This is a genomic window from Aquaspirillum soli (genome assembly GCF_054781915.1).
Genome location: NZ_BAAGTM010000001.1, coordinates 57,672 through 113,654, shown reverse-complemented (window position 1 = coordinate 113,654; position 55,983 = coordinate 57,672). Strand labels below are relative to the sequence as shown.

General features: G+C 50.4%; 63 protein-coding genes and 1 tRNA gene (1 of these 64 cut by a window edge). 17 read left to right on the top strand and 47 right to left on the bottom strand.

Annotated features, from left to right (window positions below; genetic code table 11):
- Positions 1-31: 31 nt before the first annotated feature.
- The 3 genes from ACYVJG_RS00615 to pth all read left to right on the top strand — a co-directional run bounded on the left by ACYVJG_RS00615 (position 32) and on the right by pth (position 2,291).
- Positions 32-985: a ribose-phosphate pyrophosphokinase gene (locus ACYVJG_RS00615; RefSeq protein WP_460429315.1), complete on the top strand. Its 954-nt coding sequence runs from the start codon at positions 32-34 to the stop codon at positions 983-985.
- Between the two features lie 76 nt (positions 986-1,061).
- The gene (locus ACYVJG_RS00610) at positions 1,062-1,640 is read left to right on the top strand and encodes a 50S ribosomal protein L25/general stress protein Ctc (protein ID WP_460429314.1); all 579 of its coding nucleotides are present in this window, start codon (positions 1,062-1,064) and stop codon (positions 1,638-1,640) included.
- Positions 1,641-1,718: 78 nt separating this feature from the next.
- Positions 1,719-2,291 (top strand): aminoacyl-tRNA hydrolase, encoded by a 573-nt coding sequence (gene pth, locus ACYVJG_RS00605; RefSeq protein ID WP_460429313.1) that lies wholly within the window; start codon positions 1,719-1,721, stop codon positions 2,289-2,291.
- 85 nt (positions 2,292-2,376) lie between these two features.
- On the opposite strand, the gene alr is transcribed toward pth, so the two are convergent.
- Both alr and ACYVJG_RS00595 read right to left on the bottom strand, forming a co-directional pair.
- The gene (gene alr / locus ACYVJG_RS00600; RefSeq protein WP_460429312.1) at positions 2,377-3,450 is read right to left on the bottom strand and encodes an alanine racemase; all 1,074 of its coding nucleotides are present in this window, start codon (positions 3,448-3,450) and stop codon (positions 2,377-2,379) included.
- A 24-nt stretch (positions 3,451-3,474) separates the two neighbouring features.
- On the bottom strand, positions 3,475-4,779 hold the full coding sequence (locus tag ACYVJG_RS00595; RefSeq protein ID WP_460429311.1) for a D-amino acid dehydrogenase: 1,305 nt from the start codon (positions 4,777-4,779) through the stop codon (positions 3,475-3,477).
- Between the two features lie 172 nt (positions 4,780-4,951).
- On the opposite strand from ACYVJG_RS00595, the gene ACYVJG_RS00590 reads away from it, so the two are divergent.
- The 8 genes from ACYVJG_RS00590 (at position 4,952) to ACYVJG_RS00555 (ending at position 12,249) form a co-directional block, all read left to right on the top strand.
- Positions 4,952-5,440: a winged helix-turn-helix transcriptional regulator gene (locus tag ACYVJG_RS00590; protein ID WP_022652644.1), complete on the top strand. Its 489-nt coding sequence runs from the start codon at positions 4,952-4,954 to the stop codon at positions 5,438-5,440.
- 151 nt (positions 5,441-5,591) lie between these two features.
- Positions 5,592-6,491, top strand: a complete 900-nt coding sequence (gene cysM, locus ACYVJG_RS00585) for a cysteine synthase CysM (RefSeq protein WP_460429310.1) — start codon at positions 5,592-5,594, stop codon at positions 6,489-6,491.
- 89 nt (positions 6,492-6,580) lie between these two features.
- Entirely contained in the window at positions 6,581-7,045 is a 465-nt protein-coding gene (locus tag ACYVJG_RS00580; protein ID WP_460429309.1) for a SixA phosphatase family protein, read from the top strand.
- Between the two features lie 107 nt (positions 7,046-7,152).
- Positions 7,153-8,061 (top strand): ABC transporter ATP-binding protein, encoded by a 909-nt coding sequence (locus ACYVJG_RS00575; protein WP_460429308.1) that lies wholly within the window; start codon positions 7,153-7,155, stop codon positions 8,059-8,061.
- The gene (locus ACYVJG_RS00570; protein ID WP_022652649.1) at positions 8,061-8,816 is read left to right on the top strand and encodes an ABC transporter permease; all 756 of its coding nucleotides are present in this window, start codon (positions 8,061-8,063) and stop codon (positions 8,814-8,816) included. Before ACYVJG_RS00575 ends, ACYVJG_RS00570 begins: the two co-directional genes overlap by 1 nt.
- Before the next feature lie 32 nt (positions 8,817-8,848).
- Positions 8,849-9,085, top strand: a complete 237-nt coding sequence (locus ACYVJG_RS00565) for a BolA family protein (RefSeq protein ID WP_022652650.1) — start codon at positions 8,849-8,851, stop codon at positions 9,083-9,085.
- A gap of 1 nt (position 9,086) precedes the next feature.
- Complete coding sequence (gene murA / locus ACYVJG_RS00560) at positions 9,087-10,340, top strand: UDP-N-acetylglucosamine 1-carboxyvinyltransferase (protein ID WP_460429307.1); 1,254 nt, start codon at positions 9,087-9,089, stop codon at positions 10,338-10,340.
- Positions 10,341-10,563: 223 nt separating this feature from the next.
- Positions 10,564-12,249, top strand: a complete 1,686-nt coding sequence (locus tag ACYVJG_RS00555; RefSeq protein ID WP_460429306.1) for a diguanylate cyclase — start codon at positions 10,564-10,566, stop codon at positions 12,247-12,249.
- A gap of 150 nt (positions 12,250-12,399) precedes the next feature.
- Here the strand turns inward: ACYVJG_RS00555 and ACYVJG_RS00550 are convergent, their stop codons facing one another.
- The 11 genes from ACYVJG_RS00550 to rstA all read right to left on the bottom strand — a co-directional run bounded on the left by ACYVJG_RS00550 (position 12,400) and on the right by rstA (position 28,546).
- Positions 12,400-15,144, bottom strand: a complete 2,745-nt coding sequence (locus ACYVJG_RS00550; RefSeq protein WP_460429305.1) for a DEAD/DEAH box helicase family protein — start codon at positions 15,142-15,144, stop codon at positions 12,400-12,402.
- A complete protein-coding gene (locus tag ACYVJG_RS00545) occupies positions 15,141-16,394 on the bottom strand; it encodes an ATP-binding protein (RefSeq protein WP_460429304.1) in 1,254 nt (417 codons plus the stop codon). The genes ACYVJG_RS00550 and ACYVJG_RS00545 overlap by 4 nt, the downstream gene beginning before the upstream one ends.
- Positions 16,391-18,451 (bottom strand): TrlF family AAA-like ATPase, encoded by a 2,061-nt coding sequence (locus tag ACYVJG_RS00540; RefSeq protein WP_460429303.1) that lies wholly within the window; start codon positions 18,449-18,451, stop codon positions 16,391-16,393. The genes ACYVJG_RS00545 and ACYVJG_RS00540 overlap by 4 nt, the downstream gene beginning before the upstream one ends.
- Positions 18,448-20,160 carry a site-specific DNA-methyltransferase gene (locus ACYVJG_RS00535; RefSeq protein WP_460429302.1) on the bottom strand — a complete coding sequence of 571 codons (1,713 nt, stop codon included), beginning with the start codon at positions 20,158-20,160 and terminating at the stop codon, positions 18,448-18,450. The genes ACYVJG_RS00540 and ACYVJG_RS00535 overlap by 4 nt, the downstream gene beginning before the upstream one ends.
- 44 nt (positions 20,161-20,204) lie before the next feature.
- Positions 20,205-23,090, bottom strand: coding sequence for an SNF2-related protein (locus ACYVJG_RS00530; protein WP_460429301.1), 2,886 nt, complete (start codon positions 23,088-23,090; stop codon positions 20,205-20,207).
- Between the two features lie 213 nt (positions 23,091-23,303).
- The gene (gene ychF, locus ACYVJG_RS00525; RefSeq protein ID WP_460429300.1) at positions 23,304-24,395 is read right to left on the bottom strand and encodes a redox-regulated ATPase YchF; all 1,092 of its coding nucleotides are present in this window, start codon (positions 24,393-24,395) and stop codon (positions 23,304-23,306) included.
- Between the two features lie 129 nt (positions 24,396-24,524).
- Complete coding sequence (locus ACYVJG_RS00520; RefSeq protein WP_460429299.1) at positions 24,525-25,034, bottom strand: PIN domain-containing protein; 510 nt, start codon at positions 25,032-25,034, stop codon at positions 24,525-24,527.
- Positions 25,018-26,094 carry a helix-turn-helix domain-containing protein gene (locus ACYVJG_RS00515; RefSeq protein WP_460429298.1) on the bottom strand — a complete coding sequence of 359 codons (1,077 nt, stop codon included), beginning with the start codon at positions 26,092-26,094 and terminating at the stop codon, positions 25,018-25,020. Before ACYVJG_RS00515 ends, ACYVJG_RS00520 begins: the two co-directional genes overlap by 17 nt.
- Before the next feature lie 276 nt (positions 26,095-26,370).
- Positions 26,371-26,447: transfer RNA gene (locus ACYVJG_RS00510), tRNA-Met, on the bottom strand.
- 38 nt (positions 26,448-26,485) lie between these two features.
- Complete coding sequence (locus ACYVJG_RS00505) at positions 26,486-27,802, bottom strand: ATP-binding protein (protein ID WP_460429297.1); 1,317 nt, start codon at positions 27,800-27,802, stop codon at positions 26,486-26,488.
- Entirely contained in the window at positions 27,803-28,546 is a 744-nt protein-coding gene (gene rstA, locus ACYVJG_RS00500; RefSeq protein WP_460429296.1) for a two-component system response regulator RstA, read from the bottom strand.
- 165 nt (positions 28,547-28,711) lie between these two features.
- On the opposite strand from rstA, the gene miaB reads away from it, so the two are divergent.
- From miaB to ACYVJG_RS00470, 6 genes are read left to right on the top strand one after another with little or no spacing between them, the layout of a single operon-like run.
- On the top strand, positions 28,712-30,079 hold the full coding sequence (gene miaB, locus ACYVJG_RS00495) for a tRNA (N6-isopentenyl adenosine(37)-C2)-methylthiotransferase MiaB (protein WP_460429536.1): 1,368 nt from the start codon (positions 28,712-28,714) through the stop codon (positions 30,077-30,079).
- Complete coding sequence (locus ACYVJG_RS00490) at positions 30,076-31,038, top strand: PhoH family protein (RefSeq protein ID WP_460429295.1); 963 nt, start codon at positions 30,076-30,078, stop codon at positions 31,036-31,038. Before miaB ends, ACYVJG_RS00490 begins: the two co-directional genes overlap by 4 nt.
- The gene (ybeY, locus tag ACYVJG_RS00485) at positions 31,035-31,547 is read left to right on the top strand and encodes an rRNA maturation RNase YbeY (protein ID WP_460429294.1); all 513 of its coding nucleotides are present in this window, start codon (positions 31,035-31,037) and stop codon (positions 31,545-31,547) included. The genes ACYVJG_RS00490 and ybeY overlap by 4 nt, the downstream gene beginning before the upstream one ends.
- 5 nt (positions 31,548-31,552) lie before the next feature.
- Positions 31,553-32,392, top strand: coding sequence for an HlyC/CorC family transporter (locus tag ACYVJG_RS00480; protein WP_460429293.1), 840 nt, complete (start codon positions 31,553-31,555; stop codon positions 32,390-32,392).
- A complete protein-coding gene (gene lnt / locus ACYVJG_RS00475) occupies positions 32,392-33,876 on the top strand; it encodes an apolipoprotein N-acyltransferase (protein ID WP_460429292.1) in 1,485 nt (494 codons plus the stop codon). The genes ACYVJG_RS00480 and lnt overlap by 1 nt, the downstream gene beginning before the upstream one ends.
- A gap of 3 nt (positions 33,877-33,879) precedes the next feature.
- The gene (locus tag ACYVJG_RS00470) at positions 33,880-35,898 is read left to right on the top strand and encodes an LTA synthase family protein (RefSeq protein ID WP_460429291.1); all 2,019 of its coding nucleotides are present in this window, start codon (positions 33,880-33,882) and stop codon (positions 35,896-35,898) included.
- A gap of 61 nt (positions 35,899-35,959) precedes the next feature.
- On the opposite strand, the gene rplQ is transcribed toward ACYVJG_RS00470, so the two are convergent.
- The 34 genes from rplQ to rpoC all read right to left on the bottom strand — a co-directional run.
- Positions 35,960-36,352, bottom strand: coding sequence for a 50S ribosomal protein L17 (gene rplQ / locus ACYVJG_RS00465; RefSeq protein ID WP_022652669.1), 393 nt, complete (start codon positions 36,350-36,352; stop codon positions 35,960-35,962).
- A 31-nt stretch (positions 36,353-36,383) separates the two neighbouring features.
- Positions 36,384-37,367, bottom strand: a complete 984-nt coding sequence (locus ACYVJG_RS00460; RefSeq protein ID WP_022652670.1) for a DNA-directed RNA polymerase subunit alpha — start codon at positions 37,365-37,367, stop codon at positions 36,384-36,386.
- Between the two features lie 25 nt (positions 37,368-37,392).
- On the bottom strand, positions 37,393-38,013 hold the full coding sequence (gene rpsD / locus ACYVJG_RS00455) for a 30S ribosomal protein S4 (protein WP_022652671.1): 621 nt from the start codon (positions 38,011-38,013) through the stop codon (positions 37,393-37,395).
- Positions 38,014-38,031: 18 nt separating this feature from the next.
- On the bottom strand, positions 38,032-38,424 hold the full coding sequence (gene rpsK / locus ACYVJG_RS00450) for a 30S ribosomal protein S11 (RefSeq protein WP_022652672.1): 393 nt from the start codon (positions 38,422-38,424) through the stop codon (positions 38,032-38,034).
- A gap of 13 nt (positions 38,425-38,437) precedes the next feature.
- Positions 38,438-38,800: a 30S ribosomal protein S13 gene (gene rpsM, locus ACYVJG_RS00445; protein WP_022652673.1), complete on the bottom strand. Its 363-nt coding sequence runs from the start codon at positions 38,798-38,800 to the stop codon at positions 38,438-38,440.
- A 60-nt stretch (positions 38,801-38,860) separates the two neighbouring features.
- Positions 38,861-38,974 (bottom strand): 50S ribosomal protein L36, encoded by a 114-nt coding sequence (gene rpmJ, locus ACYVJG_RS00440; protein WP_011137711.1) that lies wholly within the window; start codon positions 38,972-38,974, stop codon positions 38,861-38,863.
- A 44-nt stretch (positions 38,975-39,018) separates the two neighbouring features.
- Positions 39,019-39,237: a translation initiation factor IF-1 gene (infA, locus tag ACYVJG_RS00435; RefSeq protein WP_022652674.1), complete on the bottom strand. Its 219-nt coding sequence runs from the start codon at positions 39,235-39,237 to the stop codon at positions 39,019-39,021.
- Positions 39,238-39,260: 23 nt separating this feature from the next.
- Positions 39,261-40,586: a preprotein translocase subunit SecY gene (gene secY, locus ACYVJG_RS00430; RefSeq protein WP_460429290.1), complete on the bottom strand. Its 1,326-nt coding sequence runs from the start codon at positions 40,584-40,586 to the stop codon at positions 39,261-39,263.
- A gap of 11 nt (positions 40,587-40,597) precedes the next feature.
- A complete protein-coding gene (gene rplO, locus ACYVJG_RS00425) occupies positions 40,598-41,032 on the bottom strand; it encodes a 50S ribosomal protein L15 (RefSeq protein WP_460429289.1) in 435 nt (144 codons plus the stop codon).
- A complete protein-coding gene (gene rpmD / locus ACYVJG_RS00420) occupies positions 41,033-41,218 on the bottom strand; it encodes a 50S ribosomal protein L30 (protein WP_022652677.1) in 186 nt (61 codons plus the stop codon).
- Positions 41,215-41,733: a 30S ribosomal protein S5 gene (rpsE, locus tag ACYVJG_RS00415; protein ID WP_022652678.1), complete on the bottom strand. Its 519-nt coding sequence runs from the start codon at positions 41,731-41,733 to the stop codon at positions 41,215-41,217. The genes rpmD and rpsE overlap by 4 nt, the downstream gene beginning before the upstream one ends.
- 12 nt (positions 41,734-41,745) lie before the next feature.
- Positions 41,746-42,099, bottom strand: a complete 354-nt coding sequence (gene rplR / locus ACYVJG_RS00410; protein ID WP_022652679.1) for a 50S ribosomal protein L18 — start codon at positions 42,097-42,099, stop codon at positions 41,746-41,748.
- Positions 42,100-42,112: 13 nt separating this feature from the next.
- Complete coding sequence (rplF, locus tag ACYVJG_RS00405; RefSeq protein WP_460429288.1) at positions 42,113-42,646, bottom strand: 50S ribosomal protein L6; 534 nt, start codon at positions 42,644-42,646, stop codon at positions 42,113-42,115.
- 9 nt (positions 42,647-42,655) lie between these two features.
- Complete coding sequence (gene rpsH / locus ACYVJG_RS00400; RefSeq protein WP_022652681.1) at positions 42,656-43,051, bottom strand: 30S ribosomal protein S8; 396 nt, start codon at positions 43,049-43,051, stop codon at positions 42,656-42,658.
- 13 nt (positions 43,052-43,064) lie between these two features.
- Positions 43,065-43,370 (bottom strand): 30S ribosomal protein S14, encoded by a 306-nt coding sequence (gene rpsN, locus ACYVJG_RS00395; RefSeq protein WP_022652683.1) that lies wholly within the window; start codon positions 43,368-43,370, stop codon positions 43,065-43,067.
- Between the two features lie 3 nt (positions 43,371-43,373).
- Complete coding sequence (gene rplE, locus ACYVJG_RS00390; protein WP_460429287.1) at positions 43,374-43,916, bottom strand: 50S ribosomal protein L5; 543 nt, start codon at positions 43,914-43,916, stop codon at positions 43,374-43,376.
- Positions 43,917-43,925: 9 nt separating this feature from the next.
- Complete coding sequence (gene rplX / locus ACYVJG_RS00385) at positions 43,926-44,246, bottom strand: 50S ribosomal protein L24 (protein ID WP_460429286.1); 321 nt, start codon at positions 44,244-44,246, stop codon at positions 43,926-43,928.
- Positions 44,247-44,258: 12 nt separating this feature from the next.
- Positions 44,259-44,627, bottom strand: a complete 369-nt coding sequence (gene rplN, locus ACYVJG_RS00380) for a 50S ribosomal protein L14 (RefSeq protein WP_022652686.1) — start codon at positions 44,625-44,627, stop codon at positions 44,259-44,261.
- Between the two features lie 192 nt (positions 44,628-44,819).
- Entirely contained in the window at positions 44,820-45,086 is a 267-nt protein-coding gene (gene rpsQ / locus ACYVJG_RS00375; protein WP_022652687.1) for a 30S ribosomal protein S17, read from the bottom strand.
- Position 45,087: 1 nt separating this feature from the next.
- On the bottom strand, positions 45,088-45,276 hold the full coding sequence (gene rpmC / locus ACYVJG_RS00370; RefSeq protein WP_022652688.1) for a 50S ribosomal protein L29: 189 nt from the start codon (positions 45,274-45,276) through the stop codon (positions 45,088-45,090).
- Positions 45,276-45,692, bottom strand: coding sequence for a 50S ribosomal protein L16 (gene rplP / locus ACYVJG_RS00365; protein WP_460429285.1), 417 nt, complete (start codon positions 45,690-45,692; stop codon positions 45,276-45,278). The genes rpmC and rplP overlap by 1 nt, the downstream gene beginning before the upstream one ends.
- Positions 45,676-46,377, bottom strand: coding sequence for a 30S ribosomal protein S3 (gene rpsC / locus ACYVJG_RS00360; RefSeq protein WP_022652690.1), 702 nt, complete (start codon positions 46,375-46,377; stop codon positions 45,676-45,678). The genes rplP and rpsC overlap by 17 nt, the downstream gene beginning before the upstream one ends.
- 10 nt (positions 46,378-46,387) lie before the next feature.
- Positions 46,388-46,717 (bottom strand): 50S ribosomal protein L22, encoded by a 330-nt coding sequence (rplV, locus tag ACYVJG_RS00355; protein ID WP_460429284.1) that lies wholly within the window; start codon positions 46,715-46,717, stop codon positions 46,388-46,390.
- 9 nt (positions 46,718-46,726) lie between these two features.
- Positions 46,727-47,002, bottom strand: a complete 276-nt coding sequence (gene rpsS, locus ACYVJG_RS00350; protein WP_022652692.1) for a 30S ribosomal protein S19 — start codon at positions 47,000-47,002, stop codon at positions 46,727-46,729.
- Positions 47,003-47,008: 6 nt separating this feature from the next.
- A complete protein-coding gene (gene rplB / locus ACYVJG_RS00345; RefSeq protein WP_022652693.1) occupies positions 47,009-47,842 on the bottom strand; it encodes a 50S ribosomal protein L2 in 834 nt (277 codons plus the stop codon).
- Positions 47,843-47,853: 11 nt separating this feature from the next.
- Positions 47,854-48,150: a 50S ribosomal protein L23 gene (rplW, locus tag ACYVJG_RS00340; RefSeq protein ID WP_460429283.1), complete on the bottom strand. Its 297-nt coding sequence runs from the start codon at positions 48,148-48,150 to the stop codon at positions 47,854-47,856.
- A complete protein-coding gene (gene rplD / locus ACYVJG_RS00335) occupies positions 48,147-48,767 on the bottom strand; it encodes a 50S ribosomal protein L4 (RefSeq protein ID WP_022652695.1) in 621 nt (206 codons plus the stop codon). The genes rplW and rplD overlap by 4 nt, the downstream gene beginning before the upstream one ends.
- Positions 48,767-49,414 (bottom strand): 50S ribosomal protein L3, encoded by a 648-nt coding sequence (gene rplC / locus ACYVJG_RS00330; RefSeq protein WP_022652696.1) that lies wholly within the window; start codon positions 49,412-49,414, stop codon positions 48,767-48,769. Before rplC ends, rplD begins: the two co-directional genes overlap by 1 nt.
- Before the next feature lie 142 nt (positions 49,415-49,556).
- Positions 49,557-49,868, bottom strand: a complete 312-nt coding sequence (rpsJ, locus tag ACYVJG_RS00325) for a 30S ribosomal protein S10 (RefSeq protein ID WP_022652697.1) — start codon at positions 49,866-49,868, stop codon at positions 49,557-49,559.
- Between the two features lie 14 nt (positions 49,869-49,882).
- Positions 49,883-51,073, bottom strand: a complete 1,191-nt coding sequence (gene tuf, locus ACYVJG_RS00320; RefSeq protein WP_460429277.1) for an elongation factor Tu — start codon at positions 51,071-51,073, stop codon at positions 49,883-49,885.
- 68 nt (positions 51,074-51,141) lie between these two features.
- Entirely contained in the window at positions 51,142-53,235 is a 2,094-nt protein-coding gene (fusA, locus tag ACYVJG_RS00315; RefSeq protein WP_460429282.1) for an elongation factor G, read from the bottom strand.
- Positions 53,236-53,265: 30 nt separating this feature from the next.
- Positions 53,266-53,736 (bottom strand): 30S ribosomal protein S7, encoded by a 471-nt coding sequence (rpsG, locus tag ACYVJG_RS00310; RefSeq protein ID WP_022654462.1) that lies wholly within the window; start codon positions 53,734-53,736, stop codon positions 53,266-53,268.
- 111 nt (positions 53,737-53,847) lie between these two features.
- On the bottom strand, positions 53,848-54,222 hold the full coding sequence (rpsL, locus tag ACYVJG_RS00305) for a 30S ribosomal protein S12 (RefSeq protein WP_022654463.1): 375 nt from the start codon (positions 54,220-54,222) through the stop codon (positions 53,848-53,850).
- Between the two features lie 147 nt (positions 54,223-54,369).
- A protein-coding gene (gene rpoC / locus ACYVJG_RS00300) for a DNA-directed RNA polymerase subunit beta' (RefSeq protein ID WP_460429281.1) crosses the window boundary here: on the bottom strand, positions 54,370-55,983 show its end. The gene runs 2,577 nt beyond the window's last position; the window shows 1,614 of its 4,191 coding nt (coding positions 2,578-4,191); its start codon lies off the right edge, out of view; the stop codon is at positions 54,370-54,372.

The following is a 55,983-nucleotide window of genomic DNA, read 5'->3' as shown; positions in this document are numbered from 1 at the left end:
TACACGCTTTTTATTTGCGCGGGATTGCGACATGGCTGCTTACGATAGCTTAATGGTCTTCACCGGAACCGCCAATCCGGAACTCGCTCAAAGTGTGGTGAAACACCTCGATATTTCTTTGGGACGCGCCGATGTCGGGCGTTTCAGCGATGGTGAAGTCGCCATTGAATTGCTGGAAAACGTGCGCGGACGCGACGTTTTCGTACTGCAGTCCACCTGTGCCCCGACAAACGACAATCTGATGGAAATTCTGACGATGGTTGATGCGCTGCGTCGCGCGTCCGCTGGTCGGATTACCGCTGCCATTCCTTATTTTGGCTATGCCCGTCAAGATCGTCGCCCACGTTCTGCTCGTGTCCCTATTTCGGCCAAACTGGTTGCAAATATGTTGACATCAGCAGGGGTGAACCGTGTGCTGACCGTGGACTTACACGCAGACCAAATTCAAGGCTTCTTCGATATCCCAGTGGATAACGTCTACGCCACACCGGTGTTACTGCGCGATATCCAAGCGCAAAACTTCCAAAACCTCACTGTGGTCAGCCCAGATATTGGTGGGGTGCTGCGTGCACGCGCAACCGCCAAACCACTGAACGCGGATTTGGCCATTATTGATAAGCGTCGTCCTAAAGCCAATGTGGCAGAAGTGATGAACATCATCGGTGATGTGGAAGGTCGCACCTGTTTAATCGTTGATGACATGATCGATACGGCCAACACGCTCTGCAAAGCCGCCAATGCCCTGAAAGAAAAAGGGGCAGCCCGTGTTGTCGCGTATGCCACACACCCTGTGTTCTCGGGTCAGGCGGTTGATCGTATTGCACATTCGGCGATGGACGAAGTGGTTGTCACTGACACCATTCCTTTGTCAGCAGAAGCCCGTGCCTGTCCAAAAATCCGTGTGGTCACTATCGCCGGTCTGATGGGGGAAACGCTGCGCCGCATCAATAACGAAGAATCGGTCAGCTACCTCTTTATGGAATGATTTTTCACCCGCTGCCTGTGCAGCGGGTTTTTACTGTCTGCTGGTCGCGGCAGACTGCTTTTTTGGAGCTTAACTCATGACTATCGAAATCATCGCCCAAGCACGTACCGAACAGGGAACGGGTGCGAGCCGCCGCCTGCGTCGTGCCGGTAAATTGCCTGCAGTGGTCTACGGCGTTAAAGACGCTGTGTCGATCACTCTCGATCACAACACCATTTTCTACGCACTGAAAGACGAAGCTTTCCACGGTGCAGTGTTGAACTTGGTAATCGACGGCCAAGCAGAGCCAGTGTTGTTGCGTGATGCGCAAATGCACCCATTCAAACCACAAGTGTTGCACGTTGACTTCCAACGTGTTGACGTCAATGCCCCTATCTCGGCTAAAGTGAGCCTGCACTTCGTTGGCGCAGAAAACTCCCCAGCGGTGAAACTGAACGCATCGGTGATCTCTCACGTGCAAAACGAAGTGACCATCCGCGCATTGCCAGGCAACTTGCCAGCCTTTATCGAGGTTGACTTGTCTGAGCTCAAAGGTGGCCAGTCGATTCACTTGTCCGAATTGAAACTGCCAGAAGGCGTGGAATTGGTTGAAGTGTTGCGCGGCCATGATGGTGTGGTGGCTCAAGCTTCCGCAGGCAAACGCGCTGCTAGCTAATTTCAGCACCTGTTTTGCTAACGGCCTGTCATCACGACAGGCCGTTTTTCTTTTCACTGTGGCTACGAGTGAATCAAGATGTCAAACTCAGAAATTCAACTGATTGTCGGCTTAGGCAACCCGGGTGCCGAATATGCCGCAACCCGCCACAACGCGGGGGTATGGCTATTAGAAAAATTTGCCCAACAACACGGCACAGCCTTACGCACTGAAGCCAAGTTTTTCAGCTTATACGCGAAAGCAGGTGGCTATCATCTGTTATTCCCACAAACCTATATGAATGCGTCCGGACGGGCGGTGGCAGCGGCTTGCCAGTTTTATAAAATCCCACCGGAAGCCGTTTTGGTCATTCATGATGAGCTGGATTTAGCCCCTGGTGTTGCCCGCTTCAAACAAGGCGGGGGGCATGGAGGGCACAACGGGCTGAAAGATATTCAAGCCGCGCTTGATAGTGCGGCATTTTGGCGTTTGCGGTTGGGCATTGGCCATCCGGGTGACCGTAAACTGGTCGTGCAGTGGGTTCTTAAACCGCCACGGCAAGAAGAGCAAACGCTGATTGATATTGCGATTGGTCAAGCCTTAGATGTCTTACCCCAAGCTCTCAAAGGCCAGATGAATCAGGCCATGCAGCAATTACACCGCCAAAACTAAAAAAATGCCCGTACCGAAGTACGGGCAGCAATGGAGAAAAAACGAGGAGAAGTCTCAACAACAATCAAGCAAAAGCCATACCACCTTACGCTTGCCACACAAAACGCGCACGCTTCACATTACACAACAGCTCATAAGAAATGGTCCCTGCAGCGGCAGCAATTTCATTGATATTGATCTGTTCACCCCACAGCTCAACGGCACTGCCAACTTGAGCTTGCGACACGGCAGTCAGATCAATCGTCAACATATCCATCGACACCCGGCCGATAATGCGGCTACGTTGTCCCGCCACCCAAACCGGCGTCCCTGTCGGCACCACGCGAGGATAACCGTCGGCATAACCACAAGCGACGACACCAACACGGGTTGGCGCCTCTGTGACAAAACGAGCGCCATAGCCAATCGGCTCACCCGCTGGCAACTCACGCACTGCAATCACTTCACTACGCAATGACATCACCGGCTGTAACGCTGCGGTGGTTTCCAATGCCTGTTCAAATGGATTGCTGCCGTACAACATAATGCCGGGACGTGCCCAATCACCATGTGCAGCAGGAACCCCCAATACTGCCGCAGAATTACATGCACTGCGTTCGGCGGGTAATTCTGCACAAATATGATGAAACCGTACCAACTGTTCGGCACTGGCCGAAGAATCAGGCTCATCAGCACGAGCAAAGTGGGTCATTAACACCACTTTTTTTACTTGCGGCAAGGCGGTCAGCTGATGGTATTTTTCGGCGTAATCCGCAGCAAAAAAGCCAACACGATTCATACCAGAGTTCATTTTCAACCACACCGTAAAACGATAGTCGGTGTGATAAGCAGCTAACCATTGATATTGCAGTTCGTGATGCACCACCAACCATAAATCATGGGCAACCACCAATGGCAATTCATCAGCACTAAAAATGCCTTCTAATAATAGAATCGGGGCCGTGATGCCGGCCTGACGCAGTTGTAGTGCTTCTTCTATACAAGCCACCGCAAAGCCATCAGCCTCAGCGGATAAAGCTTGTGCACACGGCACCGCACCATGACCATAAGCATTGGCTTTCACCACCGCCAAGGCCCGCCCACCATGCAGTTGGCGAGCCAAACGGTAGTTATGGCGCAAGGCCGATAAATTGATATGGGCAACTAAAGGACGTGCCATGATCGATTGACCTTCAAAAAATGCTTAGGATAAAGCAGTCTGTGGTTGCTTGCCCATGCCGGCGGCACCGTGTTGACCATAACGTGCCATCGATAACCCTTCAATCTGAATATCAGGACGGCGCCCTGTCACCAAATCAGCCAACACACGACCAGAGCCTGCCGACATCGTCCATCCCAGCGTGCCATGACCGGTATTTAACGACAAATTAGCCAGTGGTGTGGCACCAATAATCGGCGTGCCATCGGGTGTCATTGGCCGCAAACCTGTCCAGAAAACCGATTGCGACACATCACCACCTTCAGGGAAGAGATCGGTCACCACCATTTCTAAGGTTTCACGACGGCGTGGATTCAAGCTCAGATCGAAGCCAGCAATTTCTGCCATGCCGCCAACACGAATACGTTGGTCAAAACGAGTAATCGCAATTTTATAGGTCTCATCCATCACGGTAGAAACCGGCGCTGCACTGCTATCGGTAACAGGCAAAGTTAAGGAATACCCCTTTAATGGATAAACAGGGATATTAATGCCCAAAGACTTCAAGAAATCGGTCGAATAGCTACCGAACGCCACCACATAATGATCGGCCTCAAACACCTCACCCGAGGCCAATTCGGCCCCCCGAATTTTCTTACCATCACTCAACATATGTTTTACTGAGGTGTTCCAGCGGAATTTCACCCCGAGTTTTTCTGCTAATTTCGCCAGCTCAGTGGTAAACAATTGGCAATCGCCGGTTTCATCATTTGGCAGTTGCAAAGCGCCTAATAACTTATCGTTGACCCGCGCTAACGCTGGTTCAATCATCGGAATTTCTTGCTGTTTCACCACGCGAAACGGCACACCGCATTCTTGCAAGACAGCGATATCTTTTTGCATGGCATCAAGCTGGGCTTGGGTGCGGAACACTTGCAAGGTACCTAATTGCCGACCTTCGTAGGCAATACCTGTTTCGGCACGCAAAGCCTTAATACAATCACGGCTATATTCTGCCAACCGCATCATGCGGCCTTTGTTGACCGCATAGGATTTGGCATTACAGTTCATCAGCATTTGCCACATCCATTTCAGTTGGCCTAAAGAGCCATCAGGACGAATCGCGAGAGGTGCATGGCGTTGAAATAACCACTTCATCGCTTTTAATGGAATGCCGGGTGCCGCCCACGGTGCTGAATAGCCGGGGGAAATTTGTCCTGCGTTGGCAAAACTGGTTTCCAAAGCGGGGCCGGGTTGACGTTCAATCACCGTCACGTCACAGCCGGCTTTGGCCAAGTAATAAGCACTTGAAATCCCTACCACACCACCACCGAGCACTAGCACTTTCATGATTCTGACTCCTGCACAAAAAGGGGACATCTACCAAGCCAGCGTGATTTTTACGCCCTATCGCCCAGTAGTGATTTGCAGTAGTATAAGAAGGATAAAGCAGTGATTTTCACCATTTATTTATTAGCTGCATCACACTTCTAAGCAATTTTTTTGGATTTTTAGAAAAAACATGAGAACCAAGCACCACAGTTTTAAAGAGCTCGATAAACTCGACCGCCGTATCCTTAAGGTATTACAACAACAGGGCCGAATTTCAATGACGGAATTGGCCGAACAGGTTGGGCTTTCCACCACACCATGCACCGAAAGGGTGCGGCGCTTGGAACGAGAGGGGGTAATCGAGGGCTATAGCGCTCGGGTCAATCCCAAGGCGTTGGGTTTACCGTTGTTGGTCTTTGTTGAGATTAAACTGGCCTCGAAGTCGGGCGACATTTTTGAAGCCTTCCGTCGCGAAGTGTTAAAGCTGCCGCAGATTTTGGATTGTCACTTGGTCAGTGGGGATTTTGACTATCTGATAAAAGCACGGATTCCAGATATGTCACAGTATCGTGAGTTGCTTGGCGATATTTTATTGAAACTGCCACAAGCAGAAGAGTCTCGCAGTTATATCGTGATGGAAGAAGTGAAAGAGACTTTAGAGCTACCGATATGCCTTTGATTTAATGAAAATACCTCCCAGATGACCAAGATTGATAACAAAAAGTGATTCGACCACATTAAAAACGGCATAAACAAATAACCTTCTCGCCGCCAGCCTACAGCAAGGCTCAGGTACACTATCTGTTACTTGTTTTTGAATAGAGTTGATTATGTCGCGTCCGATGTTCCCTGTGCTTGAAGACTTTGTTGGCAATACTCCCTTAGTAAGATTAAAACGACTGACTGGCGACCCAAGTAATGTCGTGTTAGTGAAGCTAGAAGGGAATAATCCGGCTGGTTCGGTCAAAGATAGACCCGCGCTCTCGATGATTCGCCATGCTGAAGCGCGGGGTGATATTCGCCCTGGTGATACACTGATTGAACCCACCTCCGGCAATACTGGCATTGCCTTAGCGATGGCGGCGGCCATGATGGGTTACCGTATGGTATTGGTGATGCCGGAAAACTCCAGTCGTGAACGTGTTTTAACCATGAAAGCCTATGGGGCAGAAGTGGTGTTAACCCCCGCAGCATTGTCAATGCCAGGAGCGATTGATGAAGCGCGGCGATTACGCGATGCGGGCAAAGGGGTGATTCTCGACCAATTCGCTAACCCCGATAACCCTTTAGCTCATATCGAGGGTACCGGCCCAGAAATTTGGCGTGACACTGCCGGTACAGTAACCCACTTTGTTTCCAGCATGGGCACCACCGGCACCATCATGGGTACTAGCACCTATCTCAAGCAACAAAACCCAGCCATTCAAATTGTAGGGGTGCAACCCGAACCCGGTAGCCAAATCCCCGGCATTCGCAAGTGGGAAGATGAATATCTACCCAAGATCTGCGATTACTCACGCATTGATCACATGGCGTATGTCAGCCAAGCCGAGGCAGAAGAGATGGCGCGTCGTCTTACCCGTGAAGAAGGCATCCTTGCAGGCCCATCATCCGGTGGTGCGTTGTGTGTTGCCCTGCGTTTGGCACACGAGGTACGCAATGCAGTGATTGTGTCCATCGTCTGCGACCGAGGTGATCGCTATTTGTCGACCGGTTTGTTTCCAGATTAAAGTTGTGGCCAATGCTTGAAGATCGACTTATTGCGGTCATGTACTATTGCTAGGCTTAATGATTTGACAAATAACAAGGGAGGCACTGAATGGAGCTGATTTTATGGCGGCATGCAGAGGCAGAAGAAGGTTCAAATGATTTGGCTCGGGTATTAACCCGCCGAGGACAGCAACAAGCAGGACAAATGGCCGCATGGTTACGACCTCGGCTACCAGAAAATTGCCGCATTTTGGTCAGTCAAGCCAAGCGTTCACAACAAACCGCCGCTTTACTCTCAAAAAGCTATGAAATTTTGCCAGCGATTAACCCTGATGCCACACCAGAAGCGGTGCTCTCTGCGATTGGGTGGCCAGAATCGGAACGACCAGTGCTGTTAGTCGGGCATCAACCTTATATTGGGCAAGTCGTAGCACAATTGTTGTGTGGTGAAGCACAAATGTGGCCGGTGAAAAAAGATGCTGTATGGTGGTTACAACACCGTGTGCGGCATGGCTCAGCACAAACGGTATTAAAAGGCGTGATGTCTGCTGGACTGCTTGAACCACGTCGTTAACCCCCCCATCTAGCAAAAACCCGCGCCGCCCAGCCTAAGTGCTGGGCGGTGTGCGTTATACTGGTCAACTTTTTTGCCGCGCATGGGCAACGATTAAAGAGCGAGATATGAGTGCAGCCATTGAAGTACAGGGCGTCAGTAAACGGTTCGGTCAGTTCACGGCACTAAACCAAGTCAGTTTTACTGTTCAACAAGGTGAATTTTTTGCCCTATTGGGGCCAAATGGTGCCGGCAAAACCACATTGATTTCTTGTTTGGCCGGTTTATCACGTCCCGACCAAGGCGCGCTGCGCGTGATGGGGCACGATGTGGTCAGTGACTATCGCGCCGCCCGCGCCGCGTTGGGCGTGGTACCACAGGAATTGGTGTTCGACCCTTTTCTCACCGTGCGCGAAACCCTGCGTTTTCAATCCGGTTACTTTGGTTTACGGCACAACGATGCTTGGATTGACGAAATTTTGCACAAGCTGGGACTGAGTAATAAAGCCGACAGCAATATGCGAGCCCTATCCGGCGGCATGAAACGCCGCGTGATGGTGGCACAAGCCCTCGTTCATAAACCACCAGTCATTGTGTTGGATGAACCAACGGCAGGGGTGGATGTTGAATTACGGCAAAGTTTGTGGACGTTTGTGCAAGAGCTCAATCACGCTGGCCACACCATTGTATTGACGACACACTATTTAGAAGAAGCAGAGATGCTGTGTTCACGCATCGCCATGTTAAAAGCAGGGCAAATCATTGCCCTCGAAGATAAAGCAACCCTTTTGGGCCGCGATGCTGGACGCGAGTTGTGGATTAAGACCGAACCCGCAGGAACCTTGCCAGAGCCATATCAAGCATGGAAAGTCCGCGAAGAAGAGGGCGGCGTGGTGTTGAAATTGCCTTCGATTCAAGCACTCGAACCCCTGTTGCAAACCTTGCGCCAGCAGGGGCTTATTTTGCGTGATATGCGCTTGCGAGAGACCGACCTCGAACACGTATTTGTCAGCATGATGCACAAGGAAATGCAGTGATGTACGGTTTTCAGACGCTATTTAAAAAAGAAATTTTGCGCTTTTGGCGCGTGGGCTTTCAAACGGTGGCAGCGCCAGTATTAACCGCCCTGCTCTATCTGTTGGTGTTTTCTCATGCACTGTCCCGCCATGTCGAAGTCTATGCTGGGGTGAGTTATACCGCCTTTCTGATTCCGGGTTTGGTGATGATGTCGATGGTACAAAATGCCTTCGCTAACAGTTCATCCAGCCTGATTCAATCAAAAATCACCGGCAATATTGTTTTTATTCTGTTGCCACCGCTGTCACATCGTGAGTTTTTTGCTGCCTATTTATTAGCAGCCATCGTGCGTGGGGTTGTGGTGGGGGCAGGGGTGTTGCTGGCCACCGGTTGGATGGCCTTGCCGCCGGTAGAGCATCCACTGTGGGTATTGACCTTTGCGGTGTTGGGCTCGGGTATTTTGGGCGTCTTAGGGATTGTGGCAGGGATTTGGGCCGAGAAATTCGACCAACTGGCTGCGTTTCAAAACTTCCTCATCATGCCGCTGACTTTCTTATCTGGGGTGTTTTATTCGGTGCATACCCTGCCGCCATTTTGGTACACCGTGTCTCACCTCAACCCTGTGTTTTATATGATTGATGGTTTCCGCTATGGCTTTTTTGGCGTAGGGGATACCGACCCTTGGCAAAGTTTCACTGTGGTATCGCTGTGTTTCGTGGTGCTGTCGTGGTTGACACTGCACTTACTGAAATCTGGCTATAAACTCAGACACTAACCGACCACCTATTTTTAAAGGAAGTCCAATCTATGGTGACTCCAGAACAAGTTCGCGATTACATCGCTGCCGGCCTCGCCTGCGACCATCTCGAGGTCAGCGGTGATGGCGCTCATTTTGAAGCTGTGATTGTTGCAGCTGCCTTTAGCGGTAAAAGCCGAATTCAACAACATCAATTGGTCTATGCCGCGTTGGGTGAGCGGATGCGGGAAGAGATTCATGCCCTGTCGATGAAAACTTTCTCTCCTGAACAATGGGCAGCCCGTTGATATGGAACAACTGAAAATCACTGGCAACGGGCCACTACAAGGCGAGATTAAAGTATCAGGGGCAAAAAATGCTGCCCTGCCTATTTTATGCGCCAGCCTCTTAACCGCCGACACCCTGCGCCTCACCAATGTGCCACAGCTGCGCGATGTGCGAACCACCCAAAAATTGTTGCAAGGCATGGGCGCACGGGTGATGACCGACAATGTGCATGAATTTGAATTGTGCTCGGCCAATATCCACGACACCTGTGCGCCGTATGATTTGGTCAAAACCATGCGCGCTTCTATTTTGGTGTTGGGCCCAACCCTCGCTCGTTTTGGTGAAGCCTCGGTTTCGCTCCCCGGCGGATGTGCGATTGGTTCACGACCTGTCGATCAACATATCAAAGGCCTCGCGGCGATGGGCGCAGAAATCGCCATTGAGCATGGCTATGTCAAAGCCAAAGGCAAGCTCAAGGGCGCTCGTATTGTGATGGATATGGTCACCGTCACAGGAACAGAAAATTTATTGATGGCAGCCGTGTTGGCCGACGGTACCACGGTATTAGAAAACGCTGCCCGCGAACCAGAAGTATCGGACTTAGCCGAATGCTTGGTCAAAATGGGCGCAAAAATTTCTGGGATTGGCTCTGATCGGTTGGTAATTGAGGGGGTTGAGCGTTTACATGGTGCAGAACATGCCATCATGCCCGACCGGATTGAAGCGGGGACTTTCCTTGTTGCTGGCGCCATGACTCAAGGCCATATTGTGCTGCGCCAAGCGCGGGCACGCGATATGGATGTGGTATTAGATAAGCTGGTAGAAGCCGGTTGTGTGGTGGAAGCCGGCGACGATTGGATTTCATTAGACATGAAACGCCGTCCGAAAGCTGTGGATGTCCGCACTTTGCCTTATCCCGCCTTCCCAACGGATATGCAGGCACAGTTTATGGCCATGAATGCCATTGCTGAAGGCGCTGGCATCATTACCGAAACCATTTTCGAAAACCGCTTTATGCACGTTTCCGAGCTGGCGCGGATGGGCGCAAATATCGAGGTACAAGGCAACACGGCGATTGTGCGTGGCGTGGAAAAACTGTCAGGTGCCACCGTGATGGCAACCGATTTACGCGCTTCGGCCAGTTTGGTCATTGCGGGGTTGGTGGCAGAAGGCGAAACCATCGTCGATCGCATCTATCACCTTGATCGTGGCTATGAACATATTGAGCAGAAACTTGGCGCAGTTGGCGCTAAAGTTGAACGGCTGAATCGTTAAATTAAGACAAATAGCTGATTCATCGAGAAACCGGAGCCACGCTCCGGTTTTTATATTTACCATAAAAAATACAAAAAATAGTAGGCACACCGTAGTTTCCGGCATTCATTAAGAAGTAACACCGTTTTTTTGTTGTTTCTTGACGTTTCCATTAAACTTGACATAAATCAAAAAATCGCAGATAACAGCAACAGGCCTTTATTCTTCGCATGGAATCTTCCCCATGAGCGACTCTTCCCATTCGGATAACTTTGATGTCAAGCTGCATGCACTGCGTAATCTCTACGTGCGAGATTTAAATAGCAAAATCGATGCCCTCGGTGTGACGCTCGAAGAAGCTCGCCGCAGTGGGCAAGTCCACGATCTACAGCTTCCTAAACAGCTGGCCCATTCTTTGGCTTCATCAGCGCAAACCTTTGGTTTTCCTGAGGTGATGCGTGGGGCACGCTTGATTGAGCAATATTTGTGTGAGCGTTTAGCGTTAGACCAAGGTTTGGTTCAAAACACATCAGCGGCATGGAAACCTGCTTTTGATGCACTACAGGTATTGCGACAAGCCACCGTGCACAAGCCCGCCCCCAGCCCAGTCAATGAACGCTCAACCGCCTTTTTATTAACACCAGAGCATGGCAATCCTGAACGTGCTCTGTTGTTAATCGAAGAGAACTCACACGGTGGGCGCGACTTAAGCAGTCAATTTGGCTATCTCGGCTACCAAGTAGAGAGTATTGCCCACGGCCAACAGCAGAATAACTGTGAACATTTTATCTTCCACAAGCCACGCGCCATTCTGATCGACACCGACGACCGCGAACCCATTTCCTATCAGGCCTATCTGAATAATCTTGGGCTGCCTCATGCGGCAGATGATGAAACCCCGATTATTTTTCTGTGTAACCACAACCATATCAATGCTCGTCTTGCCGCTTTGCGTGCAGGGGGCAGTGCTTTTTTTAATAAGCCGGTGGATGTTGGGGTGTTGATTGATGCGGTGGATCGTCTGACTCGTTTAACCGATTTACCGCCGTTACGGGTGATGATTGTTGAAGATCAGGAACACATGGCCCGCTTTTATGCCTCGGTTTTGCGGCAAGGTGGGTTTGAGGTACGGGTAGTATTAGATGCGATGACGGTATTGGAGAATTTAGAAGAATTCGAGCCCGATTTGCTGCTCATTGATATGTATATGCCCTATTGCAGCGGCACGGAACTGGCACAGATTATTCGGCAACAAGAGGCATTTATCAGTGTACCGATTGTGTATTTATCGGCAGAAACCGATGTTGCCGCTAAGCTAGAAGCCATGCGTTTGGGGGGTGATGACTTCATCAGCAAACCGGTTGACCCGAGTTTTTTGATTTCCACTGTTCGCACGCGCACCTTGCGCCACCAACACATTCGGCAACATATTGTGCGTGACGGTCTCACCGGCTTGCTCAATCACACGCGCTTTAAAGAGCAAATCAATATTGAAATCACCCGTGCCCGCCGTCTACAACAGCCGTTAAGCTTGGCGATGATCGACATCGATCACTTTAAGCATGTGAATGACACCTATGGCCATCCTGCCGGTGACCGCGTGTTGCGCTTGTTAAGCCGTTTTTTAGAGCGTCGCTTGCGTTGTACCGATGTCTGTGGTCGCTTTGGGGGCGAGGAGTTTGGGGTGTTGCTGACGGGTGCTGATGCAGAACAGGCAGCAAAGGTGATGGATACGCTGCGTGAGGATTTTTCGCAGTTGGAACAGACGGCAGAGCAACAAGCGTTTCATGTGACGTTCAGTTGTGGCATTGCCGATCTCACCGCCGCCACCGATGCCACCCAAATCATCCGCCAAGCCGACCGCGCACTCTATCGCGCCAAACATGGTGGCCGTAACCAAGTCCGCATTGCGACTTTGTTTAACGACTAAGCCACCGAACCACCTGCACAGCGTATCGTCACCGTAGGGGCGGCCATGAGAGGCCGCCCTTTATTTTTCGTTAAACAAGCGGGTTAGTCTGTGTTTCCGACGCGTTTTAAGATATCGGGGCATTTATACAGCTTAGCTTACCGAACGATCTCAAACACCGAACTCAAACCGCTTAAAGTCAATCAGACGTTTCGACTCAGTGATTTGGTTATGCGGCACCAGCAAATAGCACCATGGTTTGCTGCCAACCGAAACTGCGTGACAAGACGCGTGTTTGCACCAACGAGCCGCTGCCGCTGCTTTTGCCTTCACCTCTTCAGCGTTGATGTCGGCACGCGCCTTGGTCTCCACCATGAAGATCGTGGAATCTGTTTCGGCCACAAAGTCGGGAATATACTCTGGCTGCTCGCTGCCCAGCTTGTAGTAAATCTGAAACTGCCCTTTGGCGGGCTTGAACCACTTCAAGGCATCGCGTTCCAGAATGACCGCGAAGCGCCGCTCAGTGTCAGAATCAAACTTTTGCAAGGGGTAGAGACAACGCGAGAAGCCGCCGAACAACATCTGCTTGATCTTGCTCAGCTCGGTCACCGTTTCACGATAGTGGTGTGCCGTCTGTCCAGCCACTACCGTATAGTTACAAGGCTTGAGCTCCGTGAAGCCTCGGCTGACCAGCACCTCGTAGTCGGTGGCATCCACCCAGAAATTCGCCATCATCTGCGCGTGAATTTCGCGCGCAATCAAGCGCCGTTCCCGATCCAACACACTCAATACCTGATCCGGCGTCAGGTAGCTTTGCAGGTGTCGAACCATTTGGCCGGCCAAGTCATAGAGCAGATTGGCTTGGGTAAGGTAATCAATGTCATCGAAGTCCACCAACGCGTGAACGATGTAGTCCTCCAGACGTTGTTCCTTGAGGCCGATTTCGGATGCCAGGGTGTCCTGCTCATTGGTGTGCAGGTTGTGGATCACGATCTCGCGCTCACCGGGCTGGAGATGAAGCTGATTCACATCTAGCGTAAATGGGTGAAAACCAGTGGTCACTTCGCCTGTCGGCACGACGGTAATACGCGGGATGTCGATGGTTTGCTGAACCACGATCTCCGTGGTCTTGGACACAACAGCCGACAAATCAAGAGCCGGTGCGGCATCGTCCACTTCAGCCAGCAACTGCCCCTGGGTAGGCTTCAGTCGCTCAGTCACTTCAGCCAGGATGGCCGATTGCACCTCCGGGGTGAGCAGTGCACTGCTGGTTGGCACCAGATCATGCTTTGTTTCATACTGGCTAATCACATCCATCACCACGCGCGCGGCCTGTTTTTCAGCCTCAGTTGTAAACACTGGGGCAGGTGGTATCGGTGCTGATGCAGATTGATTGGTTACACCGTTAGCCGTTGCTCCCACGGTAGAGGGAACGTCAGGCTTTTCTGCCAGCCCTAACCGCGTCATTGTGTTTGAGCCCACTTGCACGCTCACCTTCTTATCATCAGCACTCGGCGCTTCCAAGATTACCTGCTTCAGGCGAATCGGCGAATCACCGCGATTGGCTTCGTCAATGATTTCCTGAAACTTGTCGTGGGCAACGATGTTCAGCCGATCCACCGCTGCTACCCCTGTTCGCTTGCCATAGGGCAGGCGCAAGCCGCGACCAATGGATTGCTCGATCAGCGTGCGCGCGTTGGCCGCACGCAGGGGCACGATGGTGTAGAGGTTCGTCACGTCCCAGCCCTCTTTAAGCATGTTGACGTGGATGACGATCTCAGTGGGTTCGTCCACGCTCTCCACTGCCAGGAGCTTGGAGATCATCTCCTCCTCTTCAGCCCCGGTGCGGCTGGAGTCCACCTGAATCACCTTGTCCGCATAGCGCCCTTCATAGAAGGCCGATGACTCAATCAGCGTCTTCAACTGCGAGGCATGCGTGGTGTCCCGTGCGATGACCAGCATGAAGGGCTTGACCACTTTCACGTCATTTTCTCGAGCATAGGTTAGCAACTCAACCTTAGTGATTTCATGCAGGCGAACACCATCCTCGAGCTTGATCTTTTCGACTTCTTCGGCTGAGTGAGCCTTGGCATCGAAGTTGCGTTGGGTGACTGCGGCAGGTTCTTTGACAAAACCGTCTTCCATTGCCCGCGCCAGCGGGTAGTCCATCACCACATTTTTGAAAGGCACTAGGCCGCGAGTCGATTCCACAAACGGTGTGGCAGTGACTTCAAGTCCCAACAAGGGTTTCAGTTCATTGATAGAACGCACACCAGCACTGGCCCGATAACGATGTGACTCGTCCATCAGCAACACAAGGTCCGGTAGATTGGCCAAATAATTGAAATAGCTGTCGCCAAGCACCTCTTTCATCCGCTTGATGCGAGGTTCCTTGCCTCCTCGTACTTCAGAGTTGATTTTGGAGATATTGAAAATGTTGACTCTGATTTCACCAAAAATATCAGCAGTCAGATCCAATCCGCCTTGGTCGTAGTTATCGCCCGTGATGATTCGTGGAGGTTTTATTGCCAGTTCGCCGATGCCCTTAAAAACATATTTGGGGGTATTCGGGGTGAAATCGGAAATCAGCTTGTTGTAGATCGTCAGGTTAGGCGCCAGCACAAAGAAGTTGTTGATCCCGTGGGCCAAATGCAGATAGGCGATGAATGCACCCATTAACCGCGTTTTACCCACGCCAGTGGCCAACGAGAAGCACAGCGAGGGAAAATCGCGTTCAAAATCCTGTAGTGTTGAAAACTCAGCCTTTAGTGTGGACAAAATAGCCGAAACATCCCGCTCGTGGCTAAACAGCTCTGGTGCAGCTTGAACGGCGCGTACAAGCCTAGAGAGGGATTCCGCCTGTGGTGGACGCAACGACAGTCGGCCGGTCACATGATGAAGAACGCGATGGCTCATACCGTCACCTCCGTCGATGGCATTTCTGCCGCATAAATGGTCAGACGTAATTCCATATCAGCAATATTTTCATAAAGTGGTTTTTTACCGGATAAACGTGCACTCTCCGCCATGATCACATCAACACCAGATCCTCGACGGTCCATCAAATACTGACGCCCCAATCCATCGACCTGAACAGGGAAATAACGCGCAAACAAGCTGGAAATCACTTCATTGCGGGGCATGGACATGACTTGCATCGCCTCTACCGTCATTGAATTTAACAATCCACCCGGGGAATACAGCTCAAGCCGATCTCGAAATAAATGCAAACGAATTCGACTACCTGACACAGAGTAATCTCGGTGTGCCACTGCATTCACCAATGCTTCAAACACTGCACGCAAGCTGTATTGCGGACAATCGACCCGCCCCAACTCTTTGCGTGCCGGCACTTTCATATTGGCTTTCACAAAATTGAAAGCGTCCCAAATTTGACTGTTCAGCGGACCATCAAAGTCTTTTGCATCCAGTTGTTCGTTCGGATCATTGCTGACCCCGCTATAAGCCACCGCCTGAATATACGCGGATGGCAACCAGCGAACTGGTTTGACTGTGCATAGCAACACGCCAGCCAAACTCAAACGCTGAACGCCATTCTCATTGGCAGTCAAATGCAAGCGCTGTAATTGAAGATCCTCGGCTCCCTCACCCTCACGTAGAAATGGGCGAATCAACAGAGGATCGGCCTGATCAATGGATGTTCCAAACACCGCCTGCTCATCAAAGCGAATCAAACGTGACTGGCTACGCTGTTGAAACAAACGGGCCAGAACATCAGGGGCCATCTCACGTTTTGCGTGGGCCACTCGCTTGAAATAACCATTAGGACTTTTATGCACCATCAAACTACGCGGCACTGTGACCACAATAACCGGCTGCAATTGCCCCGTTTCATCGGGTAACTCGATATGCTGTGTAACAATATCCAATGCGGGCTGAATTCGCGTCTGACAAATATCAGCAAGCCATGTTTCAACAGTATCCAAAGCAGAATAGGCAATCCCCAACACCTGCTTGGTTTTGTCATCCACGCCCAGAATCAACATACCACCTTGGGCATTGCCCATCGCGGCCAGCTCATCCGCTAGGCTATCAGGATGTGGGCCTTCGACTTTCGTTCCGCTGCGCATGACCACCCGTTTGAGTTCAAGCGTTGTGTCTTCCCCCAAACGAATACGGGTCAGCCATTCGTCAACAGTCATCATGGCTTGGCCTCTAAATCTTCTAAAATTCGCTTGTAACGCTGGCGGAAAGCTTCTTCGCCCCCTTCCATCACGCGGCAAATATCTTTTCTTATGTTGGTTTCCTGTAAACCACCGGCAGACGCCAAATCAATTTGGCCATTGAAATCCATCGCCATCACCCATTCGGCATCGGCGTTTACCACAATGTTTGCATTGTGTGTCACCACCACCAGTTGTCTGCGAACTTTATTCTTGCGCAATTGTTCAACAACCAACTCCGAAACAAGCGCGTTATCCAGATCATCTTCTGGTTGATCAAGTAACAGTGGTTCGTCGCCATGAAGCAGCAAAAATGACAACATGGCTGCCGTTTTTTGCCCAGCAGAAGCCAAGTTAATGCTTTTGTAGGCGCTCCCTTTTTTGGGGCGGTATTCCAATCTGACTTCGTCTTCAGGAAACCAACAAGCCAGCTCATCAAAAGCCTCGTCTTTGATTGCCTCCAAACGCTTTACGAGAGCACCGTGCAGCGTTGTGTTTAGAATTTTTTTATTTTTCTCTTCAAGATCCTGCTTCATGCTTTGAAGCCGCTCTCCAATAGAACTGGCGATGTTCGAATCAATCAGGTCTGATAAGAAACCACTGCTTTTTACCGCTTCATCTTCTAGCCAGATATCCTCAAACTTTGCGCTGTCAGGCAGTTTTAATATTTGCCTTAACTCATCCACGCCATCTCGCACACTTGCCATACTGTGCAAACTGACCTTGAGCATGTCATTTTTCCCCAGTAACTGCTCAATGAAGGCTTTGCGCTCTTTGGTCAAATTTTCACGGCATTGGGTCAATTCCTGTGCGGCAAGCTCTACCGCACTTTCTGCCTGCTCAAGCTCAAGCTCAAATTTTTTGAGCTGGTCTAATTGCTTGCGTAATCTTTCTTCGGTGGCAACGGCCATGGCCGCATCTTGGGCACTGCTGATTCCCTCACCCTTTAAGCGTGCAGCCTCGTTTTGATACGCCTGAATATGTGCTTGATTCTCTTGATGCCAGTCGCCATTCATCCACGCTGTTTTTGCTGCATCAAGCTGTTCCTGCATGGTCGAAACCACAGAAACAATCTGTTGATATTGCTGAATAAGTTGGTTTTTAATCGCCATCGCTTGATCGCGAGCGGCTATTTCCGCCGGAGTTTCCGCTAGAAATTGCGACAATTCAGTGCTCGGCAAATTGGCCGCTTGGTCAATGCCGGTTTGCAATCCCGCGATGTCACTGGCTAATAATTGATAAAAATCATCCAAAGCGCGTAATTGCTGTGTAGCCCGCTGATGCGCCTTCAACAAAGGGCCAAAATTGGCATTGGCAAAAACCCGCGCTTTCCGGCTGGCTTCTTTGTATTCAAGCTCTAATGCCGGTTTTTTCTCTAGCTGTTTTTTCAGGGTGCGAACACGCAGACGAGCAGCAAGCAATGCTGCTTTTTGGGCCGCAAACTGCTCTTGCCATGCTTTTTTCTGGTTGAGAATCGAATTGTCGATGTGCTCCAACAGCGTTTGTGGATGGTTTGCCAGCGTCAATATTTGCTTTTGACTGAAAATTTTGACGGGAAAAAGTTCGCGGGCTTGTTGTTCGTCAAGCCCTGTTTCTTGCCAGTTACCTTCGTCCCAGCGCATCACCCGCGTGGCAAAGCGGCCATTATCCTGTTTGTTCCAAACAAACAGAAACCGCTGGCTTGAAGCCTCGCGTCCCTTGACCACTTCAACGGTGATTTTGCTCTTAGGCAGCATCACGCCGGGTTTGTCGCGGTGCGTGTATTCTCGTGTAAAACCCTCAAAATTTTTCCAAATTTCGGATTCTTCACCGAGTTTTTTCAGCTCGCCATCTCTTGCCAAACCCAAGCGCAAACATTCCAACACAGTCGATTTACCGCTGCCCCGTCCGCCAATAATGGCGTTGTAAGCAGGGTTAAAAGACACACGCAATGGCTCGTTGCGCCGCAAGTGCATGTTTTCCAGCGTGACCGAGACAATCCATTGTTCGGGTAACGGTTGCGAATCAAAAGCAGATTCAGGAGAAAGGGCGACGCTCATTCAACATCCTCCCCAAACAATCCGCCTTGCCCTTCCGCTACAGGTGAAACTTTCTTGTTTTTGGTTTTCTTTGTTGCGGCAGGCTCAACCGCTGCATTGGTTTTGTTTTCCTGTGCCATCGGCAAATTCGCCACGTTCAGGCTGTAGTCGTCGTGACCCCACTCGCAGCGGGACAGGACCATTTTGGGAATTTTCTTTAGTGTCAGGTTCGGCCAGCGTTCGGAGGCATTGGCTGCCGTCACGCCGTGAAAGGCTGCGCAGCAAACCAGCAAACTCTGTTCGCTGCCCACTTCGTCCGAGAGTGCTTGCAACTGGTCGGCAGACAGGTTTTGCGTGGTGACGTAGATAAAATCGCGTTCGCTAGAATGTCCGTGCTGCCACCATTGCACTTCGGAAGGGGCATAGTTGAACCCTTCGAGTTTGGCCAATGCTTCGGCCAACATCGCGGCGTTGTAGTCGGGGTTGATGATCGGATTGCCCCAACGGTCGTTGACAATCAAACTAGGCGCGAGTTTGTAATAACGAAAACCGCCGCCGCCTTGCCAATTCACGGCTTTGGAAATGCCGCCTTGGTCTTCGCCGTCGATGACTTTTTTTAGGCGCGGGATGATGTGGGTATGGCAGTGCTCGCCCAGCTCCACCATGATCCAGCGGCGACCCATTTTGTGGGCGACTGCGCCGGTCGTGCCGGAGCCGGCGAAGGAATCTAGGACGAGGTCGTTGGGGTTAGTAGCAATTTCAAGGACCCGTTTTAGTAATCGCTCGGGTTTTGGCGTCGTAAACGGGTCACTAGGGAAGAGTTGGTCAATCTCCAGCCTCGACTCTTGATTGTGTCCAGCCTCGTCGTAACTCCAAATACTGCGTGGAACCACAGGCTTTGAACCAGAAAGAAATTTCTTAATTCGAGGCATCGTACCTGTTCCGTCTTTTCCCCAGTAAATCAGATTATTTTCTACGTTTTTCTGATGGGTATTCTGGTCGTATGCCCAAACTCGCGTTCTGCTTGGAAAAATTTCTGCGCCAGTGTTTGGGTTGATGATTGGATAGTATAAGTTTGGACGCTCATCAGCGGTTTTTGCACACGTATACGCCGATGAGTTCCAAGGGCCACGTGAATCGTTGTCTGGGTTCTTGTAGTTCGCAAGCTGGGATTCATTCTTGGCAAGCCTGTTCGGGCGCCACACGTCTTTCTGTCGCGCGTAAACTAGAATATGATCAAAATCCGCGCTGAAAAACTTTGCATCATTCGCCGGCGAAACACGCTTGTGCCAAGCGAGGTTGGTAACAAAATTCCCCCGCCCAAACACCTCATCACACAACACCTTCAAATAATGGCACTCGTTGTCATCAATGGTGATCCACAACGAACCATCGTCGGACAACAAACGGCGGATGATTTCCAGCCGGTCGCGCATCAAACCGAGCCAGATTGAATGCTCCAGCCCATCGTCGTAATGCGTAAACGCGCTGCCGGTGTTATACGGTGGGTCGATAAAAACACACTTAACCTTCCCCGAAAACTCCTGCTCCAATGCTTTCAACGCCAGCAGGTTATCCCCGAAAATCAATCGGTTATCGAAGATGTCGCTTTCGGTCACGCGATGCTTAGCGTGATACGATTTCTCCGGATCCTCGAGTAAAATGCGCGGCTCCAGCTTGGGCCGCTTTTCCTTGCCAATCCAAGTCAGTTCGAGTTTTTGTTTGCTCATGGTCTTACCACCTTAACTTTTGTGCAGCATGAGTACCATCGCCATCAGATCAACTCCCACTCAACAGTGAACAAAGTTTCCTCTTTCACCTCCTGCTGCAACTTGTCTTCCAACTGGTTGATCAGCTCATTACGCTCAGACTCAATCGCATCTTGACGGTTGAAAAGCTCGCGCCGTAGCTTCGTGCGCTTAGCTTCAAGCTCTCGTTGCTGTTTCTGCCAAGACAGCTTTTCGTCCAATGTCGCAGCAGTCGCCGCAGTACGTCGGACGTCCTTGATTTGGGCGTCGATATCCTTGATTTCTTGCTCCAAACCCAGCTTCAGATCATCAGCCCAATCGTCCAGCTTCTGAACTTCCTGCTCGAAATAGCCCAAGTTGCGTTGGTTGATTTCACGTAGCATGGTTGTTTTACGTGACTCGACATCTTGCTCAAGCACAGGACAATCAATTTTCGCCAATGTAACGGGTTCCATAGTTGCAGGAAAACGCAACAATTTTTCTGGATCGTCCTCTTCCAGAGGTACGCCATCGGCTGTTATCGCAGCAACAATCAAGTGCTGTTCCAACTTTTCTAAGGCAACAACCGTCAGTAACTTTAACGTGAGCCAACCGTTTTGACCGCGATACGCCTTAAGCGTACTGATTTGATTGCCATAGGCTTCATAGTCGAACACCAGTTTTACATGATCGAGGCATCGACTCTTTGCTTTCTCAATCACCCATTCGGCAAGTGGATGGCTAAGCCGATAAACATGAGAATCACCACTTCGACGTGGTAGCTGATAGCGACCTAACTCCACTTCATGACAAAGAGAGGCATCAGGTAGGGTTTTAAGGGTAAAATCTTCGTAGTTAAACACAGCACAATCGCCCAACTCAGTATGTGTTAACTCCAACAACATACGTTCATATTTGCTACAAACCTCACGGCTTGCTTGTGCCTGAATACGCAGTTTCTCTTGTACTTCTTCATCAAAATTTTCGAGCAAAATTTGCCGTGTTTTCACCATTGCTTCGTTAATTTCACTAGAAAGATCACGCTGCAATTGCTCAAAACTGGCTTGAATCTCTTCGTGATTCCGACATTTTTGGTAAATCTCGACAATACGACGTTCAAAGTCCACACCAGAACCGATAGCACCAAGCACCTCATCGCTGGCACCAAATACACCTTCAAACAGTTGGAATTTCTCAGCAAGTAGTTCATAAACACGCGCATCAGCTTCGTTGCTACGATCCACGAAGTTGACTACCACGACGTCAAATTTCTGTCCGTAACGATGACAACGGCCAATACGTTGTTCAATGCGCTGTGGATTCCAAGGCAAATCGTAGTTAATCACCAGTGAACAGAATTGTAAGTTAATACCTTCAGCACCAGCTTCAGTAGCGATCATGATTGTTCCATGATCTTTGAAATGTTCGACTAAGGCAGCCCGTGTATCAGCAGTTTTAGAACCAGTAATGCGGTCGGAACCTGCATGACGCTTCAGCCAACTTTTGTAAACGGCTTGAGCGCGAGCATCACTATTAGTACCGTTAAATAAAACAATACCGCTACCAGAAGGGCCCGCATAAGGTGTGTCTGCCAGCAAGTTGAGCAAGTATTCTTGGGTGCGTTTAGATTCGGTAAAAATGATTGCTTTCTTCGGCGCACCCAACTGATCAAGTTCAGCAAAAGCTTTATCCAGTGCTGTCAAAAGTGCCGTTCCTTTGGCATTTTCGCGGAGATTGATCGCCAGCTTCTTGAAATGACGCAACTCTTTAATTTCTTGTTTCAAAGCGTCGAAATCTGAGGTCTCATCGATAGCAGAGATTTCCTCCGTGCCCCACTCCTCGGCAGTTTCGTCGAACGATTCGTAGTCATCGTCAAGAGTATCGCCCACATCGGAACCATCAGAAGACTCATCAAGTTTACCTTCAAGGCGCTTTATCATGGTCTCCAGTGCGCCAGCAATGGCATGGGAAGACGAAGCGAGTAGTTTCCATAAAACTAATGAAATCAATTGCCGCTGACCATCAGGCAAGGCATGGAGATTAGGCCGCCTCAGGTACTCCGCAATCAAATTTGACAGTTCTTGCTCATCAGGTGAGGGGGTAAATTCTTCAACAATCGCTCTCCGCGCGGTATAAGGTACATATTGCTGAACCTGACGGCGCAATGTGCGTTTGCATACTGGAGCAAGGCGGGCGCGGAGGGCTTCGTTTATCGTTCCCTTAGATTGCGCTGTGAACTGAGCACGAAAACTGTCAATATCAGCGAAGATTCGGTCATCAATCATGCCAACCAAGCCATAGAGCTCAAGCAAAGAATTCTGCAATGGCGTAGCAGTCAACAACACCTTGGAATCCACATGTGCCAAGGCTTCTTTCAATGTTTTGGCAATCACATTGCTGGTCTTGTAGACATTGCGTAGGCGGTGTGCTTCGTCGAGCACAACCAAGTCCCAATCAACAACTTTGATATTGGCAGCCTTGGTTTTGGCAAACTGATAAGAACAGATAACAGGGCCAGAAGCTTCTTTAAATGGATTTTTCTGGCCGCCCTTACGAAGAGCGTTGTAGCTTTTTGTTTCTAGCAATACCCCCTGCAAGTGGAACTTGTCTTGCAGTTCTTGGTGCCACTGTTTGCGTAAATTAGCTGGAACAATAACAAGAATACGGCGACGACGCTCAGCCCAACGCTGAGCAATCACTAAACCCGCTTCAATGGTTTTACCAAGGCCAACCTCATCAGCGAGAATAACACCTCGCGAAAGTGGATTAGCGCAGGCAAACAAAGCGGCTTCAACTTGATGAGGGTTCAGGTCAACTTGTGAATCGACTAGAGTTGATGCCAGTGACTCTACACTATCTCCAGCAACACGGTGGGTAAGAAGCCAAGCGATGTACTGACTCTGATATGGTGTCAAAATTTGTGGTGTTGCCAATGGTCATCCTCTCTTTAGGTTTTGTCGTTTTTTAGTGGCAAAATGCTCATTTTGCCTAAATTTTCCTCTTTGGGAACACAATATTTTAAGAAAAGACAAGAAGCAATACCAATAGATTTTTTAGTTAACAAAAAAACCTGAAAACATATTTAGGTGCAAAAAAATAATCACCGCAATTGCTGCGGTGATTAAAATTTTTAGGCGTTTTGGCAGTTAAACATTAAACAAGAAGTGCATCACATCGCCATCTTGCACAACGTATTCTTTGCCTTCGACGCGCATTTTGCCGGCTTCTTTGGCCTTGGCTTCGCCGCCAAACTGAATAAAGTCGGGGTAGCTGATGACTTGGGCGCGGATAAAACCACGCTCAAAATCGGTGTGAATCACACCGGCGGCTTGAGGCGCGGTATCGCCTTTGTGGATGGTCCAAGCACGCACTTCTTTAACACCGGCAGTGAAATAAGTTTGCAGACCTAATAAATCATAACCAGCACGAATCAGACGATTTAAGCCGGGCTCTTCCAAACCCATTTCCGCCAAAAATTCCGCTTTATCTGCGTCATCTAAATCGGCAATTTCCGACTCCATCGCCGCACACAAGGCCACCACTGGCGCGCCTTCTTTTGCCGCCAACACTTTCAAACGGTCGAGGTGGGGGTTATCGCTAAAACCATCTTCTGACACGTTCGCCACATACATTGCGGGTTTGATCGTTAACAAGCAGCATGGTTTTAACAACTCAATTTCTTCTGCTTCTAACGACAAACTCCGCACAGGCAAACCTTGGTCGAGATGAGCGCGGACTTTTTCTAAAATGGCAATCAGTCGGATCGCTTCTTTATCGCCCGATTTGGCTTTTTTACCATCGCGAATAATCGCTTTTTCCACTGTGGCTAAATCCGCCAGCGCCAGCTCAGTGCCGATGGTTTCAATATCAGCAATCGGGTCAACCTTGCCGGCCACATGCACCACATTATCATCATCAAAACAGCGCACAACATTCACAATGGCATCAGTTTCGCGGATATTGGCCAAAAACTGGTTACCTAAGCCTTCACCACGCGAAGCGCCAGCAACCAAACCAGCGATATCGACAAACTCAACAATCGCAGGTTGTAATTTTTGTGGTTTGACAATCGCGGCCAGCTCAGCCATGCGAGGATCGGGCACTTCAACAATGCCAACATTCGGTTCAATGGTACAAAACGGATAGTTTGCCGCTTCGATGCCGGCTTTTGTGAGGGCGTTAAATAGCGTTGATTTACCCACATTAGGCAAACCCACAATGCCGCATTTCAAACTCATGCTCAAAATCCTTGAGAAGATATCAATTAACAAGACCAGTTTCGATGGTCTATACCACGGCGGATTGTATCAGAGGAATGTTGTCGGACAGCGAGGCGTCAAGCAGCAATGGCGGTCGTTGCAATCTCATCAGAGCAACGCCTCAAGCCTCTTTTCTGCCTGAAGCCAGGGCAAACGCCGCTTGCCCTCTTTCATTTTGTGCAAGGCGTTGAGCGCATCGTCCACTGTCAGCAACTGGTTTTCGACCATAGCGCACAGCAGACCGATGGTGCCCATGACCGTGACCGACTCCTTGTTGGCCACAATTCGCAAATTGGCATCGCCCGTCAGCAAGGTACAGGACTCTTGTTTCGCCAGTGCCAGCGCCAGGTAATCGTTATGACTGGGCTTGGCGCCGTTCTTGGCAGGCAGGGTTGGGTTGTACTGACTGGGCAGCAGGGCAGCGTATTTCACGAACTCGCCACTGACCTCCATGACCTGCAAGCCCATCTCTTCAAGCCCAGGACTGCCGGGTTCAATTTCTTCGTAGTACAGCAGATCAGGGATGCCGAACTGCATCGGAAGCTGGAACAGCATTTCCATCAACGCCCCGGCCTCCATGTCGATCAAGATGTTGGCATCACTAATAAGCAACCGCATCCGACGACTCCAACTGGCGTTCTTTGTGGAAGCGCATCATCGGGATGCCCAAGAGTTCTGCAGCCTTGCCTTCAGAGATGTACTGCTCGGCCAAGGCGCGGTAGACCAACTGATCGAAAAGTCGTGGATGCTCCTGCGGCAGTGAATCTCCCGGCTCGTTCTTGCGCCAGCCCCTGAAAGAAAACTGTTTGACCATCGACAGGTAACACGCATCAGTGATCACGCCACACTGCTTAGCCCGTTGTAGCCACCCTGCCATTGATAATCCGAACTCGTGCTTAAGCGCGTAGAGTTCTTGCCATTCTAGCGCGTGACGCTGTTGCCCCAGCAGGTGAATCACCGCCACACGCGGGGCCAAGAAAGCACCAGCGAATCGGTCACACGCATTTTCTTCATCAAGCCCGTCAGCAAGTCGCCCCTCAAGCAGCAAATGTCCCAACTCGTGGGCCAGGGTGAAACGCTGCCGATCCCCAGGCCAGAGTTTGGACACGGCCACGACGGGATACTCTCGACCATCGTCGGTGCGCGCTTTGGCGGTCAATCCAGAAAACTTGGGGTTGTCCTCGTCCACCACGATGACCAGCAAACCAACCGCTTCGAGGGTGCCGGTAAGGTCAGCGATAGGGTTCATGCCCAGTTGCCAGGCATTGCGCACCTGATCCGAGAAAGCCTCGATCTCATCAAGCGACTCGATGTACTCAGGCAAGCCCTCGGGCGGTGCGAACGCCAGCAGGGGCGATTCGGGAAAGGCACCTAGCAACTCGACACGCTTTTCCACCAACTCCACCACCTTAAGTTTGAGCGCTTCCTGTGCCGTCTTGCCAAAGGAGGAGAGCTTGCGGAACTCAGTTTGGAGCAGTTCTACTGTGTGCGTGCGGAAAAAATACTCGGTGCGAATGCCGCAGGCACGTGCCAGCTTAAGCAACTGAGACGAGGATGGCGTAAGCAGACCCTTTTCGTACTTCTGGATAGCCGTATGCGACACACCGATTTTTTCGCCCAAAGCACCCAATGTTAGACCTGCCGCCAGTCGTGCTTGACGAATACGATCTGCAATCATGATGCCCCCTTATTGCTTGATTGCTTGGTTTAAAAAATCACTCACCTTATCAATTTTTTAAACCACAGTGAAGAGCAAACGAAAAAATCCTTCACCCCTGTCGCAGACTGGCCAACGAGGTAATGTCTAATATCAATAGACAAAGAGAGGATGATGAGGAAAGTTCAGGGATTGGTGATAGCACAACACAGAATTTGACACACAGCAAAAAACCCAGCAGGCACTGGGCTTTTGCTGGGTTTTTTTGGCAACGCTAGGCGTTGCTTTTTTGTTCTGTGGTGGCGAATCAGGGACTCGAACCCCGGACCTGCGGATTATGATTCCGTCGCTCTAACCAACTGAGCTAATTCGCCAACCGAGGAGTGCATATTAGAACGCTTTAGAGGTGATGTCAAGCCCCTGATGCAGATTTTTCGATCACTTCTGTCGGCCAGCTCAAAATCAGCCGTGCTCCACCTAACGGTGCATCCTCGATCAATACCTGCCCCTGATGGCCTTCCAATACTTTCTGCACAATGGCCAACCCCAAACCATGCCCGCCGGTATGGCGGCTACGAGCCTCATCAAGACGGGCAAAGGGCCGCAACACTGTTTCACGCGCATGGGCAGGAATCCCCGGCCCATCGTCATCAACCCAAATCTGAGTGTGGCCCTGCTGTTGCACGAGGCGAATTTCAACCGCCGATTCACCATAACGCCGCGCATTATTCACCAAATTCATCACCGCCCGCCCCATGTAATAGGTATCGATAGCAGCAATCGGGTCGTCTTCTCCGGTGAGATTTTGAATGGTAGGCGGTGCTTGTTGCCAGCTCAACTCAGCTAACACCTGCTCTAACCACGGCAACATCGCCACCGGATGCCGTTCGAGGTACATTTCGGGTTGATCAAGACGACTGAAGATTAACAACTCCTCGGTCATCTCATTTAAGTTGTCTAAATCGCGCTCAATTTGGTGCATGATTTTTTGCGCCAGCGGGTCAGGAGTGGTGCCGCGCAAGGCCTCTAAGCGATAACGCAGGCGTGCAATCGGTGTACGTAAATCGTGCGAAATGCCGTCAATCAGCGTTTTTCGGGTTTGCACCATTTCACCCATACTGCGCGCCATGTGGTTAATGGCTTGTGCCAGATCAGCCAAAGGTGACGTCTCTGGCAGATGGGCGCGGGCAGAAAAATGCCCTTGGCCCAGTTGCTGTGACACCACCGACAACTCTCGGGCATGACGTACCAAAGGGCGTAGCCATAAAAACGCAGGCACACCTAACGCCAATGTCAGCGATAACACCGCCAACACATCAATCCAATTTAACTTACGGGCAAAAAACAGATAGTCCACTGGCCCGATGGTCAAGACCGAATCGCTTTTTGGAATACGTTGCACATACACATCGCGCTCTGGCAACAACACAATGCCACCGGCGATTAAAGACCGACTGTGTTCATCATTGAGCACATAACGATCTAACGTTTCAATTGCAATCGGCAAATCCAACCGTTGCCGCAGATGTGCCACCCGCTGTGGCCATTCTTGTTCTGGTACTTCACGCAGTTCAATTTCAATCAGCGTTAATGTCGTCTGAAAAACATCGGCCAAATAACGGCGGTTGTTTTCTTTCAATACGTGCTTATAAATCCCCCCTACGACCAAAGCCGAGAGGAGAAAAAAAGCCAATACCCCAAGATAAAACCGTAAAAAAACACGTTTCATCTATGCCACCGGATCATTGCGCCACGCATCACCAGCAAATAAATAGCCTTTGTGACGAATGGTTTTAATCCGTTTTGGTTCGGCAGGATCGTCGCCCAATTTTTTACGTAAACGCGAAACAGCAACATCAATCGAACGATCCAGCCCATCGTAATGCACGCCACGCAAGGAGAATAATAAATCTTCTCGTGATAACACTTTGCCGGCATGACAGGCTAACAACCAGAGTAAATCGAAATCAGCAGTAGAAAGAGAAATCGACTCACCTGCATAGTGCACACTGCGGTTAATACTGTCGATTTGTAGGCTACCAAAGTCGAGCACAGCCCGAGCATCTTGCTGTCCAGTGGGTGCTTGGATCATGGATACCGGCGTTTGCGTGGTTTGTTGCCGTAGGTGCGCCCGCAACCGCGCCAGCAATACCGAGGGGGGCGTCGTCTTTAATACATAGTCACTCGCCCCTAATTCAAACCCCAAAATCTGGTTCATATCGCTATTGAGCGAGGTCAACATCACAATCGGCCCAGCGTATTTAGGGCGTAACTCGCGACACACAGTCAGACCATCTTTACCCGGCAACATAATATCTAGCATCACCAAATCGGGTGGGTCGGCCAAAATCGCTTCAACAGCGGTATCACCTCGATCAATATGGGTGACATCTAAGCCATAGCTACGCAAATAGTCGCCGATCAATTCGGCCAAGTCGTGGTCGTCTTCGACAAAAACGATGCGCTGCTGCATATCTTTGTTCCACCTTCTGCTTTGATCTGTCGTTTAACCATCGCATTCTAACGCGGCTTGAGCAACACCGGCACAGGGCTGTGCTAAACTTAACGGTTAACTCATTCTTGCCACTCACAAAATTGGCTGTTCTGCCAATTCTCGGCACTCTCTAGCTAAGACATGATGAAAAAAGTCTACATTAAGACCTTTGGTTGCCAGATGAACGAGTATGACTCGGACAAAATGGTTGATATTCTTGACGCGGAACACGGCGTAGAAAAAACAGACAATCCCGAAGAAGCCGATGTGATTCTGTTTAACACTTGTTCGGTACGCGAAAAAGCACAAGAAAAAGTCTTTTCTGACTTAGGTCGCATTCGCCATCTTAAACAAATCAAACCTGATTTGGTGATTGGTGTCGGTGGCTGTGTCGCCTCACAAGAGGGCGATACCATCGTCAAACGGGCCCCCTTTGTCGATGTTGTGTTTGGTCCACAAACCTTACATCGCTTGCCAGAGTTGATCCGCGCCAAACAAAGCACCGGTCGGTCACAGATTGATATTACCTTCCCCGAAATCGAGAAATTCGATCACCTACCACCGGCTCGCATTGAAGGCGGCTCGGCTTTTGTGTCGATTATGGAAGGTTGTTCTAAATACTGTTCTTTCTGTGTGGTGCCCTACACCCGTGGGGAAGAAGTCTCGCGGCCACTCGATGATGTGCTGGTTGAAATTGCCGGCCTAGCACAGCAAGGGGTAAAAGAAATTGTCTTACTTGGTCAAAACGTCAACGCCTATCGGGGTGAGATGGCCGATGGTGAAATTGCCGACTTTGCCTTGTTGCTGGAGTATGTGCATGAAATTCCGGGCGTTGAACGGATTCGCTTTACCACCAGCCATCCCCGCGAGTTTACCGACCGCTTAATTGCCTGTTATGAAAAACTGCCCAAATTGGTCAGTCATCTGCATTTACCCGTGCAGTCGGGATCAGATCGTATTTTGGCTGCCATGAAACGCGGTTATACCGCGTTGGAATACAAGTCAATTATCCGCAAACTGCGCGCTGTCCGGCCTGATTTGCATTTATCGTCTGACTTTATCGTTGGCTTCCCGGGTGAAACCGAAGCAGACTTTGCCGCCACGCTTAAGCTGGTGAAAGATTTGGCTTTTGATTTTAGCTTTGTCTTTATCTACAGCCCTCGCCCCGGCACCCCCGCCGCTAACCTGAGCGACGACACCTCGCATCAAGAAAAAGTACGGCGGCTAGAAGCCTTAAATGAAGTGATTGAGGCCAATGGCTACGCCATTAACCAAAGCATGGTCGGCACCGTACAACGAGTCGTGGTCGAAGCCGTTTCAAAACGGGGTGAAAATTTGTTAGCGGCACGCACTGCGAACAACCGTGTTGTTAATTTTGAGGGACACCCCCGCCTGATTCGTCAGATGGTCGATATCCGCATTACCCAAGCGTTCCCACACTCTTTAGCCGGAGAAGTGGTCACACAAGAAACCGAATCCACCGCCAGCGTGGGGCAAGGTGCCACACTGTGATAGAACATATTGCTTTTGCTCCAGTTGACAACCTGCGGTTGCAAAACCTGTGTGGTGCATTGGACGATAATCTCAAACAAATTGAAACCGCGTTAGATGTGGTCATTTCACGTCGCAATGAACGGTTCAAAATTATCGGCAATCGTGCACGTGAAGCAGCACAAGTGATCGAATCTTTTTACCTACGGGCACAACGGCCGCTCGAAGTGGAAGACATTCAATTGGGGTTAGTCGAACTGAAACGCTCGACCCTAGGCCAAGACGGACAAGAGGCTGGGGTGCCGGTGTTGTTGACCCGCAAAGGTGAACTGCGTGGCCGTACCCCACGCCAAAATGAATACATCAAGGCGATTGCCGAGCATGACATCACTTTTGGGATTGGCCCAGCAGGGACTGGCAAGACCTATCTGGCGGTGGCCTGTGCTGTTGATGCGATGGAGCGGGACGCGGTGAAGCGGATTATTCTGGTTCGGCCAGCCGTGGAAGCAGGGGAAAAACTGGGGTTTTTACCGGGTGATCTTGCCCAAAAAGTCGATCCTTATCTGCGGCCACTTTATGATGCGCTATACGATTTGATGGGCTTTGACCGTGTGGGTAAGCTGTTTGAAAAAAACCTTATCGAGATTGCACCGCTGGCTTATATGCGGGGGCGCACCTTAAACCAAGCGTTTATTATTCTCGATGAAGCGCAAAACACCACACCAGAACAGATGAAAATGTTCCTGACCCGCATTGGCTTTGGCTCAAAAGCGGTGATTACAGGTGATGTGACACAAATCGATTTGGCACGACATCAAAAAAGTGGGCTGGTTGAAGTAGAACGGATTTTGGCTCAGGTGCGTGGTATTCGCTTCCATCACTTTCAATCTGATGATGTGGTACGCCATCCTTTGGTGCAAAAAATTGTGGATGCCTACGACCAATGGCAACAGCCGCCAATCAAAGAGGAAAGCCATTGAAAACGACAAAACAACGCTATCGCTATCAACCTGCTACCTTAGAGCTTGACTTCGTTTGTACGGTTGACCACAGCGAACGCCCCACCCTGCGCCAATTCCGCCGCTGGATCAAAGCCGCACTCGATCATCGTGTTCGCCATGTCCAAGTCGGGATTCGTGTGGTTGATACCGAGGAAGGTCGCTTATTAAATCGCGACTACCGTGGCAAAGACTATGCCACCAATGTCTTGACCTTTGCCCTCCACGAAGGCGGCGATGATATGTTTGCCTTCGTTGGATTGCCCTTATTGGGTGATATTGTGTTGTGTCATGAAGTGATTGTGCGCGAAGCAGCAGAACAAAATAAACCCCTGCTCGCACACTACGCCCACATGACCATACACAGTGTTTTACACTTGCAAGGCATGGATCATCAAGACGATGCCACGGCAGAAGCCATGGAAGCACTTGAAACAGCCATCCTCGCGCGGTTAGGATATGCGGACCCTTACGCTTCGGAGCGCAATTGACCCTCATGGACGATCCCAGTAAACCGTCCTGGCTGGAACGCCTTTCCGCCTTTTTATTACGTGAACCAGAAGACCGAGAAGAACTGATCGAACTGTTGCACTCGGCTTTTGATCGCAATTTATTCGATGCCGACGCCCTCGCCATGATCGAGGGAGTATTACAAGTCAGCGAGTTATGTGTCGGTGACATCATGATCCCGCGCAGTCAGATGGACGTGCTGTCAGTCGATCAAGCTGTCCCCGACTTTCTGCCCTTCGTCATGGAAACTGCCCACTCACGCTTTCCGGTGATTGGTGATAACAAAGATCAAGTGCTTGGTATCTTGCTTGCCAAAGACTTGCTGCGTTATTTTGCGACCCCTGACGATTTTGATTTACGCGATAGCTTGCGACCAGCGGTGTTTATACCGGAATCAAAACGGCTTAATGTGTTGTTACGCGAGTTCCGCGAAACACGCAACCACATGGCTATCGTGGTCGATGAATACGGTGGGGTGGCTGGATTAGTCACCATCGAAGACGTGATTGAACAGATTGTTGGTGACATCGAGGATGAATACGACTTTGATGAAACCGAAGACCACATTGTGCCGCAAAAAAATGGTCTCTATCGCGTCAAAGCAGTCACCGAATTAACCGACTTTAACCAAGTGTTTGGCACTGAATTTAGCGATGAAGACTATGATACTGTCGGTGGGCTGGTGGTATCCCAATTCCGCCACCTTCCCAAGCGGGGAGAAAGTATTCAAATCGGTGAATTAGAGTTCTTGGTGTTGCGGGCAGATAGCCGCCGTATTCATACACTACAAGTACAACGTATTCATCACACCACGCCCTCTTCCTAATGCCAATCACGCTTAGCCGCTATGGCGCGCTCATTCTCTTGGGCGCGCTGTCTGTTGTCTTGTTCGCACCGTTTCGTCAGGGCTATCTTGCCCCCTGTTTGCTGGCAGCTGTGTTGCTGCTGTTGCCACGGCATAACGCAGCACAGGCCGGACGTGGGATCTATCTATGGGCACTCAGTGCCTACTGTGCCAACTTCTATTGGATTTATCACAGCCTACATGACATCGCTGGCCTACCGGCGGTGTTTGCAATCCCGTTGGTGGCACTCTTGCCCGCATGGCTGGCGTTGTTCCCTGCTGCTGCCTTATATTTCACTTATCGACTGTCGTGGCGCAACCCCTACTGGCAATGGCTACTCGCTTTTCCAAGTTTATGGACTTTCTTCGATTGGATGCGAGGTTGGCTGTTAACCGGCTTTTCTTGGGGCGGGCTCGGCTATAGCCAAATTCCCAATTGGCCCTTAGCTGGCCTAGCCCCGTTACTTGGTATTTATGCCGTCACTTGGGCAGTGGTAGCCAGTGCAGGCGCACTCGTTTTGCTATGGTGCTTTCCCAAACACCGACAGTGGTTAGGATTAGGGCTGGCTGTGGCATGGGTGGGCAGTTGGGGACTAAGCCATATTCAGTGGACAGAGGCCAGTGGTAAACCGCTGAGTATCAGTCTGGTGCAGGGCAATATTCCGCAAACTCTGAAATGGGAACCAACGATTTTTGCTCAGACCCTCGATACCTACACCCAACACATGACGGCAAGCCAAGCTAGGCTGGTGATTTTGCCCGAAACTGCTTTGCCAATTTTTTATGATGAATTGCCAGCCAATTACTTGCAGCCGCTGCAAGCCATATTGCAACAGCAAGAAAAAGAGGTCATCACGGGTATTCCATTGCGCGATATGAGCGGTGATTACAATGGCGTGATTTCTCTTACCCAACCCACACAGCAGTATCGCAAAGCACACCTTGTGCCTTTTGGTGAATACGTTCCCTTACCGTGGTTAACGGGTTGGTTATACCGCTATATGAATATGCCGCTGTCGGGCTTTACTCGGGGCGAGCCAGAACAACAACCGTTTACCGTCGCTGATCAAAGAATTGCTTTCAATATCTGTTATGAAGACAGTTTTGGCGAAGAATTACTAGCCGGAGCGCGCTCGGCCACTTTGCTGGCTAATGTGTCAAATCTGGCTTGGTTTGGCCATTCCACAGCGGCTGAACAACATCTCCAGCTTTCACAAGCACGGGCGCTCGAAACTGGTCGTCCCATGCTACGCGCCACCAACACCGGCCTAACCGCAGTCATTGACCAACGAGGGCAAGTGTTACAATCACTGCCTCAATTTCACAATGCTCGCCTCGATACCTCGGTACAAGGCAGACAAGGTGAAACACCCTATCTAAGGTGGGGAAATTGGCCAGTGTTAATTGCATTATTGCTGGCGATTGTCTTGAGTTTTTCTTATCGCCGACCTTCTGATCACCGTTAAATCATGCCAAAACTACTGAAATTCTCGCTCTGGTATTTATTATTTTTTTTACTCTGTTCTTTTCTTGCCAGGCTAGGGTTTTGGTGGCATTTCCGCGATCCGGCACTTGCCACAGAAACAGCAACTTTATTACAGGCTTTTGTATTAGGCACGCGCTTTGATTTACGTTTGGGCTTGGTCATTGTCTTGCCCTTTTTACTCCTCGGAGGGTGGGCAAAACTTTCTCCATTTCGCCATCGGTGGGCAGAACGGTTTTGGTGGGGTTATTTTGTTGTCGCCAGCGCAGGGACACTCGCCACGATTGGCCTCGACTTTGGTCACTATTCTTATCTGCGTACCCGCCTCAATGCAGCGATTCTCAACTTTTTAGGTGATTGGCAAACTTCGGCGGAAATGGTGTGGCAAAGCTACCCAGTCATCAAAATCACTGTGGTCGTGTTTGTGGTGATCGCTGTTTTGCTATGGAGTGTAGCAGCTGGCTTTCGCCGCCTACGGCAACCTCGTCATGGCTGGCAATGGCATCATCCCACCTCTCGCCATCAGCTCTGGTTGGGACTGACAACAGCGGTATTAGTCGTTGTAGGCATTCATGGCAAACTCTCACAATATCCTTTGCGTTGGAGTGATGCCTTTTTTACGCCTAACCCTTTTATTGCCAACATCGGCCTCAATCCAGTATTGAATTTCTTTGATACCCTCGATTACAAAAGCGCAGGGTTTGATCAGGCCAAAGTAGAACAAGCCTATCCGGTCATTGCCGATTGGTTAGGTGTACCACCCAACACATCAGGCCCACGCTTTAGCCTACGACGTGAAATTCCAGCACGCAGTGATGCCCTTGCCACACCGCCTAATATTGTTTTGGTATTGGTCGAATCATTTTCTGCTTATAAAACCAGCACTTTTGGTAACCCCCTCGGCACCACACCCTATTTCGATCAGATGGCAAAACAGGGGATTTTATTCACTCGCTTTTTCACGCCGCATTTTGGTACTGCACGCGGTGTGTTCACGACACTAACAGGCATTCCCGATGTGGAAACGGCGAATACCTCTAGCCGAAACCCGCAAGCTGCCGATCAACATATCTTGATGGATAGCGCATTTCCTGAATATGAACGGTTTTATTTCATCGGTGGCTCAACCTCGTGGGCCAATATTCGCGGTGTTCTAACCAACAATATTCGCAATATCCGAATTTATGAAGAAGGGCATTATCAATCCAAGCGCAATGATACGTGGGGCATCTCTGACACCAATTTGTTTAAGGAGGCCAATCAGGTTCTTAAGCAGCAAAACAAACCTTTCTTTGCCATTATTCAAACCTCCGGTAACCATCGCCCTTACACCATTCCAGCGGAAGATCGCGATTTCCAGAGCCAAAAATGGTCATTAGAACAGTTGAAAGCCAATGGTTTTGACAGTCAGGAGGAGTACGATTCTTTCCGCTATATGGATTATTCGATTAAAACCCTGATCGAAACCGCCAAAAAAGAAGCTTACTTTGATAATACGGTGTTTGTTTTTCTCGGCGACCACGGTATCACTGGCAATGCCAGTGCGGTGCTACCAGCAGCATGGACCGACTTACGTTTAAGCTCTATTCACACGCCCTTTTTGCTGTATGCACCAAAGTTATTGCGCCCAGCAGTACGGACAGAAGTGGCTTCACAAGTTGATGTGATGGCGACTTTAGCAGGTTTACTGCCTCGGCCTTATATCAATACCACGTTTGGCCGTGATGTATTAGCCCCCAGTCAAGCAACACGGCAAGCAGCATTTACCATCACCCATGATCGCGGGCCAGAAATTGGTTTTGTGCAAGCACCGTACTACTTTATGCTAGGCCTACCAACACAAAAGGGGTATCTCGCCGAATTAGACGGCCAAACCGCGAACAATCTTGAGGCAGAACGTAACGATGAAGCACGACGCTTACGCCAATTTACACAACACTATTACGAAATGGCACGCTATCTGCTGTTGAACAACAAAAAACAAGCGGCACAGAAACAACAGTAAACAAAAGCCCCTACACATTGGTAGGGGCTTTTTTCATCCGTTTACAACGAAAGCACTAGGCTTATTCTTCGCTGACAACTTCTGCTTCGTCGACTTCTGGGCGGTCCACTAATTCGACCAATGCCAGAGGCGCGTTGTCGCCTTTACGGAAGCCGTAGTGCAGGATGCGCACATAGCCACCAGGACGAGTTGCATAGCGTGGGCCCAATTCGTTGAACAGCTTGCCAACCACTTCGCGGTCGCGAGTGCGGTCGAAAGCTAAACGACGGTTAGCCAAGGATGGTTTTTTACCCAAGGTAATCAGAGGCTCTGCCACACGGCGCAGCTCTTTTGCCTTAGGCACAGTAGTCACGATCACTTCGTGACGCAGCAAGGAGTTCGCCATGTTGCGGAGCATAGCCAGGCGATGGCTCGATGTGCGATTCAGTTTACGATTACTTAAGCGATGACGCATTTTAGTGTCCTTTGTCCGACAAACCGAGCAATTACGGTTTTTCCAGCCCGGCCGGCGGCCAGTTTTCGAGCTTCATGCCCAGCGTAAGACCTTTGGAAGCAAGTACTTCTTTGATCTCGTTGAGCGATTTGCGGCCGAGGTTGGGCGTCTTGAGGAGTTCAGTCTCAGTACGCTGAATGAGATCCCCAATGTAGTAGATGTTTTCGGCTTTCAGACAGTTAGCCGAACGCACGGTCAGTTCGAGATCGTCGACCGGACGCAACAGGATAGGATCAACCTGTGGTGCACGTTCAATAATCTCTTCTTCAGGGGTACCTTGCAGATCTGCGAAGATCGACAGTTGATCCATCAGAATGCGAGCAGCAGCACGCACAGCTTCTTCTGGTTCCATCGCACCGTTGGTTTCAATATCCAACACCAAACGGTCCAAGTCAGTCCGCTGTTCCACCCGAGCGCTCTCAACCGAGAAACTCACACGGCGCAAAGGACTAAAGGACGCATCCAGCAGAATATTGCCGATGGTACGATTTTCGTCTTGGCTGACTCGGGCACTGACGGGCTGATAGCCACGGCCTTTTTCAACCTTGATCTCCATCTCGATCTTGCCACCAGCAGCCAAATGACAAATCACCAAATCGGGATTGATCACTTCAACATCGTGTGGCAATTCGATATCACCTGCCAAGACAGGGCCCTCTCCCTCTTTTTTGAGGGTTAACAGCACACTGTCTCGACCATGCAGCTTAACCACTACATTTTTGAGGTTGAGAAGAATATCAACGACATCTTCTCGTACCCCATCCAATGCAGAGTACTCATGCAAAACGCCTGCGATAGACACTTCGGTCGGAGCAAATCCGGGCATCGAAGACAGCAGGATGCGGCGCAGAGCATTGCCCAGGGTATGGGCATAGCCGCGCTCAAAGGGTTCCATCGCGACGCGAGCTTGCGTCGGAGAAACCGGCTGCACATCAATTAAACGCGGTTTGAGAAATTCCGAAGCGCTGTTTTGCATAGTGTTTCCTTGAAATGGCTAGCGATTACTTAGAGTAGAACTCAACAACGAGCTGCTCGTTGATATCGCTAGACAGGTCGGTGCGTTCGGGCATGGATTTAAACACGCCTTCCATCTTTTTGACGTCAACCGCCACCCAACCTGGGAAACCAATTTGCTCAGCCAAGGCCAGAGCTTCTTGGATACGCACTTGTTTTTTGGCTTTTTCAACCACAGAAACCACATCACCGGCTTTCACTTGGAAAGAAGGAATGTTAACGGTTTGACCATTCACTTGAATGGACTTGTGGCTTACCAACTGACGTGCTTCGGCGCGGGTTGAACCCAAGCCCATGCGATACACGACGTTGTCCAAGCGAGATTCCAACAGCTTCAACAAGTTTTCGCCTGTCGAGCCTTTGCGACGAGCAGCCTCAGCAAAGTATTTGCGGAACTGACGTTCGAGAACACCATAAATGCGGCGAATTTTTTGTTTTTCGCGCAGTTGAACGCCGTAGTCAGACAAACGGGTGTTTTTTGCACCGTGCTGACCCGGTTTGGTATCCAGTTTACACTTGCTATCGATGGCGCGACGCGCGCTCTTCAAGAAGAGGTCGGTGCCTTCACGACGAGCAAGTTTACATTTTGGTCCAGTATAACGTGCCATGAATCAATCTCTCCGATCTTAAATACGACGTTTCTTCGGCGGACGGCAGCCGTTGTGTGGAATTGGCGTCACGTCGGAGATGCTGGTGATTTTGAAGCCCAGCGCGTTCAAAGCACGGACAGAAGACTCGCGACCTGGGCCTGGGCCCTTAATGCGAACTTCCAAATTTTTCACACCATACTCTTGGGCAACTTTACCAGCGTGCTCCGCTGCGACCTGTGCAGCGAAGGGTGTACTTTTGCGCGAGCCTTTAAAACCAGCACCACCGGAGGTAGCCCAAGACAAAGCATTCCCTTGACGGTCGGTGATGGTAATGATGGTATTATTAAAGGACGCGTGAACGTGAACGATCCCTTCGGATACGCTCTTCTTCACTTTTTTGCGTACACGCACTGTGTTTGCTTTAGCCATTATCTATCCTTAATTACTTCTTGCCAGCGATCGGCTTACGCGGGCCTTTACGGGTACGCGCATTCGTACGAGTGCGCTGACCACGGCAAGGCAGACCACGACGGTGGCGAAGACCACGATAGCAACCGAGATCCATGAGACGTTTAATGCTCATGGTGTTTTCACGGCGCAAATCGCCTTCTACAGTAAACTTCGCGATTTCATCACGAAGTTTTTCCATTTCAGCATCGGTCAAATCTTTGACCTTCGTGTCTGGAGCAATTTGCGTTGCGGCGCAAATGGCTTTAGCACGAGTGCGACCAATACCAAAGATAGCTTGTAAGCCAACCCAGGTATGCTGATGGTTCGGGATGTTTACCCCGGCAATACGGGCCATACTAATTCCCCAAAACGAAAAGTTTGCGATTCTAGCACGTAGCTATCGCAGGGACAAATATTAGCCCTGCTTTTGCTTGTGCCGAGGGTCCGTGCAAATAACACGTACAACACGGTTACGACGGATGATTTTGCAGTTGCGGCAAATTTTTTTCACCGAGGGTTGAACTCGCATGATTTTCCTTTCATGTTGTCTCCGCGCCCTTGTTCCGATCCCGCTTATTTGGCGCGGAATACGATACGAGCGCGGGAGAGGTCATAAGGGGTGAGTTCAACGGTGACGCGATCGCCCGGTAGAATGCGGATATAGTGCATCCGCATCTTGCCGGAAATGTGACCTAGCACAACATGACCATTCTCAAGCTTGACTTGGAACGTCGCATTAGGCAGCGTCTCCAAGACCTCACCCTGCATCTGGATTGTATCTTCCTTAGCCATAATCTCTTGAAATATCCCGATTCTTAACGAGAGCTGAGTCCGCTGCCATTTTTAAAGTTGGCCTTTTTGAGCAGACTCTCGTATTGCTGCGACAGTACATAGGATTGAATCTGAGTCATCAGATCCATCGTTACCACGACAATGATCAGTAACGAGGTTCCGCCGAAGTAGAATGGAACATTCCAATTCAAGATAAGGAACTCAGGTAACAGACAGACCAGCGTGATGTACACCGCACCAATCAAAGTCAACCGCAGGATAATCTTCTCGATATAGCGTGAAGTCTGTTCACCGGGGCGGATCCCAGGAATAAAGGCTCCACTTTTCTTCAAATTATCCGCTGTTTCTTTTGGATTAAAGACCAAGGCGGTATAGAAGTAGCAGAAGAAAACAATCGCAGCAGCATATAACAGTACATAAACAGGTTGTCCTGGATGCAGCGCATCACTGACTCGTTTGAGCCAACCCAACCCGTCGCTTTGACCAAACCATCCCACCACAGTCGCGGGGAAAAGAATAATGCTCGAAGCAAAGATTGGCGGGATCACACCTGCCATATTGAGTTTCAAAGGCAAATGTGTACTTTGGCCTTGAGTAACTCGATTACCCACTTGGCGCTTAGCATAATTCACCAACACCTTGCGCTGACCACGCTCGACAAATACCACGAGGTAAGTCACAGCAATCACGCCGATGAAAAGCGCAACCACCAGCAAAATAGGCAAGTTGCCCTGAGAAGTCAGGGTCAAAGTTTTACCAATTGCCGATGGTACCCCAGCCGCAATACCAGCGCAGATGATAAGGGAAATACCATTCCCTATCCCGCGCTCAGTAATTTGTTCACCCAACCACATCAAGAACATGGTACCGGTTACTAAAGTCACCACGGTTGTGAAGTAGAACTCCCATTGTGGTGTCAGAACCAGATTAGGTTGTGTAAACAACATCACCGCAATCCCGAACGACTGGAAAGTCGCTAACAGAACTGTGGCATAACGTGTGTACTGGGTAATTTTTCTTCGTCCTGCATCGCCTTCTTTTTTCAACTGTTTCAGTGAGGGAACAACCTCAGAAGCCAGCTGTAAAATAATGGAGGCCGAGATGTACGGCATAATACCAATGGCAAATACCGTAAACCGCGACAAAGCCCCCCCGGAGAACATGTTGAACATGTCGAGGAGGCCTGTTTGCGAGGACTGGAACAGCTTCGCTAGCTCGACGGGGTTGATGCCTGGAACAGGGATATGGGCACCGATACGATAAACGATCAGAGCACCAATCAAGAACCAGATGCGCCGTTTCAAATCACCAAACTTGTTGGCGTTCGTTGCTAGAGAAGGAGTGGCCACAGAGTCACGCCTTATTCAGCAAAACTGCCACCGGCAGCTTCAATGGCAGCACGCGCACCTGCGGTTGCGCCAATACCACGCAAAGTCACAGCACGGTCGATAGTGCCTGCCAGAATAACTTTTGCTGCTTTAGCAGAAGCGCGAACCAAGCCAGCTTGTTTCAAAGCTAACAGATCCACTTCCGTCAAAGACAATGCAGCCAAAGCATCCAAACGCACTTCGTCAATGAAAGCACGTGTCAGCGAGTTGAAACCACGCTTAGGCAAGCGACGTTGTAAAGGCATTTGACCGCCTTCAAAACCCACTTTGTGGAAACCACCGCTACGGGATTTTTGACCTTTATGACCACGGCCAGCAGTTTTACCCAAACCGCTACCAATGCCACGGCCTACACGCTTTTTAGCGTGTGTTGCACCTGCGGCCGGTTTGATGGTGTTCAGTAACATTTAACCCTCGCACTTAAGCAAGTAGCTGATCTTGTTGATCATGCCACGGTTTTCCGGTGTGTCGATCACCTCAACCGTCTGGTTCAGCTTACGCAGACCCAGACCACGAGCGCAGGCACGATGGCCTTCAATGCGACCAATCAGGCTTTTTACCAAGGTCACCTTGATTGTTTTTTGTTCGCTCATTGCTCTTCAACCCCCAGAATCTCCGCGACAGTCTTGCCACGTTTAGCGGCGATGTCAGCAGGAGTCATCATTTTGGACAGGCCGTCGATAGTCGCGCGGACGATGTTGTATGGGTTGGTCGAACCGTGGCATTTTGCCGACACGTTCTTCACGCCCATTGCATCGAACACAGCACGCATAGGACCACCAGCAATCACACCAGTACCGTCCGGAGCGGGCTGCATAAACACGGTAGTTGCACCATGCTTACCAATCACGCTGTGGTGTAAAGTACCGTTTTTCAGGGGCACTTTAACCATTTTGCGACGTGCTTCTTCCATTGCTTTTTGCACAGCCACTGGCACTTCTTTCGATTTGCCTTTGCCCATGCCAATACCGCCATCGCCATCGCCGACCACTGTCAGGGCGGAGAAAGCCATGATGCGGCCGCCTTTGACCACTTTGGTCACACGGTTCACGCCGATCATTTTTTCGATCAGACCGTCGCCGCGTTCTTCAATATCATGCTTAGCCATAGTCTTCTCCGATTAGAACGCGAGGCCGCCTTCACGGGCAGCATCAGCGAGGGCCTTCACGCGACCGTGATAGTGGAAACCAGAACGGTCAAACGCCACCTCTTTAATGCCAGCAGCAACTGCTTTTTCAGCGATACGCTTGCCGACCAAAGCAGCAGCGGCAACATTGCCACCGTTAGCGATGTCCTTGCGAACCTCGGCTTCCAGCGTCGAGGCGCTAGCGAGGACTTTGCCGCCAGTTTCATCAATGATCTGGGCGTAGATATGGCTGTTGGTACGATGCACAGCAAGGCGCACCATCTTGAGCTCACAAATGCGTGCACGGGTTTTGCGTGCGCGGCGGAGTCGAGCTTGTTTCTTATCCATGACAAAGCCTCAATTATTTCTTCTTGGTTTCTTTCAAAACCACTTGCTCGTCGGCATAACGAACACCCTTGCCTTTGTACGGCTCCGGCGAGCGGTATGCACGTACTTCAGCAGCGACTTGACCCACGCGTTGCTTATCAATCCCTTTCAGGATGATTTCAGTTTGGCTTGGGGTTTCCACTTTGACGCCTTCAGGCATTTTGTGGACCACTGGGTGAGAGAAACCCAAGGACAAGTTCAGGTTTTCGCCCTGAGCCTGTGCACGGTAACCCACACCAACCAATTGCAACTTGCGTTCAAACCCTTTGGAAACGCCGATCACCATATTGTTGGCCAGAGCACGCAAGGTGCCGGACATAGCGCGGGCGAATTTGCTGTTATCTTTTGCAGCAAACACCAAAGTGTTGTCTTCTAACTTCACATCCACTTCGCTACGCAGAGGGATGGTCAAGGCGCCCAAAGCACCTTTAATAGTCAGTTCGCCTGCACCGAACTTGGCTTCTACACCAGCGGGCAATACGACTGGATTCTTGGCTACACGAGACATAATTACTCCTTACGCCACGATGCACAGCACTTCGCCACCGATACCAGCAGCACGTGCTTTGCGATCAGTCATCACGCCTTTGGAGGTCGACACAATCGCGACGCCCAAACCGTTCATGACTTTAGGAATGTCATTGGAGCCTTTGTAGATACGCAGACCAGGACGCGACACGCGATCGAGGCGCTCGATCACTGGACGGCCTGCATAGTACTTGAGCTGGATTTCTAAAGTAGGCTTGCCATCGTTGGCTTCTACTTTGAAATCTTCAATGTAGCCTTCGTCTTTTAAGACGTTAGCAATGGCGGTCTTCAACTTGGAAGACGGCATCGATACCGACACTTTGTCCGCACGCTGAGCGTTACGGATACGAGTCAGCATATCGGAAATAGGATCTTGCATACTCATTGGTGTTCTCCTATTACCAGCTGGCCTTCACGATGCCAGGGATTTCTCCACGCATCGCAATTTCACGCAGTTTGCTACGACCAAGGCCGAACTTGCGGAAAACACCGCGTGGGCGACCAGTGATAGCACAACGATTACGTTGACGCACTGGGCTTGCATTACGCGGGAGTTGCTGGAGAGCCAGACGCGCGGCAAAGCGTTCTTCGTCGGACAGATTGGCGTTGTTGATGACCTCAAGCAGTGCAGCACGCTTCTTGGCAAATTTAGCCACGAGCTTGGCACGCTTTTCTTCACGGTTAATCAGTGCAAGTTTTGCCATGTCTTAGCCCTTGAACGGGAATTTGAATGCAGCCAGCAGAGCGCGGGCTTCTTCATCGGTTTTGGCGGTCGTTGTGATGGTGATGTTCATCCCACGCAGCGCATCGATTTTGTCGTATTCGATCTCTGGGAAAATGATCTGCTCACGCACACCCATGTTGTAGTTACCACGGCCATCAAACGATTTACCGCTCACACCGCGGAAGTCACGAACGCGAGGCAGAGCCACGGTTACCAGACGATCCAAAAATTCGAACATACGTTCGCGGCGCAGGGTGACTTTGCAACCGACAGGATAACCTTCACGAATCTTGAAGCCAGCAATGGATTTGCGGGCAACAGTCACGACCGGTTTTTGACCAGCGATTTTTTGCAGGTCGCCAACGGCGTGTTCCATGACTTTCTTATCAGCAACCGCTTCACCAACACCCATGTTCAGGGTGATTTTTTCGATGCGCGGCACTTCCATCACAGATTTGTAACCGAACTTTTTGATCAGTTCAGGAACAACCGTGTTTTTATAAAACTCTTGCAAACGGGCTGCCATGGTTACTCCTTACGCGCCGACAACTTCGCCGTTCGATTTGAACACGCGAACTTTACGGCCGTCTTCCAGCACCTTGAAACCAACGCGGTCGGCTTTTTGAGTTGCTGGGTTGAAAATAGCCACATTAGAAACGTCAACTGGCATGGTTTTTTCAACGATGCCGCCGGCCACACCACGTACTGGGTTTGGCTTAACGTGTTTCTTGGCAATGTGAACGCCTTCGACCACAACTTGGTTGGTGTCGGCTAACACTTTCAGCACGGTACCGCGCTTGCCCTTGTCTTTGCCAGTGATGACAACGACTTCATCACCTTTGCGAATCTTACGCATTGAGCCTTCTCCTTACAGAACTTCGGGCGCGAGCGACACGATCTTCATGAAGCGCTCAGAACGCAGCTCACGAGTCACTGGGCCGAAGATACGAGTACCGATTGGCTCAAGCTTGTTGTTCAACAGCACTGCAGCATTGCCATCAAACTTAATCAGTGAACCATCAGGACGACGAACACCTTTAGCAGTGCGAACGACAACCGCGTTATACACGTCGCCTTTTTTCACACGACCACGGGGGGCGGCGTCTTTAATCGTCACCTTGATAATGTCGCCTACTTGAGCGTAGCGACGTTTGGAGCCACCGAGCACTTTGATGCACATCACGTGACGCGCACCCGTGTTGTCAGCAACCTCCAACATGGATTGCATTTGAATCATGGATTTTTACCTTTCCAACTTAATCCGCCAAAACTCTACCCTTCAGATAGAGCAAACGCCGCACATTAGGTGCGGCGCACATCGAGCGGCCAGTTTTGGAACCCGTCAGGGCAAGAATTGCCGGCTTTATCGGCCGGCAATCACAAAGAAGCAGCATTATACAAAAGGGCGAACCCTTATGCAAGCTACAAATTATACCTGACGAGCTTTTTCTACTAGCGCGCTGACTTTCCACGTCTTGGTACGGGACAATGGGCGGCATTCGGAAATCACCACCACATCACCGATACCATACTCATTGTTTTCGTCATGAGCGTGGAACTTTTTGGATTTCCGAATCACCTTGCCGTAGAGCGGGTGTTTTACCTTACGCTCAACCAAGACAACCACGGTTTTGTCCATTTTGTCGCTAACCACTTTACCGGTCAGCGAACGGACGACTTTGCTGCTTTCGCTCATATCAGGCTGCCTTTTCGTGGAGAACGGTACGGATGCGGGCGATATCGCGACGCACTTTTTTCAGCTCGCTGGTTTTGGACAGCTGCTGAGTCGCCAATTGCATACGAAGGCTGAACTGAGCTTTGAGCAGGCTGATGATTTCAGCTTGCAGCTCTTCAACCGACTTAGCACGCAGTTCGGATGCTTTCATTATTGACCTACCTGTCTGGTGACAAATACCGTCTGAATCGGCAGCTTGGCAGCAGCAAGACGGAATGCTTCACGGGCCAGTTCTTCACCAACCCCTTCCATTTCGTACAACACCTTACCGGGCTGAATTTCGGCAACCCAGTATTCTGGCGAACCTTTACCGTTACCCATACGGACTTCAGCTGGTTTGCTGGAGATAGGCTTATCTGGGAAAATACGGATCCAGATACGACCACCCCGTTTGATGTGACGAGTCATCGCACGACGAGCAGCTTCGATTTGGCGAGCTGTCAAACGACCACGGCCAATTGCTTTCAGACCGTATTCACCAAAGCTCACTTTGTTACCGCGCGTTGCGATACCGGTATTGCGGCCCTTTTGGACCTTACGGTATTTGAGTCTAGTTGGCTGCAGCATTACGTCCTGCCTTTCGTGCTTTCTTCTCAGGCTGAGCCGGCTCGGCGGCGACTTGACCTGGTTTTACGTCACCCTTGTACACCCACACTTTGATGCCGATTACACCGTAGGTGGTGTGAGCTTCGCTTGTCGCGTAGTCCACATCAGCACGCAGGGTATGCAGAGGCACACGGCCTTCGCGGTACCATTCGGTACGGGCAATTTCAATCCCGTTCAGACGACCGGAAGACATGATCTTAATGCCTTGTGCGCCCAAACGCATTGCGTTTTGCATGGCACGTTTCATGGCACGGCGGAACATCACACGCTTTTCCAACTGAGCCGCGATACCATCAGCAATGATTTGCGCGTCTAACTCAGGTTTGCGGATTTCTTCGATGTTGACATGAACTGGCACGCCCATACGGGTTTGCAGTTCTTTGCGCAACAATTCGATGTCTTCGCCTTTTTTACCGATCACGATACCAGGACGGGCACTGTGAATGGTGATACGTGCGCTTTTAGCAGGACGCTCAATCACGACGCGGCTTACCGATGCGTGTTTGAGTTTTTGCTTCAAGAAATCACGTACTTCAATATCAGCCTTCAGCATGGTTGCGAAATTTTGGCTGTTCGCAAACCACTTGGAAGACCAGTTTTTGTTCAGCGCGAGGCGGAAGCCACGCGGATCAATCTTCTGTCCCATGATCTACCCCTTAGTTGCCCACAAACAGCGTGATGTGGCAGGTTTGCTTTTCAATGCGGTTACCACGGCCTTTTGCGCGTGCAGAGAAGCGCTTCAAGCTCGGGCCCTTGTCCACATACACCGTAGCAACTTTCAGAGTATCGATGTCTGCGCCTTCATTGTGCTCGGCGTTGGCAATAGCCGACTCCAGCACTTTTTTCAGCAACTCGGCACTCTTTTTCGGCGAGAACGTCAGGATGTTCAATGCCTGTTCAACGGATTTACCGCGAATCAGGTCGGCCACAAGGCGTGCTTTTTGTGCAGACACGCGGGCATTTTTCAAAACAGCGGAAACTTTCATCGCGACACCTTAACGTTTCGCCTTCTTATCGGCCGCGTGGCCTTTGAAGGTACGAGTCAGCGAAAATTCGCCCAGTTTGTGACCAACCATGTTTTCAGTCACATACACCGGCACATGAGTCTTACCGTTGTGAACGGCAATAGTCAGACCAACAAATTCCGGCAGAATGGTCGAACGGCGGGACCAAGTTTTAACAGGGCGCTTGTCATTGGTCTGGCGCACCGCTTCAACTTTCTTGATCAGATGCGCGTCAACGAACGGGCCTTTTTTCAGGGAACGTGCCATGTTCAATTACCCTTTATTCGAATAGCGACGGCGCACGATCATGTTGTTCGTACGCTTGTTGCGGCGAGTACGGTAACCCTTAGTTGGAGTACCCCATGGGCTGACAGGATCACGACCTGCAGCTGTTTTACCCTCACCACCACCATGTGGGTGATCGATTGGGTTCATCACCACACCACGGACGGTTGGGCGGATACCGCGCCAACGGTTAGCACCGGCCTTACCAATTTTACGCAGGCTGTGTTCTTCGTTGCCAACTTCACCGATGGTTGCACGGCAATCAACGTGAACTTTACGAATCTCGCCAGAGCGTAAACGCAACTGAGCGTAAGAGCCTTCGCGAGCCAACAACTGAACAGCAGCACCAGCGGAACGGGCCAATTGGGCACCTTTACCAGGCTGCATTTCGATGCAGTGAATGGTAGAACCGACTGGAATGTTGCGGATAGGCAAGCAGTTACCTGCTTTGATCGGTGCTTCAGAACCGTTGAACAGCTCAGCACCAACTTTCACGCCTTTAGGGGCAATGATGTAGCGACGCTCGCCGTCGGCATAGCACAATAATGCGATATGCGCGGTACGGTTTGGATCGTATTCAATACGCTCAACTTTAGCAGCGATACCATCCTTGTTGCGACGGAAGTCAACAACGCGGTAGTGATGCTTGTGGCCACCACCCTTATGACGGGTAGTGATGTGACCGTTGTTGTTACGGCCAGCATTCTGGATTTGTTTTTCCAGCAACGGAGCATAGGGACGGCCTTTGTAGAGGTCAGGATTGACCACTTTAACAACGGCACGACGCCCAGGCGATGTTGGTTTAACTTTCACTAAAGCCATGGTCTATCTCCTCACTCTGCGGCAGTAAAGTCGATTTCTTGACCCGGCTTCAGGCTAACATACGCCTTTTTCCAGTCACTACGACGACCAGTAAAACGACCAAAGCGTTTTACCTTGCCTTTGACATTCAAGACCTGAACACCTTCAACTTCTACCTTGAACAACAGTTCAACCGCAGCTTTGATTTCAGGTTTAGTGGCGTCTTTCACCACTTTGAATACAACTTGCTGATCCTGATCTGCCACGCGAGTGCTTTTCTCGGAAATCACTGGGGCAAGGATCACTTGCATCAGACGTTCTTGATTCATGCCCACTGCTCCTCGAGCTGCTTCACCGCATCACGGGTCATCACGATCTTATTGAAGCGGACTAAGCTGTATGGATCGGTTTGTTGAGCTTCGATAACCAGCACATTGACCAAGTTACGCGATGCCAGATACAGATTCTCGTCCAGCTCTTTAGTAATCACCAAAACTTGTTCCAGACCAAGGGATTTCACTTTGGCTGCGAACTCTTTGGTTTTTGGCGTTTCAACAGTGAAATCGTCAATGATCACCAAACGCTCATCACGCACCAATTGCGACAAAATAGTCGCCATACCAGCGCGGAACATTTTACGGTTGATTTTTTGTGCAAAGTTTTCATCTGGGCTAGATGGGAAAACTTTACCACCACCACGCCACAGAGGGCTGGAAGCCATACCAGCACGCGCACGGCCGGTGCCTTTTTGGCGCCATGGTTTGCGGGTGGATTTTGCAACTTCGCTGCGGCCTTTTTGAGCACGGTTACCGCTACGGGCATTTGCCAAGTAAGCAGTAACGAGCTGATGAACCAACGCTTCGTTATATTCACGACCGAACAGGGCGTCGGACGCTTGCAGGCTTTCAACTGCCTGACCTTGCTGATTGATAACTTTCAGTTCCATCACGCACCTGCCTTCACTGCCGGACGTACCACCACATCGCTTTGTTTGGAGCCAGGCACAGCGCCTTTAACCAAAATCAGCTGACGTTCTACATCGATACGCACGATTTCCAGATTTTGCACGGTACGCTTCACGTTACCGTACTGACCTGCCATGCGCTTACCGGGGAACACACGGCCTGGGTCTTGAGCTTGACCGATAGAACCAGGAGCACGGGTGGTCACGGAGTTACCGTGAGAAGCGCGGTTGGAAGAGAAGTTGTGGCGTTTGATCGCGCCAGAGAAACCTTTACCTTGGCTGGTACCGGTCACGTCAACTTTTTGGCCAACTTCGAACAATTCGACAGTCAGGGAGTCACCAACTTTGAGCTCAGCCAATTTTGCTGCTTCAACAGCAAACTCGGTCAAACCACGGCCAGCTTCTACGCCTGCTTTGGCAAAATGACCAGCTTCAGGCTTAGAGACACGGCTGGCTTTTTTGCTGCCGTAGGTCACTTGCACTGCGCTGTAGCCATCGGTTTCTGGCGTTTTGATTTGCGTGACGCGGTTGGCAGACATGTCAAGCACTGTTACTGGAACGGATGCACCGTCATCAGCAAAAATGCGTGTCATGCCGACCTTGCGACCGACAAGACCTAAACTACGCATAGTTATTTCCTTCAAGAGGTGCCGGTTGCGATTGACCGGCAAAACAAAAGCGGACTCTCTGTTCAAGAGAGCCCGCGAATCTAACATATAAGCACGTGATACCGCAAGAAAAACTTAAGATATCACGCAAATTTATGTTGGATTACTGCAGTTTGATTTCCACATCCACACCGGCGGGAAGATCCAGTTTCATCAAAGCATCAACTGTTTTGTCAGTTGGATCGATGATGTCCATCAAGCGCAGGTGAGTGCGGATTTCCAATTGGTCACGAGAAGTTTTGTTCACGTGAGGGGAACGCAGCACATCGAAACGCTCGATTTTTGTTGGCAGAGGAACGGGACCCTTGACCACAGCACCCGTACGCTTAGCCGTATCAACGATTTCCTGAGCCGAGCGATCGATCAATTGGTAATCAAAAGCCTTGAGGCGGATGCGGATCTTTTGGTTTTGCATGATAGTCGCGTCCCTTATTGAATGATCTTGGCAACGACACCGGCGCCGACGGTACGACCGCCTTCACGGATAGCGAAACGCAGACCCTCTTCCATAGCGATAGGGGCGATCAATTCAACAGTGATAGACACGTTATCACCAGGCATCACCATTTCCACGCCTTCGGACAAGCTAACAGCGCCAGTCACGTCGGTGGTACGGAAATAGAACTGTGGGCGGTAGTTAGCAAAGAATGGGGTGTGACGACCACCTTCTTCTTTGGACAACACGTACACTTCAGCGGTGAACTTGGTGTGTGGGGTGATAGAACCTGGCTTAGCCAACACTTGGCCACGCTCAACGTCTTCACGCTTGGTACCACGCAACAGCACGCCCACGTTGTCACCCGCTTGACCTTGATCCAGCAATTTGCGGAACATTTCCACGCCGGTACAAGTGGTTTTGGTGGTGGCTTTCAGACCCACGATTTCGATTTCTTCGCCGACTTTCACCACGCCACGCTCAACACGGCCAGTCACCACGGTACCACGACCGGAGATGGAGAACACGTCTTCGATTGGCAACAAGAATGGCTTGTCGATTGCGCGCTCTGGTGTTGGGATGTAGCTGTCTAATGCGTCAGCCAGACGGAAAATAGCAGGTTCGCCGATGTCGGACTGGTCGCCTTCGAGGGCTTTCAGTGCCGAACCTTTCACGATTGGAGTGTCATCACCTGGGAAATCGTAGGAAGACAGCAGATCGCGCACTTCCATTTCCACCAGTTCCAACAGCTCTTCATCGTCAACCATGTCGCACTTGTTCAGGAACACGATCACGTAAGGCACGCCCACTTGGCGAGCTAACAGGATGTGTTCGCGAGTTTGTGGCATAGGACCGTCAGCAGCGGAACACACCAAGATCGCGCCGTCCATCTGCGCTGCACCGGTAATCATGTTCTTCACATAGTCAGCGTGACCTGGGCAGTCAACGTGAGCGTAGTGACGGGTCTCGGTTTCGTATTCGACGTGAGCGGTGTTGATGGTAATGCCGCGTGCTTTTTCTTCGGGAGCGCTGTCGATCTGGTCGTAGCCTTTGGCTTCACCGCCGAATTTTTTCGACAAGATAGTGGTGATTGCAGCGGTCAGCGTGGTTTTACCGTGGTCAACGTGGCCAATGGTACCTACGTTAACGTGGGGCTTGGTACGTTCAAACTTTTCTTTTGCCATTTCGCAAAATCCTTCAAAAGAGCGATATTAGAAATGGGCCAGCCTGATGCTGGCCCGTAAAGTGCGACTTATTTTTTGCTGTTGATCACGGCTTCAGCAACATTACGCGGTGCTTCTGCGTAGTGTTTGAATTCCATCGAGTAGGTTGCACGACCTTGGGTCGCAGAACGCAAGTCGGTGGAGTAACCGAACATTTCAGCCAGCGGGACTTCAGCGCGGATTTTCTTGATACCCAAGCCGTCGTCGTCCATACCTTGGACGATACCACGGCGACGGTTCAAGTCACCCATCACATCACCCATGTATTCTTCTGGGGTTTCAACTTCCACAGCCATCATTGGCTCGAGCAACACAGGGCTGGCTTTACGCATCGCGTCTTTGAAGGCCATCGAACCGGCCAATTCAAACGCAATTTGCGAAGAGTCAACATCGTGGTACGAACCGAAGATCAGGCGAACGCGAACGTCCACCACAGGGAAGCCGGCCAAAATACCGTTGCTCAGTGTGTTCTGGATACCTTTGTCGACAGAAGGAATGAATTCGCGAGGAATCACACCACCCTTGATTTCGTCAACAAACTCGTAACCACCACCTTCGCCGGTTGGCTCCAGTTTGATCACAACGTGACCATACTGACCCTTACCACCAGACTGTTTAACGTGTTTACCTTCTTGCTCCACCGAGTTGCGGATGGTTTCGCGGTATGCCACTTGTGGTGCACCCACGTTGGCCTCTACACCAAACTCACGCTTCATCCGGTCAACAATAATCTCGAGGTGCAATTCACCCATACCCGAGATAATAGTTTGACCTGATTCTTCGTCGGTACGAACGCGGAAGGAAGGATCTTCTTTTGCCAGACGGTTGAGCGCCACACCCATTTTTTCTTGGTCGGCTTTTGTTTTTGGCTCAACAGCAACGTGAATCACTGGCTCTGGGAATTCCATGCGCTCTAACACGATTGGGGAATCGATGTCACACAGGGTTTCACCTGTGGTCACATCTTTCAAACCAATCGCAGCAGCGATATCACCGGCACGAACTTCGTCCAGTTCGATACGATCGTTAGCATGCATTTGCACGATACGACCGATACGTTCTTTCTTGTTTTTCACCGAGTTCAACACGGTGTCGCCAGATTTCACCATACCGGAGTAAACACGGAAGAAGGTGAGCTGACCAACATACGGGTCATTCATCAGTTTGAAAGCCAAGGAAGAGAATTTCTCTTCATCACTTGCTTCGCGAGTCGCAGCTTGACCATCGACTTCACCAGCAACAGGTGGAATGTCAACTGGGGATGGCAGCAATTCGATCACGGCATCCAACATACGTTGTACGCCTTTGTTCTTAAAGGCAGTACCACACAGCATAGGCTGGATTTCGCAGTTGATGGTACGAGTGCGCAAGCCTTGGATGATTTCCTGTTCGGACAGTTCACCACCTTCCAAGTACTTGTTCATCATGTCTTCGCTGGCTTCAGCAGCCGCTTCGATCATGTTTTCGCGCCATTTTTGTGCAGTTTCAACCAGATCTGCAGGGATGTCAGCGTATTCGAACTTCATGCCTTGAGAGGCTTCGTCCCAAATAATCGCTTTCATTTTCAGCAGGTCAACCACGCCTTGGAAGTGCTCTTCTGCACCGATAGGCACAACAACAGGCACAGGGTTGGCACGCAAACGAGCACGCATTTGTTCAACCACGCGGAAGAAGTTGGCACCTTGACGGTCCATCTTGTTCACGAAAGCTAAACGAGGCACTTTGTATTTGGTTGCCTGACGCCATACGGTTTCGGACTGTGGCTGAACACCGCCCACCGCACAATACACCATCACAGCACCGTCCAACACGCGCATAGAACGCTCCACCTCAACGGTGAAGTCAACGTGTCCGGGGGTGTCAATGATGTTAAAGCGATGCTCGGGGTACTGCAGCCCCATCCCTTTCCAGAAGGTGGTCACAGCAGCAGAGGTAATGGTAATACCACGCTCCTGCTCTTGTTCCATCCAGTCGGTCGTTGCAGCACCGTCGTGAACTTCACCTAATTTGTGGTTCACACCGGTATAGAACAGGATACGCTCGGTAGTGGTGGTCTTACCGGCATCAATGTGAGCGGAGATACCGATGTTGCGGTAACGCTCGATAGGGGTTTTTCTAGCCACAGCCAAAACCTTTTCAGCAAATAAAGAAGATTAGAAGCGATAGTGCGAGAAGGCTTTGTTCGCTTCAGCCATACGGTGGACTTCTTCACGCTTTTTCATTGCGCCGCCACGACCTTCTGCCGCATCCAACAGCTCACCAGCCAGACGTAAAGCCATCGATTTTTCACCGCGCTTGCGGGCAGACTCACGCAACCAGCGCATAGCTAAAGCGAGACGACGGGACGGACGGACTTCAACTGGAACCTGATAGTTGGCACCACCGACACGACGGCTTTTCACTTCAACTACCGGTTTGACGTTACCGATCGCAGTGCTGAACACTTCGATTGGGTTTTTACCGGATTTTTTCTCGACTTGTTCCAAAGCGCCATAAACGATGCGTTCTGCAACGGATTTTTTACCGTCCATCATCACCACGTTCATGAACTTGGTCAGTTCTTGGCTACCGAATTTTGGATCCGGCAACACTTCGCGCTTAGGCACTTCTCTACGTCTTGGCATATTAACCTCTAAAAAACAGTTCAGTTGAGCGAAAAATTCGCTCGCGACCCTCAACCTAAATGGGAGTGGCCACTTACTCGACGGTGTAACGACCGCCGCGATAATTCAATCTTACTTCTTAGGACGCTTAGCACCGTATTTGGAGCGAGACTGTTTACGGTCTTTCACGCCAGCGGTATCCAAGGAACCACGAACGGTGTGGTAACGCACACCTGGTAAGTCTTTCACACGACCACCGCGAATCAGCACCACACTGTGCTCTTGCAGGTTGTGACCTTCACCACCGATGTAGCTGGTCACTTCAAAACCGTTGGTCAAGCGGACACGGCACACTTTACGCAAGGCAGAGTTTGGTTTTTTCGGGGTTGTGGTGTAAACACGAGTACAAACACCGCGTTTTTGTGGGCAGGCTTCGAGGGCCGGCACCTTGCTAGCTTCACGCACAGGCGTGCGAGGCTTACGAACAAGCTGGTTAATCGTTGGCATTACAGGTTCCTAAACTATCAATTCGTGACCAAAAAAGTCACGGTAAAAAGACGCCGGATTATAGGGGAAGCCCCCGAACACCGTCAACGCAAAAACACGAGCTGATTCAAGCATTAATCTTGTTTCAGCTCGTGCCATGCGTTTGGATTAAGGGTTTATGCCCCCTGCTTCGGCTAAATCAGCAGGGTTTGCCTGCTTTCCGAGCGCCGCTGCCGCACTATTGCGACGGCGGTTATTGTGATATGCCAAGCCTGTTCCGGCAGGAATCAAGCGACCGACAATCACGTTTTCTTTCAAACCACGCAACTCATCACGTTTGCCCATGATAGCTGCTTCGGTCAAGACCCGTGTGGTTTCTTGGAACGAAGCCGCCGAGATAAACGAATCGGTGGACAAGGAGGCTTTAGTAATCCCTAACAATACGTTTTCATATTGTGCAGGCAACAGGCCTTGTTTATCCATTTCATCATTGGCAATCAACACTTCGGCGCGTTCAACTTGTTCGCCTTGGATGAAGTGCGTATTACCGGAGTCGGTGATCACCACACGACGCAACATCTGGCGAATAATCACTTCGATGTGCTTGTCGTTAATTTTCACGCCTTGTAAGCGATACACTTCTTGCACTTCTTGCACAATGTAACGTGCCAAGGCTTCGATACCTTGCAGACGCAAAATGTCATGCGGATCGACTGGACCGTCAACGATCAGTTCACCACGGTTCACCACCTGACCATCATGTACTAGGACATGTTTTTCTTTTGGAATCAGGGTCTCAACCGTATTGCTATCCAGATCGGTAATAATCAGACGTTGTTTGCCTTTGGTGTCTTTACCAAACGAAACCGTACCGGTCACCTCGGCTAACATACCAGCATCTTTTGGCGAACGTGCTTCAAACAATTCGGCCACCCGTGGCAGACCACCGGTAATGTCACGTGTTTTGGACGATTCTTGTGGAATACGCGCCAACACATCACCTTTACCTACATCTTGTCCATCACGAACGGTGATAATCGCGCCAACTTGGAAGGTGATATTCACTGGCGCTTCGCTGCCAGCCAATTTCACTTCATTACCAAATTCGTCGATCAGTTTCACCTGTGGACGCAAGACCTTGTTAGCTGCTGTCGCACGGCGTTTCGGATCGATCACCACCAATGTGGATAGACCCGTCACATCATCGATCTGTTTAGCAACGGTCACGCCTTCTTCGATATTTTCGAATTTCACGCGACCAGCATATTCGGTGATAATTGGGCGGGTATGAGGATCCCATGTTGCCAACACCACACCGGCTTTGATGGCTTCGCCATCTTTCACCATCAGTGTCGCGCCGTATGGCACTTTATGGCGTTCGCGTTCACGACCCATTTCATCATGAATCACCACTTCACCCGAACGTGCAATCACTACACATTCATCTTTGGCAGTGGTCACATAACGCATGGCAGACGAGAAACGTACCACACCGCTGGACTTACATTCCACTTGGCTTGCCGAAGCCGCACGCGAGGCCGCACCACCGATGTGGAAGGTACGCATGGTCAACTGAGTACCTGGTTCACCAATTGACTGTGCAGCAATCACACCCACTGCTTCGCCAACGTTAACACGCTGACCACGACCTAAATCACGGCCATAGCATTTCGCACACAAACCATAGCGCGTGCCGCACGTGATCGGGCTACGCACTTTCACTTCATCGATACCCAACTCATCGATACGATCAACAGCGGCTTCATCTAACAATGACCCCGC

What these genes read in the sequence shown, in the direction of transcription:
- ACYVJG_RS00615 (WP_460429315.1), top strand. Translation starts at nt 32, where the DNA reads ATGGCTGCTTACGATAGCTTAATGGTCTTCACCGGAACCGCCAATCCG.
- ACYVJG_RS00610 (WP_460429314.1), top strand. Translation starts at nt 1,062, where the DNA reads ATGACTATCGAAATCATCGCCCAAGCACGTACCGAACAGGGAACGGGT.
- pth (WP_460429313.1), top strand. Translation starts at nt 1,719, where the DNA reads ATGTCAAACTCAGAAATTCAACTGATTGTCGGCTTAGGCAACCCGGGT.
- alr (WP_460429312.1), bottom strand. Translation starts at nt 3,450, where the DNA reads ATGGCACGTCCTTTAGTTGCCCATATCAATTTATCGGCCTTGCGCCAT.
- ACYVJG_RS00595 (WP_460429311.1), bottom strand. Translation starts at nt 4,779, where the DNA reads ATGAAAGTGCTAGTGCTCGGTGGTGGTGTGGTAGGGATTTCAAGTGCT.
- ACYVJG_RS00590 (WP_022652644.1), top strand. Translation starts at nt 4,952, where the DNA reads ATGAGAACCAAGCACCACAGTTTTAAAGAGCTCGATAAACTCGACCGC.
- cysM (WP_460429310.1), top strand. Translation starts at nt 5,592, where the DNA reads ATGTCGCGTCCGATGTTCCCTGTGCTTGAAGACTTTGTTGGCAATACT.
- ACYVJG_RS00580 (WP_460429309.1), top strand. Translation starts at nt 6,581, where the DNA reads ATGGAGCTGATTTTATGGCGGCATGCAGAGGCAGAAGAAGGTTCAAAT.
- ACYVJG_RS00575 (WP_460429308.1), top strand. Translation starts at nt 7,153, where the DNA reads ATGAGTGCAGCCATTGAAGTACAGGGCGTCAGTAAACGGTTCGGTCAG.
- ACYVJG_RS00570 (WP_022652649.1), top strand. Translation starts at nt 8,061, where the DNA reads ATGTACGGTTTTCAGACGCTATTTAAAAAAGAAATTTTGCGCTTTTGG.
- ACYVJG_RS00565 (WP_022652650.1), top strand. Translation starts at nt 8,849, where the DNA reads ATGGTGACTCCAGAACAAGTTCGCGATTACATCGCTGCCGGCCTCGCC.
- murA (WP_460429307.1), top strand. Translation starts at nt 9,087, where the DNA reads ATGGAACAACTGAAAATCACTGGCAACGGGCCACTACAAGGCGAGATT.
- ACYVJG_RS00555 (WP_460429306.1), top strand. Translation starts at nt 10,564, where the DNA reads ATGAGCGACTCTTCCCATTCGGATAACTTTGATGTCAAGCTGCATGCA.
- ACYVJG_RS00550 (WP_460429305.1), bottom strand. Translation starts at nt 15,144, where the DNA reads ATGAGCCATCGCGTTCTTCATCATGTGACCGGCCGACTGTCGTTGCGT.
- ACYVJG_RS00545 (WP_460429304.1), bottom strand. Translation starts at nt 16,394, where the DNA reads ATGATGACTGTTGACGAATGGCTGACCCGTATTCGTTTGGGGGAAGAC.
- ACYVJG_RS00540 (WP_460429303.1), bottom strand. Translation starts at nt 18,451, where the DNA reads ATGAGCGTCGCCCTTTCTCCTGAATCTGCTTTTGATTCGCAACCGTTA.
- ACYVJG_RS00535 (WP_460429302.1), bottom strand. Translation starts at nt 20,160, where the DNA reads ATGAGCAAACAAAAACTCGAACTGACTTGGATTGGCAAGGAAAAGCGG.
- ychF (WP_460429300.1), bottom strand. Translation starts at nt 24,395, where the DNA reads ATGAGTTTGAAATGCGGCATTGTGGGTTTGCCTAATGTGGGTAAATCA.
- ACYVJG_RS00520 (WP_460429299.1), bottom strand. Translation starts at nt 25,034, where the DNA reads ATGCGGTTGCTTATTAGTGATGCCAACATCTTGATCGACATGGAGGCC.
- ACYVJG_RS00515 (WP_460429298.1), bottom strand. Translation starts at nt 26,094, where the DNA reads ATGATTGCAGATCGTATTCGTCAAGCACGACTGGCGGCAGGTCTAACA.
- ACYVJG_RS00505 (WP_460429297.1), bottom strand. Translation starts at nt 27,802, where the DNA reads ATGAAACGTGTTTTTTTACGGTTTTATCTTGGGGTATTGGCTTTTTTT.
- rstA (WP_460429296.1), bottom strand. Translation starts at nt 28,546, where the DNA reads ATGCAGCAGCGCATCGTTTTTGTCGAAGACGACCACGACTTGGCCGAA.
- miaB (WP_460429536.1), top strand. Translation starts at nt 28,712, where the DNA reads ATGAAAAAAGTCTACATTAAGACCTTTGGTTGCCAGATGAACGAGTAT.
- ACYVJG_RS00480 (WP_460429293.1), top strand. Translation starts at nt 31,553, where the DNA reads ATGGACGATCCCAGTAAACCGTCCTGGCTGGAACGCCTTTCCGCCTTT.
- lnt (WP_460429292.1), top strand. Translation starts at nt 32,392, where the DNA reads ATGCCAATCACGCTTAGCCGCTATGGCGCGCTCATTCTCTTGGGCGCG.
- ACYVJG_RS00470 (WP_460429291.1), top strand. Translation starts at nt 33,880, where the DNA reads ATGCCAAAACTACTGAAATTCTCGCTCTGGTATTTATTATTTTTTTTA.
- rplQ (WP_022652669.1), bottom strand. Translation starts at nt 36,352, where the DNA reads ATGCGTCATCGCTTAAGTAATCGTAAACTGAATCGCACATCGAGCCAT.
- ACYVJG_RS00460 (WP_022652670.1), bottom strand. Translation starts at nt 37,367, where the DNA reads ATGCAAAACAGCGCTTCGGAATTTCTCAAACCGCGTTTAATTGATGTG.
- rpsD (WP_022652671.1), bottom strand. Translation starts at nt 38,013, where the DNA reads ATGGCACGTTATACTGGACCAAAATGTAAACTTGCTCGTCGTGAAGGC.
- rpsK (WP_022652672.1), bottom strand. Translation starts at nt 38,424, where the DNA reads ATGGCTAAAGCAAACACAGTGCGTGTACGCAAAAAAGTGAAGAAGAGC.
- rpsM (WP_022652673.1), bottom strand. Translation starts at nt 38,800, where the DNA reads ATGGCCCGTATTGCCGGGGTAAACATCCCGAACCATCAGCATACCTGG.
- rpmJ (WP_011137711.1), bottom strand. Translation starts at nt 38,974, where the DNA reads ATGCGAGTTCAACCCTCGGTGAAAAAAATTTGCCGCAACTGCAAAATC.
- infA (WP_022652674.1), bottom strand. Translation starts at nt 39,237, where the DNA reads ATGGCTAAGGAAGATACAATCCAGATGCAGGGTGAGGTCTTGGAGACG.
- rplO (WP_460429289.1), bottom strand. Translation starts at nt 41,032, where the DNA reads ATGTTACTGAACACCATCAAACCGGCCGCAGGTGCAACACACGCTAAA.
- rpmD (WP_022652677.1), bottom strand. Translation starts at nt 41,218, where the DNA reads ATGAGCGAACAAAAAACAATCAAGGTGACCTTGGTAAAAAGCCTGATT.
- rpsE (WP_022652678.1), bottom strand. Translation starts at nt 41,733, where the DNA reads ATGGCTAAGCATGATATTGAAGAACGCGGCGACGGTCTGATCGAAAAA.
- rplR (WP_022652679.1), bottom strand. Translation starts at nt 42,099, where the DNA reads ATGGATAAGAAACAAGCTCGACTCCGCCGCGCACGCAAAACCCGTGCA.
- rplF (WP_460429288.1), bottom strand. Translation starts at nt 42,646, where the DNA reads ATGTCTCGTGTAGCCAAGAATCCAGTCGTATTGCCCGCTGGTGTAGAA.
- rpsH (WP_022652681.1), bottom strand. Translation starts at nt 43,051, where the DNA reads ATGAGTATGCAAGATCCTATTTCCGATATGCTGACTCGTATCCGTAAC.
- rpsN (WP_022652683.1), bottom strand. Translation starts at nt 43,370, where the DNA reads ATGGCAAAACTTGCACTGATTAACCGTGAAGAAAAGCGTGCCAAGCTC.
- rplE (WP_460429287.1), bottom strand. Translation starts at nt 43,916, where the DNA reads ATGGCAGCCCGTTTGCAAGAGTTTTATAAAAACACGGTTGTTCCTGAA.
- rplX (WP_460429286.1), bottom strand. Translation starts at nt 44,246, where the DNA reads ATGCGTAAGATTCGCAAAGGTGATGAAGTCGTTGTCATCACTGGCAAA.
- rplN (WP_022652686.1), bottom strand. Translation starts at nt 44,627, where the DNA reads ATGATTCAAATGCAATCCATGTTGGAGGTTGCTGACAACACGGGTGCG.
- rpsQ (WP_022652687.1), bottom strand. Translation starts at nt 45,086, where the DNA reads ATGAGCGAAAGCAGCAAAGTCGTCCGTTCGCTGACCGGTAAAGTGGTT.
- rpmC (WP_022652688.1), bottom strand. Translation starts at nt 45,276, where the DNA reads ATGAAAGCATCCGAACTGCGTGCTAAGTCGGTTGAAGAGCTGCAAGCT.
- rplP (WP_460429285.1), bottom strand. Translation starts at nt 45,692, where the DNA reads ATGCTGCAGCCAACTAGACTCAAATACCGTAAGGTCCAAAAGGGCCGC.
- rpsC (WP_022652690.1), bottom strand. Translation starts at nt 46,377, where the DNA reads ATGGGACAGAAGATTGATCCGCGTGGCTTCCGCCTCGCGCTGAACAAA.
- rplV (WP_460429284.1), bottom strand. Translation starts at nt 46,717, where the DNA reads ATGAAAGTTTCCGCTGTTTTGAAAAATGCCCGCGTGTCTGCACAAAAA.
- rpsS (WP_022652692.1), bottom strand. Translation starts at nt 47,002, where the DNA reads ATGGCACGTTCCCTGAAAAAAGGCCCGTTCGTTGACGCGCATCTGATC.
- rplB (WP_022652693.1), bottom strand. Translation starts at nt 47,842, where the DNA reads ATGGCTTTAGTGAAAGTTAAACCAACATCGCCTGGGCGTCGTGCCGTT.
- rplW (WP_460429283.1), bottom strand. Translation starts at nt 48,150, where the DNA reads ATGAATCAAGAACGTCTGATGCAAGTGATCCTTGCCCCAGTGATTTCC.
- rplD (WP_022652695.1), bottom strand. Translation starts at nt 48,767, where the DNA reads ATGGAACTGAAAGTTATCAATCAGCAAGGTCAGGCAGTTGAAAGCCTG.
- rplC (WP_022652696.1), bottom strand. Translation starts at nt 49,414, where the DNA reads ATGCGTAGTTTAGGTCTTGTCGGTCGCAAGGTCGGCATGACACGCATT.
- rpsJ (WP_022652697.1), bottom strand. Translation starts at nt 49,868, where the DNA reads ATGCAAAACCAAAAGATCCGCATCCGCCTCAAGGCTTTTGATTACCAA.
- tuf (WP_460429277.1), bottom strand. Translation starts at nt 51,073, where the DNA reads ATGGCAAAAGAAAAGTTTGAACGTACCAAGCCCCACGTTAACGTAGGT.
- rpsG (WP_022654462.1), bottom strand. Translation starts at nt 53,736, where the DNA reads ATGCCAAGACGTAGAGAAGTGCCTAAGCGCGAAGTGTTGCCGGATCCA.
- rpsL (WP_022654463.1), bottom strand. Translation starts at nt 54,222, where the DNA reads ATGCCAACGATTAACCAGCTTGTTCGTAAGCCTCGCACGCCTGTGCGT.